49 protein-coding genes and 1 pseudogene (2 of these 50 only partly in view) are annotated in these 56775 nt (G+C 60.2%); 32 read left to right on the top strand and 18 right to left on the bottom strand.

Translation table 11 applies throughout. The features are described from left to right. Positions 1 to 338, top strand: partial view of a winged helix-turn-helix transcriptional regulator gene (locus SynA1524_RS12040; protein WP_186498271.1) — the 3' portion only. It extends 22 nt beyond the left edge of the window; 338 of the gene's 360 nt are visible here — the last part of the coding sequence; the start codon falls outside the window, past its left edge; it ends in the stop codon at positions 336 to 338. A gap of 120 nt (positions 339 to 458) precedes the next feature. Then, a complete protein-coding gene (locus SynA1524_RS12035) occupies positions 459 to 1238 on the top strand; it encodes a ZIP family metal transporter (protein WP_186498270.1) in 780 nt (259 codons plus the stop codon). Positions 1239 to 1269: 31 nt separating this feature from the next. On the opposite strand, the gene SynA1524_RS12030 is transcribed toward SynA1524_RS12035, so the two are convergent. The 3 genes from SynA1524_RS12030 to SynA1524_RS12020 all read right to left on the bottom strand — a co-directional run bounded on the left by SynA1524_RS12030 (position 1270) and on the right by SynA1524_RS12020 (position 5613). Continuing rightward, entirely contained in the window at positions 1270 to 1983 is a 714-nt protein-coding gene (locus tag SynA1524_RS12030) for a rubrerythrin family protein (RefSeq protein ID WP_186498269.1), read from the bottom strand. 79 nt (positions 1984 to 2062) lie between these two features. Continuing rightward, positions 2063 to 3865, bottom strand: coding sequence for a diflavin flavoprotein (locus SynA1524_RS12025; RefSeq protein WP_186498268.1), 1803 nt, complete (start codon positions 3863 to 3865; stop codon positions 2063 to 2065). Beyond that, positions 3865 to 5613, bottom strand: coding sequence for a diflavin flavoprotein (locus SynA1524_RS12020; protein ID WP_186498267.1), 1749 nt, complete (start codon positions 5611 to 5613; stop codon positions 3865 to 3867). Before SynA1524_RS12020 ends, SynA1524_RS12025 begins: the two co-directional genes overlap by 1 nt. An 83-nt stretch (positions 5614 to 5696) precedes the next feature. Here SynA1524_RS12020 and SynA1524_RS12015 point away from each other — a divergent pair, with 83 nt between their 5' ends. Beyond that, a complete protein-coding gene (locus SynA1524_RS12015) occupies positions 5697 to 6995 on the top strand; it encodes an NRAMP family divalent metal transporter (RefSeq protein WP_186498266.1) in 1299 nt (432 codons plus the stop codon). A gap of 87 nt (positions 6996 to 7082) precedes the next feature. Here the strand turns inward: SynA1524_RS12015 and SynA1524_RS12010 are convergent, their stop codons facing one another. The 5 genes from SynA1524_RS12010 to SynA1524_RS11990 form a co-directional block, all read right to left on the bottom strand. Next, a complete protein-coding gene (locus tag SynA1524_RS12010; protein WP_186498265.1) occupies positions 7083 to 7469 on the bottom strand; it encodes an Hsp20/alpha crystallin family protein in 387 nt (128 codons plus the stop codon). Between the two features lie 166 nt (positions 7470 to 7635). Then, entirely contained in the window at positions 7636 to 8112 is a 477-nt protein-coding gene (locus SynA1524_RS12005; protein WP_186498264.1) for an MEKHLA domain-containing protein, read from the bottom strand. A gap of 7 nt (positions 8113 to 8119) precedes the next feature. Beyond that, positions 8120 to 9001, bottom strand: coding sequence for an SWIM zinc finger family protein (locus SynA1524_RS12000; protein ID WP_186498263.1), 882 nt, complete (start codon positions 8999 to 9001; stop codon positions 8120 to 8122). Between the two features lie 2 nt (positions 9002 to 9003). Beyond that, positions 9004 to 12195 carry a DEAD/DEAH box helicase gene (locus SynA1524_RS11995; protein ID WP_186498262.1) on the bottom strand — a complete coding sequence of 1064 codons (3192 nt, stop codon included), beginning with the start codon at positions 12193 to 12195 and terminating at the stop codon, positions 9004 to 9006. Next, the gene (locus SynA1524_RS11990; protein ID WP_186498261.1) at positions 12192 to 12608 is read right to left on the bottom strand and encodes a hypothetical protein; all 417 of its coding nucleotides are present in this window, start codon (positions 12606 to 12608) and stop codon (positions 12192 to 12194) included. Before SynA1524_RS11990 ends, SynA1524_RS11995 begins: the two co-directional genes overlap by 4 nt. Before the next feature lie 25 nt (positions 12609 to 12633). Between SynA1524_RS11990 and alaS the strand changes: the two genes are divergently transcribed. The 3 genes from alaS to SynA1524_RS11975 all read left to right on the top strand — a co-directional run bounded on the left by alaS (position 12634) and on the right by SynA1524_RS11975 (position 17239). Continuing rightward, positions 12634 to 15303, top strand: coding sequence for an alanine--tRNA ligase (gene alaS, locus SynA1524_RS11985; RefSeq protein WP_186499642.1), 2670 nt, complete (start codon positions 12634 to 12636; stop codon positions 15301 to 15303). A 51-nt stretch (positions 15304 to 15354) separates the two neighbouring features. After that, on the top strand, positions 15355 to 15714 hold the full coding sequence (locus SynA1524_RS11980; RefSeq protein WP_353616560.1) for a DUF3307 domain-containing protein: 360 nt from the start codon (positions 15355 to 15357) through the stop codon (positions 15712 to 15714). 109 nt (positions 15715 to 15823) lie between these two features. Further along, positions 15824 to 17239 carry a mechanosensitive ion channel family protein gene (locus SynA1524_RS11975; protein WP_222930489.1) on the top strand — a complete coding sequence of 472 codons (1416 nt, stop codon included), beginning with the start codon at positions 15824 to 15826 and terminating at the stop codon, positions 17237 to 17239. Between the two features lie 676 nt (positions 17240 to 17915). Here the strand turns inward: SynA1524_RS11975 and SynA1524_RS11970 are convergent. Continuing rightward, positions 17916 to 19808, bottom strand: coding sequence for a CHASE2 domain-containing protein (locus tag SynA1524_RS11970; RefSeq protein WP_186498259.1), 1893 nt, complete (start codon positions 19806 to 19808; stop codon positions 17916 to 17918). Next, a complete protein-coding gene (gene speA, locus SynA1524_RS11965) occupies positions 19805 to 21742 on the bottom strand; it encodes a biosynthetic arginine decarboxylase (protein ID WP_186498258.1) in 1938 nt (645 codons plus the stop codon). The genes SynA1524_RS11970 and speA overlap by 4 nt, the downstream gene beginning before the upstream one ends. A gap of 107 nt (positions 21743 to 21849) precedes the next feature. Between speA and ndk the strand changes: the two genes are divergently transcribed. Next, entirely contained in the window at positions 21850 to 22308 is a 459-nt protein-coding gene (gene ndk / locus SynA1524_RS11960; protein ID WP_186498252.1) for a nucleoside-diphosphate kinase, read from the top strand. Between the two features lies 1 nt (position 22309). Here the strand turns inward: ndk and SynA1524_RS11955 are convergent, their stop codons facing one another. Next, positions 22310 to 23986, bottom strand: a complete 1677-nt coding sequence (locus tag SynA1524_RS11955) for a ShlB/FhaC/HecB family hemolysin secretion/activation protein (RefSeq protein WP_222930488.1) — start codon at positions 23984 to 23986, stop codon at positions 22310 to 22312. 285 nt (positions 23987 to 24271) lie between these two features. Between SynA1524_RS11955 and SynA1524_RS11950 the strand changes: the two genes are divergently transcribed. Continuing rightward, positions 24272 to 29539 carry an autotransporter-associated beta strand repeat-containing protein gene (locus SynA1524_RS11950; RefSeq protein ID WP_186498248.1) on the top strand — a complete coding sequence of 1756 codons (5268 nt, stop codon included), beginning with the start codon at positions 24272 to 24274 and terminating at the stop codon, positions 29537 to 29539. Positions 29540 to 29730: 191 nt separating this feature from the next. Further along, positions 29731 to 30876: a CHAT domain-containing protein gene (locus SynA1524_RS11945; RefSeq protein ID WP_222930487.1), complete on the top strand. Its 1146-nt coding sequence runs from the start codon at positions 29731 to 29733 to the stop codon at positions 30874 to 30876. On the opposite strand, the gene SynA1524_RS11940 is transcribed toward SynA1524_RS11945, so the two are convergent. After that, a complete protein-coding gene (locus tag SynA1524_RS11940) occupies positions 30857 to 31921 on the bottom strand; it encodes an NAD(P)/FAD-dependent oxidoreductase (RefSeq protein ID WP_502707926.1) in 1065 nt (354 codons plus the stop codon). The two genes, SynA1524_RS11945 and SynA1524_RS11940, sit on opposite strands and share 20 nt — an antisense overlap. A gap of 137 nt (positions 31922 to 32058) precedes the next feature. Here SynA1524_RS11940 and gatB point away from each other — a divergent pair, with 137 nt between their 5' ends. Both gatB and SynA1524_RS11930 read left to right on the top strand, forming a co-directional pair. Then, the gene (gene gatB, locus SynA1524_RS11935) at positions 32059 to 33537 is read left to right on the top strand and encodes an Asp-tRNA(Asn)/Glu-tRNA(Gln) amidotransferase subunit GatB (protein ID WP_186498239.1); all 1479 of its coding nucleotides are present in this window, start codon (positions 32059 to 32061) and stop codon (positions 33535 to 33537) included. Continuing rightward, positions 33534 to 34379, top strand: coding sequence for a prolyl hydroxylase family protein (locus SynA1524_RS11930; RefSeq protein ID WP_186498238.1), 846 nt, complete (start codon positions 33534 to 33536; stop codon positions 34377 to 34379). Before gatB ends, SynA1524_RS11930 begins: the two co-directional genes overlap by 4 nt. Here SynA1524_RS11930 and coaE read toward each other — a convergent pair. Next, positions 34351 to 34935 carry a dephospho-CoA kinase gene (coaE, locus tag SynA1524_RS11925; RefSeq protein WP_186498237.1) on the bottom strand — a complete coding sequence of 195 codons (585 nt, stop codon included), beginning with the start codon at positions 34933 to 34935 and terminating at the stop codon, positions 34351 to 34353. The genes SynA1524_RS11930 and coaE overlap by 29 nt on opposite strands. A gap of 41 nt (positions 34936 to 34976) precedes the next feature. Here coaE and argJ point away from each other — a divergent pair, with 41 nt between their 5' ends. From argJ to SynA1524_RS11905, 4 genes are read left to right on the top strand one after another with little or no spacing between them, the layout of a single operon-like run. Then, positions 34977 to 36179 carry a bifunctional glutamate N-acetyltransferase/amino-acid acetyltransferase ArgJ gene (gene argJ, locus SynA1524_RS11920; protein ID WP_186498236.1) on the top strand — a complete coding sequence of 401 codons (1203 nt, stop codon included), beginning with the start codon at positions 34977 to 34979 and terminating at the stop codon, positions 36177 to 36179. A 38-nt stretch (positions 36180 to 36217) separates the two neighbouring features. Continuing rightward, positions 36218 to 36775, top strand: a complete 558-nt coding sequence (locus tag SynA1524_RS11915) for a hypothetical protein (protein ID WP_186498234.1) — start codon at positions 36218 to 36220, stop codon at positions 36773 to 36775. A gap of 50 nt (positions 36776 to 36825) precedes the next feature. Beyond that, positions 36826 to 37164: a hypothetical protein gene (locus tag SynA1524_RS11910; protein ID WP_186498232.1), complete on the top strand. Its 339-nt coding sequence runs from the start codon at positions 36826 to 36828 to the stop codon at positions 37162 to 37164. Then, positions 37164 to 38816 carry an ABC1 kinase family protein gene (locus tag SynA1524_RS11905; RefSeq protein WP_186498229.1) on the top strand — a complete coding sequence of 551 codons (1653 nt, stop codon included), beginning with the start codon at positions 37164 to 37166 and terminating at the stop codon, positions 38814 to 38816. The genes SynA1524_RS11910 and SynA1524_RS11905 overlap by 1 nt, the downstream gene beginning before the upstream one ends. 15 nt (positions 38817 to 38831) lie before the next feature. On the opposite strand, the gene eno is transcribed toward SynA1524_RS11905, so the two are convergent. Then, entirely contained in the window at positions 38832 to 40124 is a 1293-nt protein-coding gene (gene eno, locus SynA1524_RS11900) for a phosphopyruvate hydratase (RefSeq protein WP_186498227.1), read from the bottom strand. Positions 40125 to 40235: 111 nt separating this feature from the next. Here eno and gloA point away from each other — a divergent pair, with 111 nt between their 5' ends. The 8 genes from gloA (at position 40236) to rplL (ending at position 46857) form a co-directional block, all read left to right on the top strand. Then, positions 40236 to 40634: a lactoylglutathione lyase gene (gene gloA, locus SynA1524_RS11895; RefSeq protein ID WP_186498225.1), complete on the top strand. Its 399-nt coding sequence runs from the start codon at positions 40236 to 40238 to the stop codon at positions 40632 to 40634. Beyond that, positions 40631 to 43321 carry an ATP-dependent Clp protease ATP-binding subunit gene (locus SynA1524_RS11890; RefSeq protein WP_186498224.1) on the top strand — a complete coding sequence of 897 codons (2691 nt, stop codon included), beginning with the start codon at positions 40631 to 40633 and terminating at the stop codon, positions 43319 to 43321. The genes gloA and SynA1524_RS11890 overlap by 4 nt, the downstream gene beginning before the upstream one ends. A 74-nt stretch (positions 43322 to 43395) precedes the next feature. Continuing rightward, positions 43396 to 43638: a preprotein translocase subunit SecE gene (gene secE, locus SynA1524_RS11885; RefSeq protein WP_186498215.1), complete on the top strand. Its 243-nt coding sequence runs from the start codon at positions 43396 to 43398 to the stop codon at positions 43636 to 43638. Between the two features lie 19 nt (positions 43639 to 43657). Continuing rightward, complete coding sequence (gene nusG, locus SynA1524_RS11880; protein WP_186498213.1) at positions 43658 to 44326, top strand: transcription termination/antitermination protein NusG; 669 nt, start codon at positions 43658 to 43660, stop codon at positions 44324 to 44326. Between the two features lie 107 nt (positions 44327 to 44433). Beyond that, on the top strand, positions 44434 to 44859 hold the full coding sequence (gene rplK, locus SynA1524_RS11875; RefSeq protein WP_186498211.1) for a 50S ribosomal protein L11: 426 nt from the start codon (positions 44434 to 44436) through the stop codon (positions 44857 to 44859). Between the two features lie 71 nt (positions 44860 to 44930). Further along, the gene (gene rplA, locus SynA1524_RS11870; protein WP_186498209.1) at positions 44931 to 45638 is read left to right on the top strand and encodes a 50S ribosomal protein L1; all 708 of its coding nucleotides are present in this window, start codon (positions 44931 to 44933) and stop codon (positions 45636 to 45638) included. 239 nt (positions 45639 to 45877) lie between these two features. Next, complete coding sequence (gene rplJ, locus SynA1524_RS11865) at positions 45878 to 46405, top strand: 50S ribosomal protein L10 (protein ID WP_186498207.1); 528 nt, start codon at positions 45878 to 45880, stop codon at positions 46403 to 46405. Positions 46406 to 46461: 56 nt separating this feature from the next. After that, on the top strand, positions 46462 to 46857 hold the full coding sequence (gene rplL, locus SynA1524_RS11860; RefSeq protein WP_186498205.1) for a 50S ribosomal protein L7/L12: 396 nt from the start codon (positions 46462 to 46464) through the stop codon (positions 46855 to 46857). 273 nt (positions 46858 to 47130) lie between these two features. On the opposite strand, the gene SynA1524_RS11855 is transcribed toward rplL, so the two are convergent. Next, positions 47131 to 47826, bottom strand: coding sequence for a DUF3747 domain-containing protein (locus tag SynA1524_RS11855; protein ID WP_186498202.1), 696 nt, complete (start codon positions 47824 to 47826; stop codon positions 47131 to 47133). Positions 47827 to 47876: 50 nt separating this feature from the next. Here SynA1524_RS11855 and SynA1524_RS11850 point away from each other — a divergent pair, with 50 nt between their 5' ends. The 6 genes and pseudogenes from SynA1524_RS11850 (at position 47877) to SynA1524_RS11835 (ending at position 52152) form a co-directional block, all read left to right on the top strand. Next, positions 47877 to 48623, top strand: coding sequence for a ribonuclease H family protein (locus SynA1524_RS11850; protein WP_186498200.1), 747 nt, complete (start codon positions 47877 to 47879; stop codon positions 48621 to 48623). Between the two features lie 9 nt (positions 48624 to 48632). Continuing rightward, positions 48633 to 49823, top strand: a complete 1191-nt coding sequence (locus SynA1524_RS11845) for a quinone-dependent dihydroorotate dehydrogenase (protein WP_186498198.1) — start codon at positions 48633 to 48635, stop codon at positions 49821 to 49823. A 304-nt stretch (positions 49824 to 50127) separates the two neighbouring features. Further along, positions 50128 to 50415, top strand: a complete 288-nt coding sequence (locus SynA1524_RS12910; RefSeq protein ID WP_222930486.1) for a hypothetical protein — start codon at positions 50128 to 50130, stop codon at positions 50413 to 50415. Then, positions 50388 to 50681 carry a hypothetical protein gene (locus SynA1524_RS13120; RefSeq protein ID WP_286188748.1) on the top strand — a complete coding sequence of 98 codons (294 nt, stop codon included), beginning with the start codon at positions 50388 to 50390 and terminating at the stop codon, positions 50679 to 50681. The genes SynA1524_RS12910 and SynA1524_RS13120 overlap by 28 nt, the downstream gene beginning before the upstream one ends. Continuing rightward, positions 50608 to 50787 (top strand): annotated as a pseudogene (locus SynA1524_RS13115) (secretin GspD/PilQ domain-containing protein); the annotation flags it as partial. The gene SynA1524_RS13120 and the pseudogene SynA1524_RS13115, both read left to right, overlap by 74 nt. A gap of 288 nt (positions 50788 to 51075) precedes the next feature. Then, positions 51076 to 52152, top strand: a complete 1077-nt coding sequence (locus tag SynA1524_RS11835; protein ID WP_186499640.1) for a threonine-phosphate decarboxylase — start codon at positions 51076 to 51078, stop codon at positions 52150 to 52152. Positions 52153 to 52154: 2 nt separating this feature from the next. On the opposite strand, the gene murG is transcribed toward SynA1524_RS11835, so the two are convergent. Then, a complete protein-coding gene (gene murG / locus SynA1524_RS11830) occupies positions 52155 to 53231 on the bottom strand; it encodes an undecaprenyldiphospho-muramoylpentapeptide beta-N-acetylglucosaminyltransferase (protein WP_186498196.1) in 1077 nt (358 codons plus the stop codon). A gap of 108 nt (positions 53232 to 53339) precedes the next feature. On the opposite strand from murG, the gene SynA1524_RS11825 reads away from it, so the two are divergent. Continuing rightward, positions 53340 to 54044: a DUF8623 domain-containing protein gene (locus tag SynA1524_RS11825; RefSeq protein WP_286188589.1), complete on the top strand. Its 705-nt coding sequence runs from the start codon at positions 53340 to 53342 to the stop codon at positions 54042 to 54044. Positions 54045 to 54065: 21 nt separating this feature from the next. On the opposite strand, the gene SynA1524_RS11820 is transcribed toward SynA1524_RS11825, so the two are convergent. Next, positions 54066 to 54947 carry an NAD(P)-dependent oxidoreductase gene (locus SynA1524_RS11820; protein ID WP_186498192.1) on the bottom strand — a complete coding sequence of 294 codons (882 nt, stop codon included), beginning with the start codon at positions 54945 to 54947 and terminating at the stop codon, positions 54066 to 54068. Positions 54948 to 55020: 73 nt separating this feature from the next. On the opposite strand from SynA1524_RS11820, the gene SynA1524_RS11815 reads away from it, so the two are divergent. Continuing rightward, a complete protein-coding gene (locus tag SynA1524_RS11815; protein ID WP_186498191.1) occupies positions 55021 to 55377 on the top strand; it encodes a hypothetical protein in 357 nt (118 codons plus the stop codon). 7 nt (positions 55378 to 55384) lie between these two features. Here SynA1524_RS11815 and SynA1524_RS11810 read toward each other — a convergent pair whose 3' ends face one another. Further along, positions 55385 to 56593 (bottom strand): phosphoglycerate kinase, encoded by a 1209-nt coding sequence (locus SynA1524_RS11810; protein ID WP_186498189.1) that lies wholly within the window; start codon positions 56591 to 56593, stop codon positions 55385 to 55387. Between the two features lie 66 nt (positions 56594 to 56659). Between SynA1524_RS11810 and SynA1524_RS11805 the strand changes: the two genes are divergently transcribed. Next, positions 56660 to 56775: the 5' portion of a universal stress protein gene (locus tag SynA1524_RS11805; RefSeq protein WP_186498187.1), read on the top strand. 244 nt of this gene lie beyond the right edge of the window; the window shows 116 of its 360 coding nt (coding positions 1-116); its start codon is at positions 56660 to 56662; its stop codon lies beyond the right edge, outside the window.

Raw genomic sequence — 56775 nt, 5'->3', positions numbered from 1 at the left:
AGGACGGACAGAGTGATGGTGATTGCAAGGCTGAGTTGGCCCTGCGGGTGATCAAGGGCCGCTGGAAGTTGTTGGTGCTGCGGGAGCTGGCGGAGGGCACGCGGCGTTTCTCTGATTTGCAGCGTGCGCTCGATGGCATCAGCCAGAAGGTGCTCACCGATCAATTGCGCGATTTGGAAGTGGATGGCGTTCTGGCCCGCACCATTCATCCGGAGGTGCCGCCCCGTGTGGACTACACCTTGACCACGCTCGGGCGAGACCTGTTGCCTGTGCTGGATGGCCTCCATGAATGGGGTGAACAGGCATCCCGATTAGGTGACGATTCCTCGAGCGCCTGATTCCGAACATCACCGCAGGATTCCGAGCCTTTGCGGATTGTTCTGGCTATTTCATCCCAGTGGGAAAGGAAAACTAACTTGTTGTTCGTAGAACCCTTGTTGCTAGCTGCCGATCCTTCCTTGACTCAGGGCGGTACTGCCGTTGATGCCCTGATCTGGTCATTTGTCGCCATGGTTTCGGCTGTGGTTGCGGCCTACCTCGGGGCTCGGCTGTTGCCGCCCAAGCGAGTCACCGCCTTGTTTTTGGCCTTCAGCAGTGGCCTGCTGATTTCCTTGCTTTGTTTTGACCTAATGCGGGTCGCCCTAGATCTCGGAGGGATTGGTCCGGCGCTGACGGGTTTCTTTCTGGGCTTGATCAGCTACGTGGTTCTGAATCGAATGATTTGTGAGCTGGGCATCAAACGTCGATGTTCGGCGAACTGTGGTGGCGTCGGCAATCTCACTGAAGAGCAGCAAGGGGAACATGCCACAGCTATGGCGTTGCTGTTTGGAGCGGCTTTGGATGGAATTCCTGAGTCGATCAGCATCGGGGTCTCTTTGCTCGACAATCCCTTGGTCAGCGTGTCTGTGATAACCGCTATCGCCGTCGCGAACATCCCTGAGGGCTTGGCAAGTGGCGCGGGATTAAGGCGCTCAGGATTCAGCCTTTCACGGATTTTCCAAATCTGGTCTGTCGTTGTCCTGCTGTGCGTGATTGCCGCCGTGATGGCTCATGTCCTGATGGCCTCCGCACCAGTTGCTTTCAAGGCGATCACAACGGCTTTCGCTGGGGGTGGTGTGCTGGCCATGACCCTGCAGACGGTGATTCCTGAGGCCTACGAGGAAACCCAGGATTACGTCAGCATCCTGGGAGGTCTGGGGTTCGCCGTGGCGTTCTGCATCGTGGTGATCTTCCACTGATCGCACGTTCCGAACCCCATTCAGCCCCCTGTCAGGCCGCCTTGAGTTCTGCTTCCCGGTAAGGCACAAAGCTGGCCTTGCGAGCACCACAGATCGGGCAATGCCAGTCGTCGGGAATCTGTTCAAAGGCAGTGCCAGGAGCAATGCCGGAATCGGGATCGCCAGCCGTTGGGTCATAGATCATTGAGCAGACCTTGCAGATCCATTTGCCCGGAATGGGTTGATCCATCTGGCCGGCCGTTCCCTTGCCTTGGAGTGCCTCGAGAGCGACGCCATAGGTTGCGGCGTGATGCTGTTCGATCGGGGTCAGAAGACCGAAATTCTTGGCAGCGGTTCGAAAGGTGCCGGCATGCTCCATGGATTCGCTGCTTTGCTCAGCGAACTCCGCTTCGGCTCCACTGTCTCGGTCCTGACGGGCCTGGGCAGCGAATTCCGGGTACATCGTTGTGTACTCGTAGGTTTCCCCTTCAATCGCGAGTTCGAGGCAGCGACTCAACATCGCCTGCTTCTGTTCAACGTTGAGGTCATCGGCGTTCTCAATCGCCAGCTCGGGGTGGAGCAGACGGAAATGGGCGAAGGCGTGCTCGGTTTCCTGGGCTGCGGTCTCGCGAAACAGCTTGGCGAGGTCGTTGTGGCCGAGTTTCTTGGCTACATCGGCAAAGAACAAATATTTGCGATTGGCCATGCTTTCCCCGCCGAAGGCGGCCTCGAGATTGGCCTGGGTGGAGGGCTTGGACAAATCCATTGCTGTTGATCAATTCAGCGGTCCACAACTTAGCGCTTACTCATACTCATTATGAGTTGGAGCTCCGGTGTGCTTGGGCTCAGTAATTCGCCCCGCTGCGGCGTTGGTGCACGGCGGTTGATCCGGCTGGATCGAACAGGCCTCCATGCAGCACTTCCGCGTACACCAGCCAGTGGTCGCCGCATTCCATGCGCTGTTTCACGCTGCCCTCCAGCCACGCCAGTGCCTCCGGCAACAGCGGTTGATCGCCGGGGCTCTCCTGGAGCTCAAGTCCGGCAAAGCGGTCAGCACCCGGTGCGAAGGGTTGCAGGAATTGCTTCATCTGAGCCGTTTCACGGCCTTCCGCCAACACGTTCAGCGCAAAGCGGTCGCCCTTGTGAAGGAGTGCTTCCACGGCCCTGTCCTTGGCCACCGCCACGGTGATCCCCGGAGGAGTGAAGCTGGCCTGGCTGACCCAGCTCGCCACCATGGCGCCGCTGAGCTCTCCTTTGCGGGTGGTGAGCACACAAAGGGAGCCGATGACCCGGCCGAGGGCCAGAACCGCCGGATCGCTTCGGCTTTCACTGAGGCCGCCAGCACTGCGCCGCTGCGCTTTTTTCTGAGCCTGCAGCAGCTGCCGACCAAAGCGGGTGCCGATTTCCTCGAGCTCCTTCACTTTCGTGGCTTCGGGGCTGAATTTCACCCGGATCGGCTCGAATCCGAAGCTGAAGCCGCCATCGCGGAGCTTGGTTTCCAGCAGGTCCACGGCTTCACCGCTCCAGCCGAAGCTGCCGAACACGCCAACGGGTTTGCCGCGATCGCCTTCAGCCAGAAGGGTGCCCAGGGCCGAGACGATCGGGGTGGGTGCATGGCCCCCCAGGGTGGGTGATCCGATCAAAACGGCATCGGACTGCTGAATGGTGCCGATCAGTTCATCCGCTGGAGTGAACTCACAGTTGAGACTATTCACACGGATGCCGGTGCGGCTCACACCCTGGGCCAGGGCATCGGCGATAGCGGCGGTGTTGCCGTAAGCGCTGGCAAACAGCAGAGCCACATTCAGGCTTGCGTTCTGCTGGCCTTCTCCCCAGCGACGGTAATCACTCAACAGGCTGCGCCAGCTGGCTTCGATCGCAGGTCCGTGGCCCGGGGCAATGGTGCGGATGTCCAGCTCTTCCAGACGTTCCACCACCCCTTCCACCTGACGGGCCATCGGTGCCATCAGGCAGTCGTAGAAGTGGCGCCGTTCTTCCTCCGTGCTGGTGCGGTTGGTCTCGGCCCACTCCTCCGTGCACACATGGGCGCTGAAAAACTTGTCGCTGATCAGCAGTCCCAGGGTTTGCTCAAACGCGAGCAGGCCGCCAGGCCAGCGGGGTGTCGGTGTGGCGATCAGCTGCAAGCTGCGGCCCTGGGCCATGACCAGGGTTTGCTCGTGGCGAATCACCCGCAGCGGTGGCAGATCCGGCAACGGCGGTTGCTGCTGCTCTTCTCCAGGAGGGGACGGCTTCCGCTGCGTCCAGAGTTCCTCCAGCAATTTGGCGCCAGCGTTGGAGGTGATCAGCTCCAGCCCTGGGTAGGTCTCAGCGAGGCTGCGCAGCAGCGCCACCCGGTTGGGGTTGACGTGTCCCACGACCACCAGCAGAGGTTGGGAGGCGTCTGGCAGCAGCTTCGCCAGCGCCGGCAGGAAGACAGCGCTGTATGCCGCTCCGGGGGGATGCACCAGAACCGCGGGTTGGTCGTCCCCGGCGGCAAACAGCACGCTGTTGGCGGTGCTACCGCGTTCAAGGGCATATTCCAGTTCGAAGCGATGGCGTTGGGGGCTCAGCCCACGTAAAGCAACCACGCCGGTGTCGATCGGGATTTGAAGCGTGCGTCGCTCGGTGCTGGTGCTGGTCACGCTCATCAGTAGTGGTTGCCCACTTTGCGGTGGTGCACGGCGGTACTGGCTTCGGCATCGGCCACATTGCCCTGCTCCACCACGGCGTAGATGATCCAGTGGTCGGGTCCTTCCATCCGTTGCTCCACCCGGCAACCGAGGTAGGCCAGGGCATCGGTCAACACAGGGCCGCCATCCGCAACCCCCTCCAGAACGCTCACGCCGGCAAAGCGATCAGCACCAGGGGGAAAACGCTTGAGGAAATGGCGCAGCAGCGGCTGGTGGTTGTCCTCCCGCAGCACATTGAGCACAAAGCGGTCCCCTACCTGCATCAGGGCTTCGATGGCCCTGTCCTTGGCGACCGCCACCGTGAGGCCCGGTGGGGAAAAGCTGGCCTGGCTCACCCAACTGGCCACCATGGCGCTGCGGCGCTGGGATTCCCCCTCGCCCTGGCTCGCTGTCACCACGTACAACCCGCCGCTGATCCGCCCAAGGGCCTTGTCCAGATCTCCATCCAGGCTCTTCATTGCCGCGATGGCTTTCTCCTTGGTCAGCAGCTGGCCGAGGTCGGTACCGGATTCTTCGCAGCGCTGGTAATCGTTCCCCTGCGGTAGCTGACGGATGCGCAGCGGCGCGAAGGCCTGCTTCTGGCCCTGGCTGCGCAGCTGATCGGCCACGGCGTCAATCGGCTCATCGTTGCCGCCGAAGGCATCAAAAACGCCTACCAATTGTTTTGGATGGAGTGCTGCAAGCAGGGTGCCGATGGATGCCTGCAGCTCCCAGTCCGGTTCCGCTGGCCAGGTGGGCACCACCACCGCTTTGGCATCTCCAATCAGCGCCGTCAATTCCTGTGGGTCAGTAGCGCGCAGGTCCACCAGCTGCACCTGGGCTTCGGCCTTGCCGATTCCGTGGGCGATGGCCTGGCTGATCCTGTCTGAGAAGCCGTATTGGCTCAGATAGCAGACGGCTGCATAACTCTCACCCTTGCTGCGTTGACCACTCCACTCGCGATAGTCATTCACCCAGTGGCTGAGGTGGTGGCGCAGTAGGGGGCCATGGCCGACGGCGATCGTGTTGATCTCCGGCAGTCCGCCCATGCGTTTGAGGGCTTGCAACACGCTGCGGGCGTTGGGCCCCATCAAGCAGTCGTAATAGAAGCGGAAGTCCGGGGCGATGGCGCCCGGGTCACTGTCGAAGACGTCGTCGGAGCAGTAGTGGAGGCCGAAGGCATCGCAGGTGTAGAGGATGCCGGTGCCGTGATCAAAGGAAAAGATCGTGTCCGGCCAGTGCAGGTTCGGAGCACTGAGGAATTCGAAGCGATGCTGGATGCCGCTCTCCGGGTTGGTTCCAAGATCCAGCTCCTCGCCGGACTTCACCGCGCGGGACTTGAAGGGCCGGTGCACCTGATCCTGCAGGAACTGCAGCGCCACCTTCGAGCCGACGATCTCAACGTCGGGGTTGAGGTCGATCAGGTCGCCGATCAATCCTGAGTGATCCGGTTCGGTGTGGCTCACAATCAGCACATCGATGGCTGTGGGCTCGATCTGCTCCTTCAGCAGAGGAATCCAGGTGTCGCGGAACTTGGCGTGGCTGGTGTCAATCAGGGCGGTGCGTTCACCCCGCACCAGAAAGGCGTTGTAGGTGGTGCCGTTGCGCAGCCCGAACTCGATGTCGAAGCGGCTGCGATCCCAGTCGAGCGAACGGATCGTGCTCGTATCACCGGCGATGGTTTCGCACTGCAGCGACAGCTTTGGTGCAGCGGCAGCGACGACCATGGGGCGTTCATGAAGTGAGCATGACTCTAAGAAGGTTGTTCAGACCGGTGACGCTGGAGGATGACGCCAGTTGCAAGCCACTGATGGCCTCCAGCTCCCTGCGTCGGAGTATCGGTCCGGGAATCCTTCTGGCCGGTGCCTGCATCGGGGGATCCCACCTGATGTCGTCCACCACGGCCGGGGCACGCTTCGGCTTTGCCCTGGTGGGTTTGATCCTGCTCACCAACCTGGTGAAGTACCCCTTTCTGCGGGTTGGAACCCGCTTTACGGCCGCCACAGGCCTGTCGCTGTTGGAGGGCTTTCAGCGGCGCAATACCGCCTATCTGCCCCTGTATCTGCTGGTGAGTCTGATGACGGGCACGGCGACGATTGCGGCGGTCAGCTTCGTGGCAGGGCTACTGCTCACCAATGTCCCGGGCCTGACGGGGCAGGACCCCTATGGCCTGTCGATCGCGGTGCTGGTGGTCTGCGGTCTGGTGCTGCTGCTCGGTCATTACCGGGCACTTGATCGTCTGTCAAAGCTCTTGGTGGTGTTGCTCACCCTGCTCACGGGGGTGGCGGCGGCCTCCCTGTTGATCCGCGGTCCGGTCGGAGATGTGGCCGCCAGTTGGGTGTCCACCGATCCCACCCCCTGGACCCTGGCCAACCTTGCGTTCCTGATCCCTTTGATGGGCTGGATGCCGGGGCCGGTGGAGATGTGCGTCTGGCCGTCGCTGTGGATGTTCTCTCGAGCCCGGGACACCGAACACACGGCGACGCCAAAGGAGGCTGAATTCGACTTCAACCTCGGCTACTGCATCACGGTGCTGACGGCGCTGTTCTTTGTGATCCTTGGCTCCTACACGATGTATGGCAGCGGCGACGGAATGCTTGCCGGCAGCGGAGTGTCCTTCGCCCAGAAGCTGATCAAGCTCTATACCGCTGCGATGGGAGGCTGGGCGGCCTGGGTGATCATCCCTGCGGCGTTTTCAGCCATGTTCAGCACCACGCTCACCTGTCTGGATGCCTATCCCCGCAGCATTGCGGCGATCCAGGGTCTGCTACGCCAGAGCGACAGTGGTGATGCTGCACCAGGGCCGTTGCAGCGCCGCTTCGATCTCTGGGTGGTGGTGCATCTGCTGGCGGCAGTGGTGGCGCTTGTGGTGGCCAAAGGCGGCGGCATCGGTGTGAAGGATTTCGTCTTCGGCGCGATGACCGGCAGTTTTCTTACGGCCCCCCTGTTCGCCTGGATGGCGATGGACACCATCAACAGCAGCCTGGTGCCGGAGGAGCATCGCTTCGGCCCGCTGACCCGGGCCTTCTGCTGGTTCGGGCTGGTGTTTTTCAGTGGCTTCAGCCTGTTGTTCATCGGCCGTTTTTTCCTGGGGCTTGGTGCGGCCTGAAGCCAACCCCAGGGCAACGAAAAACCCCCGCCGTGGCGGGGGTCGATGTCAGTTCGTCGTGGTCCGTCTGTCGCGTTTTTGATGCCTTCAGTCCTCTAGTTGAACGGAGACGCTGGTGTGGTTCACCGCTTTTCCTGCCGTGATCTCAAGGATGCCGTCGCGGAAATTGGCGGTGATCTCCTCGCGGTTGAGGCTGTGGGGGAAGCGGAAGCTGCGGCTCCAGGTGCCGCTCCGGAACTCGCTCAATAGAACGGTTGCCTCATCGCTGCTGGCGGTGCGCTCGGCGCTGATCACCAGGTTGCGATCGGTGGCTTTGATGTCAATGGAGTCCCGCTGAACGCCGGGTAACTCCAGCCGTACGACATAACCGTTTTCGGTTTCGACGATTTCGGCATTGGGCACCCGCTCAGCGGTGGCGATTTGCTGTTCGAGACGCTCGAACAGGTCAAAGGGGGATTGGCGCAGGGTCAGCATGGTTGTTGCTCCGAAGAGTGAACATCTGCGGACTGGGTTGATCGCCCGCATCGACAATCTGCGCGGTCTGGATGAGAACCAGAAGGGTGTGAACCGGCCATTTTGATTCGGTCTGCACCCCATGATTCGGTTGCTACGACAGGAATAGTGTCCAAACCGAACCGATTCAGATCCACCACCAATCGTGGAAGCAGGCGGCCTGGCCGATCGGGCGGTTCTCTTCATCCAACAAGGTCCAGATCCGGGCGTTGCGGATCATGAAATGCCGGCCTTGCTGATCAATACGTACACCCCCATAGCCGCGCATGGCGTCCTGGGTTTGTGCTTGTTTCAGCGCTTGTCGACGTTCCGATCGGACCTCATCTGGGGCGGTGAGTCGTGAGGGCATGCCGACCATGTCGGCCCAGCGTCGACCCCAGAGTTGGAGTGCTGCGGCGTTGGCATAGATCAAAACAGGGTCGGCGCCGATGCCATGGGCCAACACCGGAAAGCCGCAGCTGAACAGCTCCTGACAGCACAGACGTATCGACTGACTGGATCGCGCCGCTCCGATCAGCGGCTGCTGGAAGGCCCGCTGATAGGAGCTCAGCAGCAGGGCTGTCAGGCCGCGCTTCTCGGCGCTCAACCAAGGTGCATCCCCCATCAGCGGCTCAGCTGCCGGCTGTCATCGCCTGGACCATGGCGCTCTGGGCACTGGCCTGACCGTGGGCTCGAAGGTTGGCGAGGAAGGTGTCCCGCGCTTCGGGAAAGCGTGGATCTTCAGCAAGCGGAAGCTCCCCGGCTGCATCCATGCCCGTGTCTCCCTCCAACGCTGCTGTGATCACCACCAGATCGCCATCCAGGCTGCGTTCGTAGCACCACCACAGGGCTGGATCCAGCACGGCCGGGTGCGGCGGCAGAGGTGCGGTGTCTTCCGTTGCGGTGTCAGCGCCATCTGCGCTGGCCTGCTCTGCAAGCTTGGTGAGCACCTCGCGGCGCTGTTCCGCCAGATCCTCCAGCAGCTTGGTGCGGTTGCGCCCCCGCAGCTGGAACAGCACGAAGGGATCCTCGCTGAAGCGATCCCCCATCAGGAAGTACACGGCGCTGATGTGTTTGCAGGGGTTGGCCTTGTCCGGGCAGCTGCACTCGCTGCGCACCTCCTGCAGCTTGAACGGGAACAGGCGCTTACCACTGGCGGCGAAGGCCCGTTCGATGTCCGACGGCATGATTCCCGCCAGCAGTTGGGCTGACCAGCGGGCCTTCTGGGTCAGGGCCTCCAGCACGTAGCCCCAGTCCTCGTCGTTGAGCACATCCAGCCAGAGCTTCACCTTGTATGGGTCTTCTCCGGTGCCCTGCACCCTGGCGTGCACCCGGCGGCCTTCAAAACGGATCGAGGTGACGTTGCCTTCCCGGGCATAACCCCAAGCGCGTTCCAGTCGCTTCTTGAAGCGATAGCCGTTGATCAGCTCCATCCACTGCTCCACCCACCAGGGCTGTTGGCCGAGCCCCTCATCGCCGATGGCTGTGATGGCGTTGTTGTTTGAGATCGTCATGGTCAGGTGTCCTCCAGGGCGACGAGATTGCGCAGCTGATCACCGGCCAAACTCCCCAGCCAGTCTTCACCGGAGCCGATCACATCCTCCGCCAGGCGCGACTTCTCGCGGATCATCCGGTCGATTTTTTCTTCGACCGATCCGCTGGTGATGAATTTGTGCACCATCACCCGGTTGGTCTGGCCGATCCGATAAGCCCGGTCGGTGGCCTGGTTCTCCACCGCAGGGTTCCACCAGCGATCAACATGGAACACATGGCTGGCTCTGGTCAGGTTCAGACCCACCCCGCCGGCTTTGAGCGACAGCAGGAACATCTGCGGGCCGCGGGGGTCCTCCTGGAAACGATCCACCATGGCCTGCCGTTCGCTTTTGCGTGTTCCTCCATGCAGGAAGGGCACATCCGCCTTCCAACGCTGTTGCATCCAGGACTGCAGAAGATGGCCCCACTCGGCGAACTGAGTGAACAGCAGCGCCCGATCCCCTGCTTCGATCACCTCATCGAGGATTTCCTCAAGGCGTTGCAACTTGGCGGAGCGCCCCAGAAAACTTTCGTCAACAGCGTTTTCGCTCAATGCCAGTGCCGGGTGGTTGCAGATCTGCTTCAGGCGGGTGAGCAGTCCCAGCACCTGACCATGGCGCTGTCCACGGGGAGCCCGGGCAATGGCATCCAGGGTGTCTTCCACGGTTTTGCTGTACAGCGATTTCTGCTCCTTGCTCAACCCCACCCATTCGCTGAGTTCCACCTTCTCGGGCAGATCGGAAATGATCGTCTTGTCGGTTTTCAGCCGGCGCAGGATGAAGGGGCCGACCCGTGCCTTCAAGTCCCGCAGGGACGCCATGTCGCCATAGCGCTCGATTGGCATCCGGTAGCGCTGACGGAAGAAGTCCTCTTCCCCCAGCACCTTGGGGTTGAGGAAATCCATCAAGGCCCAGAGCTCGCTGACTCTGTTCTCCACTGGTGTGCCGGTGAGGGCGATGCGGAAGCGGTTGCCTTTGGCTGGTCTGGCCAAATCCCGGGCGGCCTGGCTTTGCTTGGCACTGGGGTTTTTGATCGCCTGGGCTTCATCGATCACAACCCCCTGCCAATCCTGGGACTCCAGCAGTTCACTGTCCCGTTGCAGCAGGCCGTAGCTGGTGAGCACCAGGTCGACATCCTTTAACGCCTTCCTCAGCGCAGCCGGAGTGGAGGGACGCCGCGGTCCGTAGTGCTCGCGCACCGCCAGTTCGGGGGTGAAGGCCTCCGCCTCCCGCCGCCAGTTGGTGAGCACCGATGTGGGTGCCACCAGCAGCACCGGGCACTTCAGTTCCTGCTCTGCCTTCAGATGCTGCAAGAAGGCCAGCAGCTGGATGGTCTTGCCCAGACCCATGTCGTCCGCCAGGCAGGCTCCTTGGTCGAAGCGGTTGAGGAAGGCCAGCCAGCCCAGACCACGTTCCTGGTAAGGCCGCAGCTGGCCGCAGAACCCCTCCGGCGCCGGCAATGGATCCGGGGCCTTCTGCTGGTGGTACTGCTCCAGCACCGCCTGCAGCCTGGGGCCAGCGTCGAAGCGATGCACCGGCAGACGCATCAGCAGATCGCCTTCGGTGGCGGTGATCCGCAGTGCATCGTCCAGGCTGAGCTCCTGGTTGGCACCGCAGAAGCGTTCAGCGTTTCTCAGATCGTTCGGTCGCAATTCGATCCAGGCCCCCTTGTGGCGCACGAGGGGGCTGCGTTTGCCGCTTAACCGCTCAAGTTCCCGCAGAGTGAGCGTCACCCCGCCGATCATCAGATCCCAGTTCCAGTCGAGGGATTCGCCAAGGCTGAAGCCGCTGGAGCGTTCCGGCAGCTCCGCCTTGATCGCCAGACCCAGCCGGCTGGCCAGGCCCCCCGACAGGCTGGGGGGCAGGTCGACGCCGACGCCAGCATCCCGCAGCTGTCGCGCCGCGGTCCGCACCAGCACGAAGGCTTCGGCGGGGGTCAGCTGCATCGTGTCCGGCGTGGCGGTCTCCAGGCCGCGTTCGATCGGAGGGAACACGGTGAGGGCGCGTCCCAGACCTTCCAGCAGCACTTCACCGGGCTGCTCCACCGTCACTTCTCCCAGCTGGAGTTTGTCGGCCCCGGAGGCCCAGGCCGCAGCGGCGGGCAGCTTGAGACTGGGATCCGACTCCGCCTGTAGCCCAAAGCGAAGCTCCCAGAGCTCTTCCCCTTCCGCCGGGGTCTGCAGTTCGAGGCAGGTGCGTGCAGCGGCGAAATCTCCAGCGATGCCCTCACGCCAATGAAAGCTGGCGCTGGCCAGCCGTTCGGCCTGTTCATCACCGATCTCGATCACCCCTGTTTCGGAGCCCAGGGCGTCCTGCCACAGGGTTAACAGGGGATCGAGGCCGTCGGTGGACGGTTCAAAGTCCTTGCGCAGCTGTGCGTCGACCAGATCCTCCAGCAGCGTGGCCACCCGCAGGCGGCCACTGCGGGGCCGGCAGCAGGCCACCGGGTTGGCGGCACGCATGGCCTCAGGACGCAGCCGTGTCATGCGGTTGCTGCGCCGACCCATCGGTTCCCGCCAGGGCAGGGCGCAGGTGGCCACCAGCGGCAGGCTGGCGGCCAGATCCTCCAGGCGTCGCCGGTCCTCTTCGCGGTTAAGCAGCGGCACCCAACGAGCCCGGTGGGGATATCCCTCGCCTTTGCTCAGTTCCATCTGGGGAATCCAGCGCCCCCGGGCCACAAGGCTGAGGGCCCAGCGCTGCAGATGGCTCCACCAGCGCAACTCATCGGCCAGGTCTGGATTCCGTCCTGACAGGGGAAGGCGTGAGAGCCACTCCGTGGCGGCTGAGGGCTCCACAGCAAGACCCTGGACTTGCCACGGCCACCACTCGGTTTGTTTGGGAATCGGCTCCCCGGCCTGCATGGGCAGACCGGTCCAGGCGGGCTCTTCGGGCGCTGGTTCGGCCGTTTTGCTGCGGCTTTTGCGGGGTTTCACCGTGCGACTGGGCAGGGTGAGGCAGGCGGTGGCATCGATGCTGCCGCCCGGCAACAGGTCGCGTTCCTGCAGCCAGGCCTTGAGGTCGTCGGGCTCCAGGGTGAACGGGTGCAGCGCCGGAGTTAGCCCGGGGCCCTCTGGCGTCGCCACCCGCCAGGTGTCAGCCCAAATGAGCAGTGCCGGTTGGCCGGAACTGCCAGAGGTACGGATGGCGGGAAGCCAGGTGGCGTGCAGCAGGCTCATAGCCGCGACGCGGGCAGGAAGCGGTGGGTGCCGTGGAGCAGGACAGCACTGCCGATCAACGGCAGCCAAGCCTGGAGAAGCTCCAGTACCAATGATGCCAGAGCGTCTGCCTGCAAGTTGTTAAGGGCCAGGGGTAGGCCAAGGCTCCGCACACCGCAGATCGCCCCCACCAGGCCTGCCTGCAGGTGACTGTCATCGGGATCGACGCGTTGCAGGTGGAAGGCCAGCAGTCCATAGAACAGACCACAACCCCCGGAACGGACGGCGTCCTCCAGGCCCCAGATCAGACCAAGCAGGGCAGCGCCGAGACCGGCGAGCAGGGCCCATCCAATCGACTGCAGCCGCAGTCGGGCGCGTACGTCGGCGTCATCTGGCTGGGCAGGCAAGGGTGCCGGCGGCTCTCGGGCGATCATGACCGCTGGATCCCCATTTCCTCCCATGGCCGCCGCCGCATCGTCGTCTTCTGCAGCGTCTGAGCCCCGCAGCGGAGAGGAGATCCGTGAGGCTTTCCTGAACTTCTATGCCGAGCGCGGCCACAAACGCGTGCCCAGTGAGTCGTTGATTCCAGAGGACCCGACGGTGTTGCTCACCATCGCCGGCATGCTGCCCTTCAAGCCGGTGTTTCTCGGGCAGCAGCAGCGGCCGGCTCCCAGGGCCACCAGTTCGCAGAAGTGCATCCGCACCAACGACATCGAGAACGTGGGCCGCACAGCGCGGCATCACACGTTTTTTGAGATGCTCGGCAACTTCTCTTTTGGGGACTACTTCAAACAGCAGGCGATCGAATGGGCCTGGGAACTCAGCACCCAGGTGTACGGCATTGATCCCAAGAATCTGGTGGTGAGCGTCTTCCAGGAGGACGACGAAGCCGAACAGATCTGGCGGGATGTGGTGGGGGTGAACCCCAAGCGGATCATCCGCATGGATGAAGCCGACAACTTCTGGGCCTCTGGCCCCACTGGCCCCTGTGGCCCTTGCTCGGAGATCTACTACGACTTCAAGCCGGAGCTCGGCGATGACGGCATCGATCTCGAGGACGACAACCGTTTCATCGAGTACTACAACCTGGTGTTCATGCAGTACGACCGCGACGCCGAGGGCAACCTCACGCCGCTGGCCAACCGCAACATCGACACCGGCATGGGCCTCGAGCGGATGGCACAGATCCTGCAGAAGGTTCCCAACAACTACGAAACCGATTTGATCTTTCCGCTGATTCAGGCGGCGGCGGATCTGGCGGGTGTCGACTACGCGCAGCTCGACGACAAGGGCAAAACGTCGTTGAAAGTGATCGGTGACCACAGCCGTGCGGTCACCCAATTGATCTGCGATGGCGTCACCGCCAGCAACCTGGGCCGCGGCTACATCCTGCGGCGGCTGCTGCGCCGGGTGGTGCGCCATGGCCGCCTCCTGGGCATCGACAAGCCCTTCCTGGTGACTATGGGGGAAGCGGCGATTGCCCTGCTGAAGGGGGCTCACCCGAGCGTGATCGAACGCCAGAAGGTGATCCTGGCCGAACTTCAACGGGAGGAGGCGCGTTTCCTCGAGACGCTCGAGCGGGGCGAGAAGCTGCTGGCGGAAGTGCTGGCCAGCAAGCCAAAGCAGATCTCCGGCGCTCAGGTCTTCGAGCTCTACGACACCTACGGCTTCCCCCTGGAGCTCACCCAGGAAATCGCAGAAGAGCAGGGCCTCACGGTGGACCTTGAGGGCTTTGAGGAGGCGATGGAGGAACAGCGTCAGCGGGCCAAGGCCGCGGCTGTGAGCATTGACCTCACCCTGCAGGATGCGATCGAGCAGGTGGCTGCTGAGCAGCCCGCTACGGCGTTCAAGGGTTACGACGCCCTGGATCAGCCCAGCACGGTGCAGGCGTTGGTAGTGAATGGGGCGCCGGCCTCAACGGCGTCGGCCGGAGATGTCGTGCAAGTGGTGCTCGACAGCACACCCTTCTATGGCGAAGGCGGTGGTCAGGTCGGCGATCGCGGATCGCTCAGTGGTGTCGACGCGATCGTTGCCATCGACTCCGTGAGTCGCAGTCGCGATGTGTTCGTGCACTCCGGACGGATGGAACGCGGTCATCTGTCTGTGGGGGACACCGTCAAGGCCCAGGTGGATCGGAGCTGCCGGCGTCGGGCCCAGGCCAATCACACCGCCACCCACCTATTGCAGGCTGCGCTCAAGCAGGTGGTGGATCCGGGGATCGGCCAGGCGGGCTCCCTTGTGGACTTCGACCGGCTGCGCTTCGACTTCCATTGCCCGACGGCGGTCACCGCTGAGCAATTGGCGCAGATCGAAACGTTGATCAACGGCTGGATCGCTGAGGCCCACAGCCTCGAGGTGCAGGAGATGGCGATAGATCAGGCCAAGGCGGCTGGTGCCGTGGCGATGTTCGGCGAGAAATACGCCGATGTCGTGCGTGTGGTCGACGTGCCCGGTGTCACGATGGAGCTCTGCGGCGGCACCCATGTGGGGAACACCGCCGAGATCGGCCTGTTCAAAATCGTGGCGGAAAGTGGCGTAGCTGCCGGCATCCGCCGGATTGAAGCTGTCGCTGGCCCGGCCGTTCTCGCTTATCTGAACGAGCGCGATGCGGTGGTGACACAGCTGGGGGATCGCTTCAAGGCCCAGCCGGCCGAGATCGTTGACCGGGTGACGTCCCTGCAGGAGGAGCTCAAGGCCACCGGCAAGGCGCTGGCAGCGGCGCAGGCGGAGCTGGCGGTGGCCAAGGCCGGAGCTCTGGCTGCCAAGGCCGAGGCCGTGGGTGAGTTCCAGCTGCTGGTGGGACGCCTCGACGGCGTGGATGGTGCCGGTTTGCAGGGGGCAGCCCAGAGCCTTGCGGATCAGCTGGGGGATGGTGCGGCCGTGGTGATCGGCGGTCTGCCGGATCCCGGCGACCTGGGCAAGGTGATCCTGGTGGCGGCCTTCGGCAAGCAGGTGATCGCCGCCAAGCTCCAGGCCGGAAAGTTCATCGGCGGCATTGCCAAGCTCTGTGGCGGCGGCGGCGGCGGCCGCCCGAACCTGGCCCAGGCCGGTGGTCGCGATGGTGCTGGTCTTCAGACGGCCTTGGACGCTGCGGGTGATCAGCTCAGGTCAGTCTTGGTCAAGGCTTGACTCACTGGTTGAATTCACCGAGCAACCAGTCACGATGGTGAGTAATGACGGATGGCAGCCATGACTCTTTTTCTAAATACAGCAGTTCAACCGTTGGACCTCCTCATCCTTTTACTGCTTGGTCACTTTGTCGCTGATTACCCTCTGCAGGGTGACAAAATGGCGGTTGAGAAATGTCCTGGCAAGGACGTGACTCTGAGTTGGCGGTGGTGGCTCTCAGCTCATGCGGGAACCCATGGCTTTTTTGTCGCAATCTTGACTGGCATTCCAGTCCTAGGGTTGGCAGAGATGGCCTGTCATTTTCTGATCGACTTCGGAAAATGTCGACTTGGTTACAGGCTCATCGTTGACCAGGCTCTTCACTTGGGTTGCAAGTTGTTGTGGGTGCTTTGCGTGATGATCATCAAATGATTGCGTTCTGACCTGTCACCGATAAAGAGCGATGGGAAGTTTGCTGCTAATTATCCCTTTTCTGCTGACATTCCTGCTTGGGAGAATTCGTCAGTTGGGGTCAAGTCGATTGAGTCGCCTCATCCCAAGCATGGTGTTTTTCCGCGTATCACTCGCGGCGGCTCTTCTGAGTAATGGGCTGCAGGGTGCTGGGCTCGAGGGAGACATTGTCGACTGGATCGCTGTCGTTGCCAAAACCGGCCTCTATGTCGCCTTCGTGGAGCTGGCCCTCGATGTGATTTGGGCTTTGGTCATCCGTTTGAGTTCTCGAGGGGTGGCCCCGCCGCGGATCCTCAAGGATTTGGCACTTGTGGCAGCAGCTTTCGTTGTTGTGGCGGCTGAGCTTAACAGCCAGGGTCTGCTGACAACGGTGGGTTCTGCGGCTGTTCTGGGTGGTCTTGCCTTCATTGTCGGTCCAGGCTCTGCCACGCAGATCAGCAACATTTCAGCAGCTCTCGCTGTTCAGGTAGAGCGTCAATATGTGGTTGGTGATTGGGTTGAAATTGCTGGCCAGATGGGCCGTGTCGATAATATTTCTTGGAATAGCACTTACCTTTATGACGACACTGATGATCGCTATATTGTTGTTCCTAACTCGCTCATTGATCATAGTAAAACGATTAATTATTCACGCCCCTCGCGTGCCGAGTATCGGTTGGAGGTCGAAGTGGGCGTTCCTCTGAATATGCCACCTGGTCAGGCGATGCGAGTTTTGAAGAGTGTGTTGGACTCGAATGTTGAAATCGTTAACAAGGATCGAAGCTCAGTTGTGATCAGATCAATTGGTAACGACTCAATTAATTATGCGCTGAAATTTTTTGTGCCAGACTTTGCTGTTCGTAATAGGATCCGAACCCAGGTTTTTTCAAGTGTTTGGTATGCTATTGAGCGTCATGGATATTCGCTGCCCCATTCGATTGTCGATCTACGTACCGAGCAAACTCGTCGTCAATTGCGTGAGCGGCGGAGTAGCGAAGCGCAGGAAAAATGTTTTAATTTACTAAGAAAGATCGAGCTCTTTTCGTCCTTAACGGATGATGAGATTCAAGGCATTGTCTGTAATGACAACATATTGGCTTTTGGCCCTGGTGAGATGGTGGTGAACAAGGGAGAGATTGGTGGCTCGATGTTTGTGATCATGGAAGGGATCTGCTCTGTACTCATCCCGGATCCGTCTGATGAGACTTCAATGATGGAAGTTGCACAGCTTAAGTCTGGATCCATTTTTGGAGAAATCTCTGCGCTCACTGATGCTCCTCGTACGGCTTGGATCCAAGCGACTGGTCATGTGCTGCTCCAGGAAATCAGTCAGAGTCAGATTGAAGCCGTCTTTCTCAACAATCAGACTGCGATGGCAGAATTTGCCAAGGTCATGGCAACACGGGAAGCTGGTTTGAAGACTTTTACGCTCGAGGAGAAGAAAACCTTCGAGCTGGGTCTGGTCGAACGCATGACTCAGACGTTCAGCAGGTTGATGAACTCCTGAATGGCCTCTCAAGGCCTCCCCATACCTGGTTTGTTTGGACAGGAGTCTTATTCGTTGTCAGGCTGGGTTGGAGTTCCCTTGATGGACATGCATTCCACCGCCATGAAGGCTTTCCTCCTAATGGGCGCAGGTTTAAGCGCCTTGCATGGCTTCATGCCGATGACAGCGCTGGCTCAGGCCAATCTGCGGAGTAGTTTCCCTGGCCGGAGGGTCGGTGGTGGTACCAGAGGGGAATGCAGTGCCCGGATCCTGGCTCATTTGGTTCCCGACAGCAGTGTGTTTGCTCCTGGAGCGACATCGGGGCTGGGGTTGGTTCAGGGGCCTACCGCCAACCCTGTGAGTCTCAACATCAGCTTTAAACCAGAATCTGGTGGAGCGTCGATCACCCAGACACTCCCGGCCGCGCCAGCTGCACTGATTTTGATCAGTGGTTCCAGCATCAGCGCCCCCACCGTTTGGGAATCAGAGTTTGATTGCGCCTCGGCGGACGGTTCGGCGAGTGATGACCCTCTGGCTTTTGTTGAAACAGCATCACCCCCTGCCGTCAGCCTCCTGGTTCCAGAGCCAGATGCCAGTGATGCTCCTGTTCAGGCCGCTCTGACGAAGCTCAGAAACAGCTGTGGTGCCACCGTCCCGGCAAAGGCAACCCTGGGTCAGTTCGGACTCGCAGATATCGTCACTGCTGAGTGGCCTCAGAATCTTCCAGTGCGTTGTCCATCTTGAGTTCATAAACATCAAGCGGTTCGTCTCGACCCTTGACGTGCATCGGCCCCCAGCCATGCAGGTCTAATTGCTTGCGAAAGTCCGGATCTAGGAGTTCTAGGGTGTTGTTGGACATCAACACCCGCAGAACTCCTGTGTGGCGCGTCTTTTCCAGACTTTCCAACCGTGAGGCGCAATTCACGGTGTCGCCGATGACAGCATATTCAATGCGTTCGGCGCTCCCCATTGAGCCCACGAGCGCATCACCGGAGTGAATGCCCATTCTGATCCGCATGGCTGGCTCGCCATCGATTTGAAGTTGTTGATTCAACTGCTCTAGTCCGACCTTGATTTCTTGCGCTGCCTCGATAGCGGCCTTGGCTTCAGCCCTGACGTCCTGTTCGATTGGAACACCAAACACGGCAAGCATTCCGTCACCGGTGAACTTATTCACCATGCCCCCGCGTCGGGTTACGGCGGGAACGCATACTTCCATGCCTCGATTAAGCCAGTCCATCAGTTCGCGGGGACTGAGCCCCTCAGAGACGCTGGTGAAGTTGGCCGTATCTGTGAACAGCACGGTGATTGGAAGCTGCCGCCCATCAAAGCGTCCGTTGCTGAGCAATTCATCACGCTGATCCCACAGCTGCTCCGCCACGGCAGGGGACGTTGTTTGTCCAAGCAGTTGCTTGATTTGTTGTGAATGTTGCTGGCTCATGGCCCCTCGACGCAGCCAGCCGGCCCCGCCCATGCTGAGTAGGCCCGTGAGTGGCATCGCCATTCCCACCCAGACATGCTGTTGCAAGAGAAGCCAGCCAAGACCGCCGGTGAGACCGACCCCAAGTGTCAGCACCAGGAGGACGCTGCGACGAAGTTTGGGCACCGCTTCCCCGAGGAGTACGCCCAGGCCGATGCAAAGGACCAGCAGCATCTGGTTGCCCCAGCCAGGCATGATCCAGCCGATCTGGATGCTCCCGACGTGGTGTTCGAGCAGTGTTGCAACACGGTTGGCATGGATCTCGACACCTGACACTTGAAACACCTCATCGCTTCTGCGGAAGCGGGTGTGAGGCACGTTGAAAAGGTCTCTCAGAGAGGGAGCAGTACTGCCGATTAAAACGATCTTGTCGCGAATCGCCTCCTCTGGTATCTCGCCGTCCAGAACCTGAGCAAGGGAATAAAGCGGATAGCTCCAGGGATCCCGAAAGCGAAGCAGCCGTTGCAGCCCCAGGCCTGCATCCACTTCGTTGTAATACCCCCCTCCATTGGCGCTCAGCCATGCATCCTTGTGAGTGCCATCGTCCATTGCCTGTCGCAGACTGCGGTCAGTGGTCGCGATCTCCATCACCCGTAGAGCGAAGGACACCGTGGCTTCATCTTGTCCAGTGACATGGACGAGATCACGCCGAAGAATTCCGTCGGCATCCAGGCTTAGATCGTTGTACGACTGCCGTTCCGCCGGCGTCCCAGGGACTGGTCCAATGCCAGAAGCAACGTTGAAGATCGACACCAGCGTTGGTTCGTTTTGAAAGCGATCGCGCAGGCACTGTTGATCTGGTCCGACGCCTTTGTCCCGGTAGATGTCAAAACCGATGACGTCGACACCGCTTGCATTAAGCCTGTCAAAGGCTTCGCAGAACAGTCCGTCGTCAATCGGCCAGCCAAAGCGCTGGATGTCACTTTCTTCAATACCGATCAGTGTGATGGGTGTGTCGCTGCCCGAGGGTGCAGGTCGCTGCGTCGTGATCAGGTCATAGACCAGCAGATCGATGGTTTGGGATAGTCCTGTGCTGCGCAGCAGTACAAGCACCAACACAGCTGCGGTGTATGGCCCGATGCGTTGCAGCAACTCCCGGAAGCGTTTCATCCCTGCAGGTAGGTGGTCTGATCCAGGCTGGCTTTAAGATGACTCATTAACAGCCTGGCGTCCTCAATCTTCAACGTTCCCCGTTGAATGGCAGCCTCTGAAGCCTGGCGCAGCCGCTCCAGCATCAGGTCTGGGTTGTGTTGCATTTCCTCGAGAACGTCAGCGTTGGTGTCTCCCTTCACCACATGATCCAGCAGGTAGCCACTGCCTTTGGGGTTGAGCCTCACATGCACGGCGCTGGTGCTGCCGAACAGGTTGTGCAGGTTGCCCATCACTTCCTGATAGGCACCGCCGAGGAACATGCCGATCCAATAGGGCTCACCATCTACAAGCGGGTGGAGTTCCAGCAGGGATTTGCTTTGTCCTGAGTGGATGAATCGCGCAAGCTTTCCATCGGAGTCACAGGTGAGATCTGCAAAGTCGCCCAGTTCGGTTGGTTGTTGATCCAGGCGATGAATCGGCATCAGTGGGAACAGCTGGTCGATGGCCCATGTGTCAGGCGCTGAGCGGAACACGGAGAGGTTCACGTAATACGTGCAGGCCAGGGCACGCCGTAGTCCCTTCAGGTCGTCATGGATGGGGGTGTTGGTTGGCAAACGTTCGTTGATGGCGCGGGCGCAGCTCCAGGTGAGCTGCTCAGCCATGGCCCGTTCCTCCAGGCGGATGTACCCGAGCCGGAAGGCAGCCAGCGCGTCATCCCTGAATTTGATCGCATCGTTCCACGCTTCCTGGAGCAGCCGCAACTCGGGGTCTGTTTCCTTCTCCACGCTGCGGATGTGGGTCAGCGTGACGCGCAGATTGCGCACGGGCAAGGGTTCGTTGTCTTGGCTGGGCGGTTCGTCGTCGGGGGTTCGACCACAACCCATCACGTCGAACACGAGAACGGAGAAGTGGCTGGCGATGGCCCGACCGCTTTCGCTCACTAGGACAGGAACAGGAACGTTGTGGGGTTCACAGCATTCCCGAACTGTGGCCACCACGTCATTGGCGTAGTTCTGCAGCGTGTAGTTGGTCGAGGCTGCCGTTGCCGTGTGGCTGCCGTCGTAATCAATGCCAAGCCCGCCGCCCACGTCGAGATGTCCCATCGGTGCCCCCAGCCGGGTTAGCTCCACATAGATCTGGCCGGCTTCCTGGAGAGCGTCTTTGAGCACGGCAATGTCGTTGATTTGGCTGCCGATGTGGAAGTGGAGCAGCCGCAGATCCTTGAGCAATCCGGCGCGTTCCAGGGCGTGCACGGTCTGCAGCATTTCGGTGAGATCCAGGCCGAATTTGGCCCGCTCGCCGACGGAGCTACCCCAGCGCCCTGTGCTGCGGCTGGATAACTTGGCGCGGATTCCGAGGAATGGGGATGCACCCAGGGCGTCGCTGGCCTGGATGATGCGCTCCACTTCATCGGCCTGTTCGATCACCACCATGGGTTGGTGTCCAAGCCGCCTGGCCAGGATCGCCGTTTCGATGTAGCGGCGGTCCTTGTAACCGTTGCAGATCAGCAGGGCATCAGGATTCTTGGTGAGGGAAAGCGCGATCAACAGCTCCGCCTTGCTCCCCGCCTCCAGCCCGAAATTCCAGCGGTTGCCACGGTCCACCAAATGTTCCACCACATGCCGCTGTTGGTTGCATTTGATCGGAAACACTCCCTGGTAGCTGGCGTCGTAGGCGTAGTGGGCGATGGCACGGTCGAAGGCCGCATGCAACCGTTCCAGCCGGTCTTCGAGGATGTCGTCGAAACGGATCAGGATTGGGGTGCTGAGGTCGCGCGCCTTCAGTCCTTGGAGCAACTCCACCAGATCAAGCGATCCACCCCGATCGCCGCGGGGCTGCACCACCACATGGCCTTTGGCGTTGATGGAAAAATAGGGATCTCCCCAGCGTTCGAGCCCGTAAAGGTCAGCGCTTTGCGCAACGGACCAGGCCTGCTCGGTTCCGCTCAGCACAACGCTGCTCAGGAGTGAATCACTGCAAGATAAGAGCAGTCACTGCATCTGTGCTTGCCAAGCGGAGGGGCGGCCACGGACGATGGCGCGGCACACAGATGTTTTTTATGGCCGCCGAACGTACCTTCATCGCCATCAAGCCCGACGGCGTCCAGCGTGGATTGGTGGGTGAAATTCTCGGTCGCTTCGAGCACAAGGGCTTCAAGCTCGTGGGTCTGAAGCAGCTAACCCCCACCCGCGAGCTGGCTGAGCAGCACTACGGAGTTCACAAAGAGCGACCGTTCTTTGCCGGCTTGGTGGACTTCATCACCTCTGGCCCTGTGGTGGCGATGGTTTGGGAAGGCGATGGGGTGATCGCTAGTGCCCGCAAGCTGATCGGTGCGACCAAACCCCTCGAGGCTGAGCCAGGCACCATCCGTGGAGATCTTGCCGTCAACATCGGGCGAAATGTGATCCATGGATCGGATGCGCCGGAAACCGCTGAATTTGAAATTGGTCTCTGGTTTGGTGCGACCGAACTCAATGACTGGGTCCCATCTGATCAGAGCTGGCGCGTCGAGGGTTGATTCAGAAGCTGTAGCGGACCTTGGTGTACATCCCGTGGCCCAGGATCCAGTCGTTCCAGAGCCCGGGATTGTCGTTTGAGTTGAACGTGTCGACCCAGCCGAGTTCCGCTTCCCATCGGCCGTTTTGATAGCGGCCGACCAGCCCACCCACACCGATGCTGTCTTCCAAGGTCCTGTCTGGAAATTTGGTGTGAACACCACCGATACCCAGGTAGGGAATCAGTGAAATCCGTTGTTGATCCTTCTGCCACGGAGTCCAAACAACTTCCCCTGTGGCCAGATAACCACTATCCCCAGCGATCAGACTTCCTGGAAGTCCCCGCAGGCCAATACCACTACCGAGGCCGAAACTCATGCTTCCTGGAAGGCGATTGAAGGCAAGCTGACCAGCGAATCTGAGATTCATGGTGGTCGATGGAGACAGGCTCAAACCGATGTCAGTCAGCGCTCCGACAGCACGGGCCTCGCCTGGTTCTATTCCTGCAACATCCAAGTTGTGCAGGTGTTCATCGAGGGTCACTCCGGCAATACCCTGGCTGAAATAAGCATTGGTATTCCAGAACAGGGGTCCGGTAAATCCACCAACGTTGGTGCTGAGTTTCAGAAAACCACTGTGAGACCAGCCATCGTTCCCACCGCCGCTGACGAGGGGAAAACTGCGTCCTGATTTGAAGCTGTCACTGCGATTGGTGCTGAATGCTGTCGCAGCGGTCCATGTGAGGTTTTCGGACTCCTGCAGAGTTGTTTCCAATTGCAGCAGCCCTTGCAGGGTACGGAAACTGAAGTTGTAAGCCGGCTTTTGGAATTCCACAAAGCGGCTGTAGCTGACGCCAAACGACCCTGTGATCGACCAATTGTCCCGGAGGGGGTAGGTGTAGGTAAGAGAGGCCACCTTGCTGCCCAACTCCAGATCACCATCGCTGTTCAACTCCAGAAACAGCAGAGCTGTGTCCCCTCGTTCAATCAGACCTTTCTGAAGAAGCGTGGCAACACCACGCCATTCACCACTTCCAACATTTCCATTGTTGCCGAGTGAGAAGTCACCTCGCAACGGTTCTGGTTCGGCAGGTGAAACAGCCAGGTTCACCACGGCCTTGGTGGGGTCGCTTCCCAGGCGGCCCATCCCACCCTTGATGTCTCCGACGCCGCGCCGCCGCACCTGAACCAGCTCCTCTTCCAGTGTGGGGATATGGAGCACGCTGCCGATCAGGGGGGTGAGCTGTTGCTGCACCTGTTTCTGCAGGGCTTCGTCCTCGCTGGTGATGCGCAATTCCGCAATGGTCCCGAGCACCACTTCCAGGGCGCCGGGTTCTGGGGTCTTCAGGCTGTAGACACGACTGTTGACGTAACCGTCCTTGATCAACTGAGCCGTGAGTGCTGCAGCACAGGCGTTGAGTGTGGCGTTAGTGCTGGCTTTGCCACAGTCCTTGAGGATCGCCTGGAGTTGAGCGTCGTCATAGGGTGTCTTGCCAATGATGGTGGGACGCCAGTCGAGCGCCTGCTCACCGGACTGCTCTCGATCCGATGTTGCGGGAGCGGTTGACGGCTGCGGCGCGGCTTCAGCGGGCTCATCAAAAAGGGATCCATCATCTTCGGGCCGCTGTTGTGGTGCGGTATTGGGCAGGCGCACGGGACCCGGCTGGATGGGCGGGGCGACCAGCTGGGCCAGTAGCAACACGGCGATGAAGGCGATAAGTCAATCGACTATTTTTTCCGAAAAAAGTAAAACGCGCTGAATCCATCAGGGATCCAGCGCGAAAAACCCGACGGCCATTGCGTTGATCAGCAGACCGTTAACCACACTCCTCTCTAGTCTATCTAAGGAGAAAAATGTACAGACGCCCCAAAATGCGCCTGTGGGGGGTTGCGCATTTGCGTGACCTTCCTTTCAGCGCCCCATAGGGCTGCTCATGCCCACCCCCGTTGCAGTGCAGTAGCTATGGCACATACAGGTCCTGAGAAGGTGATTCGCTTCACCCTCGGTGTCTTGCTGGGGATGAGTGGCGTCGTGCATCAAACATCGGCGCTGGCTGAGATTCGCGCTGGTCGTGGCAAGGGTCTGTCGACCAAGGTGAACGGAAAGAAGGGCGGCAGCTGCAGCGAAGGGATCTGCAAAATCAGCGGTGGCAATAAGGCGGGACGCAACAAATTTCTGCGATTCAAGGATTTCGACACGCGCGGCAAGATCAAGGGGGTTGAGATTGATACCGGTGGCAAGCGCAATCTGGTGGTGGGTGTGACCTCACCGCTGGGTTCCTTTATCAACAAATCGATTGAGCTTTCCTCAAAGGCAAATCTGTTCTGGCTGTCACCAGGCGGTATTCATCTCGGCGCAGGTGCAGGATTCGTCAATGTTCCCAAGCTGAATCTGAGCACCTCGCGATCGTTGCGTTTCGGTGAGGGAACGTTTGATGTGTTCAAGACCCGGGCTTCTGAACTAACGGCGCTCAAGGGAGATCCGCTGCCTGGCTCGCTTGGGTTCGGTGGGATCGAAATACTGGATGCCCTGGCAGCTGATGGCTCGGTTCCTGTGATTCAGATGGATGGGATTGACATCCGCATGGACCGTGAACTGTTCGCCGATGCACCTGGAGGTGTGGTGGAGGTTCGTGAAAGCACGATCCATGTTGGTGATGGGGACGCCAGTACATCACGGCTGACGTTGACCGGAGACGAGGTTGTTGTTGGCGAAGGCACGCACTTGAAGGCGGAGCAAGCCAGTGGCGGTGGAACGATTGAAGTGGGAGGCAGTTGGCAGAACAGTGATGAAACAGTGCGGCAGGCCAAACGCGCTGTTATTGAAGCTGGCGCAGTGCTGGATGCATCTGCTGGCGATGTTGGCGATGGCGGTGAAATTGTGGTGTGGAGTAATATCATTGACTCCGAATCGCAAACCCTGATCTCAGGTGAGCTTAGGGCAAGAGGCGGAAGGGATCAAGGTGATGGCGGTCGCATAGAGACATCGGGCTTTATGCTCGACGTCTATGGTATTCAGATTGACGCTATAGCTGAGAAAGGGATTAATGGTTTGTGGCTCTTAGATCCAAGGGATATTATAATTGATATATATGAGTTTTCGTCGGGCCTTACTGGAACAAAATACGATGGATATTTTGCCGATGATTTATCATTCTTCGACACGGCTGCCACTGAATCTGATTCACGATTTGCTTCACCGTTTACAAGTATTAATACCATTACGCCTGGGGCCAACTTTGATAATACCTATAGCGTTCGGTTTGTCGGTTACTTTAAGGCTCCAGCCAGTGGTCAATTCACGTTCAAAACAAGAAGTGATGACGCTTCATACCTTTGGATAGGATCCGATAGTACAGAATCTGTTGATTCATTCGAATCAACCATCACAACATCTAACGCACTTGTCAGCAATGGTGGGACTCATGGTGCGCGAGACAGATCGGCGACGACAACATTTAGCCTTTCACAAGACTCGTATTACCCTTTAGTAGTTTATTTCGGGGAAAACGGTGGCCGCGATCAGATCACAGTGAGTTATACACCTCCAGGCGGAACCGAAACGGATGATGGGACCGGAGTGTATTTCTCTCGAACAAACACCAGCGGATTGGATGTATCTACAGTAAACGCTACTGGTTCAAGTACAGATGCAGTTATTACACCCTCAACTATTGAATCGGCTTTAAGCAGCGCGAATGTCTCGTTGACTGCGTCTAGGGATATTAAAGTTCAACAGTCTATCACTTTGAGTCCAAGCTCTAATACCTTAACTCTTAATTCGGGAGATTCGATTGTTGTCGACCAAGCAATTACAGGCGGCAATGCTCTGAATCTTCATTCAGATGGTGGAGTAGCAGTCAACGCAGAATTAAGCGCGAATACTATTGATATTAGAGCAAACTCAAGTGGAGGCTTAAGTGGTTCAGGAAATATATCAACGACTAGCAGCCTAGAGGCTCTCCAGGCCAGTAACACGACATATTCTGGACAAATTTCAGGCACTGGCATACTCAGGAAGAATGGTACTGGCAAGCTTTCCCTGACTGGAGTTAAAAGTTTTACAGGCGATACCACTGTTAATGCAGGCACGTTGGAGTCTGTAGGCACAGCCATGTCTTCAGCTGTAGCTGTTGCTGCTGGTGCAACTTATGAAATTGATTTGGTATCTGCCTCTGACACTGCCATTTACTCGAAGATCATCAGTGGAGAAGGATCTTTTGTGAAGTCTGGGGCAGGGGATCTGACTTTTGATCAAGTGCACACCTACACCGGATCTACAAGTATCAGTGGCGGGACGTTGAAGACAAGTGGCAGTGGAAGCCTTGGCAGCTCTACGGCACTATCTGTTGCCAGTGGTGCGACTTATGAGGTTGGTGCTGATGAAGAAGTGGGATCGATTGCAGGGAGTGGATCGATCAGTTTGGGAGCACATCAGCTGACGGCTGGCGGATCGGGAACGGATACAACATTTGGCGGTGTGATTTCGGGAACAGGTGGATTAACGAAGACCGGCAGCGGGACGCTGACGCTTAGTGGTGCGAACACGTACACGGGTGCGAGCAATGTGAGTGGCGGATTGCTGTCTGTGAGCGGAAGTTTGAGTGATGGAACCGCGGTGTCTGTGAGTGAAGGGGCGACTTATGAGGTTGGTGCTGATGAAGAAGTGGGATCGATTGCAGGGAGTGGATCGATCAGTTTGGGAGCAAATCAGCTGACGGCTGGCGGATCGGGAACGGATACAACATTTGGCGGTGTGATTTCGGGAACAGGTGGATTAACGAAGACCGGCAGCGGGACGCTGAAGCTTAGTGGTGCGAACACGTACACGGGTGCGAGCAATGTGAGTGGCGGATTGCTGTCTGTGAGCGGAAGTTTGAGTGATGGAACCGCGGTGTCTGTGAGTGAAGGGGCGACTTATGAGGTTGGTGCTGATGAAGAAGTGGGATCGATTGCAGGGAGTGGATCGATCAGTTTGGGAGCACATCAGCTGACGGCTGGCGGATCGGGAACGGATACAACATTTGGCGGTGTGATTTCGGGAACAGGTGGATTAACGAAGACCGGCAGCGGGACGCTGAAGCTTAGTGGTGCAAATATATACACAGGTGCCACAAATATTAGCGGTGGAAGGTTGACTACAACCAGCAGTGGTAGCTTAAGTAGCGCGACGGCCATATCTGTTGCCAGTGGTGCAACTTATGAGGTTGGTGCTGATGAAGAAGTGGGATCGATTACAGGGAGTGGATCGATCAGTTTGGGAGCAAATCAGCTGACGGCTGGCGGATCGGGAACGGATACAACATTTGGCGGTGTGATTTCGGGAACAGGTGGATTAACGAAGACCGGCAGCGGGACGCTGACGCTTAGTGGTGCGAACACGTACACGGGTGCGAGCAATGTGAGTGGCGGATTGCTGTCTGTGAGCGGAAGTTTGAGTGATGAGACGGACGTTTTGATTGGCGAAGGCTCTGTTTATGAGCTGGGATCAAGTGATCGTGTAGGTTCCATCGCCGGTGGTGGATCGATTGTTCTAAATACTTTTCAGCTAACCGCTGGCAATGAGCTCGACACAACATTTTCAGGGGTGATGTCTGGCGAAGGTGGTTTCACAAAGGTTGGCTCCGGTGTACTCACGTTTACGGGTGACAACACTTACACCGGTTCAACCGTCGTTAACGAAGGGGAACTGGCCGTCCAGGGCTCCGGACCGACGTCAGCCAATTGTGCTGATGGCGCCACGTCGAATGTTTGTGAGGTCACTCCAGAGCCGGAGCCGGAGCCTGAGCCAGAGCCGGAGCCTGAGCCTGAGCCTGAGCCTGAACCGGAACCGGAACCGGAACCGGAACCTGAGCCGGAGCCTGAGCCTGAGCCTGAGCCGACGCCTGAGCCGACGCCTGAGCCGCCGCGTGAACTAACGCCTGAGCCGCCGCGTGAACTAACGCCTGAGCCGTTGGGTGAACTAACGCCTGAGCTGTTGGGTGAACTAACGCCTGAGCCGATGGGTGAACTAACGCCTGAGCTGTTGGGTGAACTAACGCCTGAGCCGATGGGTGAACTAACGCCTGAGCTGTTGGGTGAACTAACGCCTGAGCTGTTGGGTGAACTAACGCCTGAGCTGTTGGGTGAACTAACGCCTGAGCCGCCGCGTGAACTAACGCCTGAGCTGTTGGGTGGACTAACGCCTGAGCCGCCGCGTGAAGTAACGCCTGATGCGGTCATTTCTGATTTGGTAGCCGAAAGCAGTGTCGAAACCATTACGGCTGCGATTGCTGTGGTTGAAACAGCAGCGACTGTGTCCACGGCTTCCACTTCCCCCGTGGATGTTGCTGCAGCTCCTGAAACGTCAACGTCAGCTGCAACTCCGTCGCCTAATGCTTCTGTTTCCACCGCCGCAACGTCGGAGGTGGTTTCAGTGGTGGCCGCAACGACCGAAACAAGTTCTTCGACTGATTCGTCGAATGTGAGTGACACAGTTGAATCAGTCGCAGCATCCCTTGTTCCGCCCAGTCTTTCTGCAGAGGGAACGTCAGTGGATCTTTCTCTGGGTGACTCGTTTCAGGTCGCTGCAGTGAGCTCTGAGGGTTCTGGCACAACATCGAGTGCGACTTCCGCCGTTGGTGTGGCTAGTGCAACGTCAGAGTCAACAGTTGCTAGTTCTACACCTGATGTTTCCAATTCAGAGGCCTCCTCTGGCGCCGATACAGCAGCCGGATCCGAAACCTCAGCTGCAGGTGAAAGTGGAGAAGCTTCGGGCGAGACAACAGACTCAGCTGATCCATCGGATGACTCAGCTGCCACTGATTCCTCGGAGGACACATCAACTGAGGAAAGTGGAACCGACGACAGCGCCGATGAAGCAGACGCCGAGGCTGATACAGAAGCAGATGCTGAAGGGGAGGGAGAGGGTGGAGCCGAAGGAGAAGGAGAAGGAGAAGCCGAAGGAGAAGCAGAAGGAGAAGGAGAAGGAGAAGGAGAAGCAGAGGCAGAATCTGACGCAGATGGAGAAGGCACCTCTGACGGTGACCAGGGAGGATCTGGAGACCAGGAATCGGCACCATCCGCAGCTGTAGACGTCAAACGAGTGGATTCCTCACAGGCTTTGGCAGCCGTTTCTGAAGGAGACAGTGCGGCGACTGATCGAGCTGTAGGTGCGTTGAACTTGCCTGAACTTTCAGGTCGCCGTACGCCATCGGCTGGGCAGATCAGTAATTTTCTGCAACAGTTGCAACAACAAATCGCAGGAGGTCAATAGTGATTGATCAATTCCGACTCCTGCAAAAGTTGTCTGGCTGTTTGGTATACCCGCGGAGATTCACGACTTTGAGATCTGATTTGATCCGGATTGGGTGCCTTGGCTTTGCATGCTGCGCTCTCGGAGCAGAGCTGTTCACATCTGTTTACGGCCTTGCTAATCCAAATCCTGATCCAGAGTCGACGCAGTCAGTGTCAGTGCTGCCTGGGTTTGATCCTCAAAAATACAATCCTGCGGTGATCCACTTGCGTTTCACTCAGGCGGAAGGCAGGACGTCTTCTGCTAATTCTGATGCATTTCTCGACATAACATTGATTCCTTCTAGTGGGGATGTTGAGGGATTTCGCGTCGAGCTTTCATCCAGTGTTTTTCGAGATCAGTTGCGTCAGTTGTACATGCAGCTTTCGAGGCTTGAGTCTTTGAATGAGGACAAACCCGAGTCGCCCTCTCGACAGATTCACTCCCTCATTTTTGGTGAATTGAAGCCAGTCCTTGAAGCCAAGAAGGTCACGACATTGCTCATTGCTGCTGATCGTGGACTTCAGGCAGTACCATTCGCGGCGCTCCATGACGGGGAGCAATTCCTCGGAGATCGTTATGCATTTGCGATTACTCCATCGCTAGCGTTGACTGATTTTGAGGCTAAGTCTCAATCCCAGGGTAAGATTTTGGCCTTGGGTGCCTCTCAGTTCGAAGGTCTTGCATCACTCCCGCTGGTTCCGCAGGAGATCAGTCGTATTGCCGTTGACGACAAAAAAGATCAGTTTCTAAACAAGGATTTTACTCCAGACACTCTTCTGACCAAGGCGTCTGAATCTCAATATGGGCTGTTGCATATTGCGACCCATGCTGAATTCAAGCCGGGTGGGCCCGAAGCATCCCAGTTGCATTCAGGCTCAGGGCCTCTGTCAATGAAGCAGCTTTCAACATTGAGAAAGACGAGGAAGGGAGCTCCATTCGATCTGGTTGTGTTCTCTGCTTGCCGAACCGCCTTGGGTGACGCAGACGCTGAATTGGGTTTTAGCGGCTTGGCCCTTCAGGCTGGAGCGCGCAGCGCCATTGGCACGCTCTGGTATGTCGATGATGTGGTGACATCAGCTTATTTTGTGCAAATGTATCGGTTTCTGGAACAAGGAGTTCCTAAGGCGGAGGCAATGCAGATGACCCGCCAAGCGTTTATACGAAATTTGATCAAGCTTTCCGGTGATGAGCTCCTCGATGTTGGAGGCCTGCCTCTGTTGACGCAACTCACGTCGTCTCAACAAAGACGCGTCAGTAATGGGGTGTCCAACCCTTTCTTCTGGGCCGGCATTGAGCTCATGGGCGCCCCTTGGTAAAGCGATCCCAGTGGAAATCGTGCAGAAGTTTTGAGCTTTTCTGGCCACTAAAAAGGACTTCGGCAATTTTCTGGGCTGTGATTGCGGCAAGCAACACTCCATTGCGGTGATGGCCGCAGGTCAACCAAAGTCCTGGAATGGAGCTTTCGCCCAGCAGGGGGGCTTCATCAGGCGTGCAGGGCCGGAATCCCCACCACCGTTCCATTGGCGGCCAGCTGGCTGCTGCTGGCAACAGCGACTCAAGGCCAGCTTGTAACTGCTTCTGGCCATTGGGGGTCAGCCCCTCTTGAAAACCTGCATCTCGTTCGCTCGTGGCTCCAACAACCACTAGTCCATCCTCCCTCGGTACCAAATAGGTGCCTGGGCCAAAGATCACCCGCTTGAGCGCTTCCCGTGGACCTTGAAGCGACAGCATCTGCCCTTTGATCGGGAACACGGGTAATTCAGGCATCAACTTCTGACTCCAGGCGCCGCAGGCCAGCACTGCTTGATGGCAAGAGAGCTGGCATCTCTCACCTTCGGCGCTTTCCATCACGACGCCCTTCAGAAATCCAGACGTATCCCTTTGGATCTCTTTGACATCGCTTCCCTCCAGAAATTGAACATCTAGAGAGACGCAGGCACGTTCAAGGGCGCGCATGAGCTGACGGCGGTTGTCGATCTGTCCGTCTTGCTCGAACAACAGACCGCAGGTCCAGCTAGAGCCGATGCCGGGTAGTTCGTGCTCCAGCTCGTCGCGGTCAAGGGCCACTCCATAACCGGACGTGGGGTATTGGTCCCGTTGATCAACGCTTCGGAACGGGACCACGATGCCGCAGGCCCTGAGACCACAGCTCAGGCCGCTGTCCACTTCGATCTGGGCCACCCAACGTGGGATCAGCTCCAGACTGGCCTGGCCAAGTTGCAGCAGTGCTCCAGATAGCCCTTCCGCATGGGGAGCGAGCATCCCAGCCGCTACAAAACCGGCCGCCTCACTGCGCTTGCGGCTGATCACTCGAACAGATGTTCCGCGCCTGGCCAGCTGGTGGGCTACTGCCAATCCCATCAGGCCGCCACCAATGATGAGAGTTGGCTTCTGGTCGGTCTGACTCACGGCATTCACGGCTGAGCTGATGGCCTCGACAAAGGCGTTTCAGAACCCCCACCCTTCCATAGGATCACCAAGATCGACGTATTGCCGTGATGGCCGCAGCAGAACCCGCTTGGGAAGCCGTGATTGGCCTGGAAACCCACGTGCAGCTGGGGACAGACAGCAAGATTTTCGCGGCTGCTTCCACGGCTTTCGGTGATGACCCCAACACCCACATCGATCCGGTGGTGTGTGGTCTGCCCGGGACGCTGCCAGTGCTCAATCAGAAGGTGCTCGAATACGCCGTGAAAGCGGCGATGGCTCTGAATCTCAACATTGCTGAGCACAGCAAGTTCGACCGCAAGCAGTACTTCTATCCTGACTTGCCGAAGAACTATCAGATCTCCCAGTACGACGAGCCGATCGCAGAGGAGGGCTGGATCGAGGTGGAAGTCGCGGAAAAAGGCAAGGACACCTATCTCAAGACCATCGGCATCGAGCGGCTTCACATGGAGGAAGACGCCGGCAAGTTGGTCCATGCCGGCAGCGATCGATTGGCTGGCTCCACTCATTCCCTGGTGGACTACAACCGCGCTGGTGTGGCTCTAGCGGAGATAGTCAGCAAGCCAGATCTCCGCACCGGTCGAGAGGCCGCTGAATACGCCTCGGAAATCCGTCGGATCATGCGTTATCTGGGTGTGAGTGACGGCAACATGCAGGAGGGATCCCTGCGCTGCGACGTCAACATCTCGGTGCGGCGAGGGCCGGATGCCCCCTTCGGCACGAAGGTGGAAATCAAGAACATGAACTCGTTCTCGGCCATTCAGAAGGCCTGCGATTACGAGATCAAACGTCAGGTGAAGGCGATTGAGGCGGGCGAGACGATTTTTCAGGAGACCCGCCTCTGGGATGAGGGCAAGCAGCTCACCAAGAGCATGCGCAGTAAGGAGGGTGCCAGCGATTACCGCTACTTCCCCGATCCCGACCTCGGCCCGATTGAGGTGAGCGCCGATCAGCGCGAGGCCTGGCGCTCGGAGCTGCCGGAACTGCCGGCGGCCAAGCGCCATCGCTACGCCGACGACCTGGGCCTGTCGCAGTACGACGCTCGGGTTCTCACCGATGAACGGCCGATGGCGGACTACTACGAGGCAGTGGTGGCTGCCGGAGGTGACGCCAAACTCTCCGCCAATTGGGTCACCGGTGATATCGCCGCCTACGTGAACAGCAACCGACTCAGTTACGCCGAGCTGCCGTTCAGGCCTGATCAATTGGCCGAAATGGTCAAGTTGATCGATGGCGGCAAGATCAGCGGCAAGATTGCCAAGGAGATCCTTCCCGAATTGCTGGAGAAGGGCGGCTCGCCCAAAGCGATCGTTGATGATCGCGGCTTAGGGATGATCAGTGACTCTGCAGCGATTGAAGCCATCGTCGATGAATTGCTCGCGGCCCACCCCGAGGAAGTGGAGGCCTTCCGCGGCGGCAAAAACAAATTGCAGGGCTTCTTTGTGGGTCAGCTGATGAAGAAGACCGGTGGCAAGGCCGATCCGAAGCTGGCCAATCAGATTCTGAGCCAGAAACTCAAGGGCGGATGACGTCACCGCGAGCCATTCCGGACACCTGGACGGAGTGGCTCCAGCACAACCTGGACCGGGGCTGTACTCGGGAGGGATTGATCGAGCGGGCCATGGCCCAGGGCTTTGATCGCGATGCAATCGAAGCTGTTCTCGATGCGGGATCAGGCCCCGACGCAACGCCTGCACTACCGATTGAGTCGCAACCAGGGGTCAAACCGTTGAACTGGTTGCGCTGGTCTGAACCACCTCTGACGCGCTCGGATCACCAGTCCAGAGCCTGGCGTCTGGACACACCCCTGGCCCAGGTCTACAAGCTGCCCGGTCTCCTGGGCAGGGACGAGTGCCAAGAGGTGATTGAAGCGATCAACAGTGCTCTTAAACCGTCCACTGTCACACGCGGCAGCAGCGATTACCGCACCAGCCGCACCTGCCATCTGCGGCAGAACCATCCGGAGCTGGCTGCCCGGTTGGACCAGCGCTTTGCGGAGTTGCTGGGCGTTGATCCGCGGCTGTCGGAACCAATCCAGGGGCAGCGTTATGACCCTGGCGAGTATTTCAAGGAGCACACCGATTGGTTCTCCCCGGGCACCAAAGAATTCACCACACACACCACCAATGGCGGGCAACGCACCTGGACGGTGATGATCTACCTGAATGCTGTTGAGCGCGGCGGCGAAACCTGCTTCAAGCGCCTCGGCCGCTGTTTCACGCCGGTGCCAGGCCTCGGACTGGCCTGGAACAACCTTCAGGCCGACGGCACGCCCAACCCGTTCACCCTGCATGAAGCGATGCCGGTGGAAGCCGGCAACAAATGGGTGATCACCAAGTGGTTCAGAGAGAAGGCGGGTCGCAACGGTTAACGGCAACCTCCAGTGCATCCGCACTGCCGCGGTTGTCGATCACCCGATCGGCCAAAGGCCGCTTGCGCGCAAGGGGCCACTGGGCGGCAAGGCGGGCTTGGGCGTCCGCCTCGTTCAGGCCACTGCGCCGCATCAAGCGGTCCAGCTGTTGATGCGGCTCGCAGTCCACCAGCCATACCTCGCTGCAAAGCGCTTCCAGACCGGTCTCAAACAGCAGCGGAATCATCAGCACCACCACCGGCGCCTGGCTGTGCCGCACCAGCTCCTGCTGGAAGCGATTCCGCACGACGGGATGGACCAACATTTCCAGCCAGCGGCGCTCCTCGGCATCGCTGAACACGATCCGGCCAAGGGCTTTGCGGTCCAAATCGGCAGCATTACCGACCGTTGCGCCAAAGCGCTCCGCCACCGCCTTCGCTGCCGCAGTGTTTGGCGCTAAAGCCTCGCGTGCGTATTGATCGGCATCGAGCACGGGCCAGCCCCGCGCCTCGAGCAAACGGCCAACGCTGCTTTTACCACTGGCGATGCCGCCGGTCAGGCCGATGCGGCGCTGCATGCTGCCGAAGGAGGATGGTCCCAGTCTCCCTTGGCTGTGCCATGCAATCCCCTTGGCGGTTGGTGTCCGGAGGTGTCACAACCCCCCAGGGGTTTGCCGCATCCGGCATCGCTGCGGGCCTGAAACCGTCCGGCAAGCCGGATCTGGCGCTGTTGCTGGCGCCTGAGGCTGCGGTCTGCGCCGGTGCGTTCACCACCTCTGTGGTGCGGGCAGCCTGTGTGGACCTCTGCCAAGAGCGGTTGGAATCCACGGGTGGCCGGGCCCGAACGGTGCTGATCAATTCCGGGCAGGCCAATGCCTGCACCGGCGATCGCGGCCTGATCGACAGCCAGCGCGCCACCCAGGCCCTGGCCGATCAATTGGGGGTGGAAGCGGACGCCGTGTTGATCTGCTCCACCGGTGTGATAGGCGTGCCGATCCCCATGCCGACGCTGTTGTCGGGGTTGGATCCCCTTGTCTCCTCGTTGTCGGCTACTGGCGGAGATGCTGCAGCGACGGCGATTCTCACCACCGATCTCGTCGACAAGCAGGTGGCGCTTGAGGCCGAGCTGGGGGGGCGCCGCATCCGCATTGGGGGTATGGCCAAAGGGTCAGGAATGATTCATCCGGATCTGGCCACGATGCTGGCCTTCTTCAGCTGCGACGCAGGCGTTGAGCTGTCGACTTGGAAGACGATGGTGGGCCGGGCGGTGCAGCGCTCCTTCAATGCGATCACCGTGGATGGCGACACCAGCACCAACGACACCGTGCTGGCCTTTGCCGCAGGAGACGTCTTGGATTCTGCCCACCATGAGGCCTTGGAGCAAGGATTGACCGAGGCGATGCAGCACTTGGCCCAGTCCATCGCCCGCGATGGTGAGGGGGCTACGTGTCTGATCGAGGTGCAGGTGGTGGGTGCAGATGATGAATCGTCGGCGCTCAAAGTTGCGCGCACCATCTGCGGGTCATCGCTGGTGAAAACAGCAGTCCACGGTCGTGATCCCAACTGGGGTCGGATCGTCGCTGCCGCTGGGCGTTCCGGTGTTCCGTTCGATCCGGAGCAGGTTGCACTTTGGATCGGGTCGCATCAATTGGTGCAAGGCGGTCAGCCCTTGCCGTTTGATCGGGACGGTGCAAGTGCCGTGTTGCGTGAGCCCACCGTGCAGATCCGGCTGCGGCTGGGGGCTGGCCCCAGTCAAGGCCGTGCCTGGGGCTGCGACCTGTCGGATCAATACGTGCGCATCAACGCCGACTACACAACCTGAACCTTGGCCTGACAGCAGAAGACTGCAAAAATTGATCCATGATTCACACATCCGAGCAAAGCGAAGCCAAGGTCGCAGCGCCTCAGACCCGCCGACCTCGCTTTTGGGTTGGGCCTCTGTTGGCGGGTTGTTGTTTTTCCCTGGGCTACGGCATCACCCATCGGCTAGTCACCCTGCAGACCAACCCCGCACCTCCAAGCCAGCCGGAACCCTTCGCTAGCCGCGAGTTCCCTGGAGAATCACTGGCGTCGATGCGCAGCTCGAAGGGCACAACAGGACCCTTGGTGGTGGACGTTGCCGCAATCGAAGCCAAGGTAGAGGCAGAGCGTCAGGCCAAAGCCAAGGTTGAAGAGCAGGTACGTCTACAGGCGGAGCTTGCTCGTAAGGAGGAACTGGCCTTGCAGGCACCACTGCCTGAATCCAGTTGGACTGCACCGAAATGGACGGAACCTGAGCAACCATGGCCGCAGGAGTTTCAGTCTGAGCCAGCCGCGTTAATCGATCCAATCGTGGATCCATCGGTTGACCCGTTCAATCCCATTGATCAGAACGATTTCTTCGTTCCACTTGACCCGTTGCCGTCACCTGCTCTGTAGCTCGGTTCACCCAACGGATCTGCCAGAGTTTCGTCGTACTCGAGGCGCTCATGGGGTCTTCGGAAGCGTTCATCCGTGCCACCGTCAACCGGATCAGCGCCCGCCTGGGTCATGGCTTGGCGGATGCGGCAGCAGAGATTGCTGTCCTGGCGCAGGATGCGCCAGAACGGTTCCGTCAGGAATGGGAGTTATTCCAGGAAGAGGTTCAGGCGGAGGCCGAGCGGTTGGAACATGGCGATGCCCCTGCTCCTGCCCCACGATCACCAGGCGCCGGCATCGAGACCGCTGATATCACCACCGATTCCCAGCCGAGCTCTCCTCAGCACCTGGTTGATCGCCTGCGCGCCTCGGTGGCCGAGATCAACAGCGTCCTTGAGGCCCGCTCCTGATGGGCCGCATGCTGCGGGGGCTGCGCATCTGGCGGGCTGTCCTCACACTGCTGCTGTTCCTTTGGTGGGATAGCCAGGCCTGGACCTATCGAGGTGGACCCACCCCGGAAGGCCGTTCTGCCCGGCAGCAACGGCGGGCCCGCTGGTTAACAGCCGAGTTGCTTCAACTGGGCTCAGCTTTCATCAAGTTGGGCCAGTTGCTCTCAGCGCGGCCCGACATTCTTCCCGCCGGTTGGGTGACGGAGCTTGCATCCCTGCAGGACAGCGTGCCCGCTTTCCCGTTTGAGCAGGTCCAGACCGTGCTGGAGGAGGAGCTCGGCCCCCGTTGCGCTGAGGTGATCGACCTCGATCCCGTGCCTCTGGGAGCCGCGTCCCTGGCCCAGGTGCACCGCGCCAGCCTGCGCAGTGGCCGTCAGGTGGTGCTGAAAATCCAGCGCCCCGGGCTCGACACCCTCTTCCGCCTGGACCTTGAGGTGATGCAGGAGGTGGCTGCGGTGTTTCAGCGCCACCCCAGCTGGGGGCGAGGACGGGACTGGCCTGCGATGGCTCGTGAATGCCGCCGGGTGCTGTTGCGGGAACTGGATTTCAGGGTCGAAGCGCAATACGCCGCTCGGTTCCGTCAGCAGTTTCTTGATGACGAGCGCATTCGCATCCCTGCCGTGATCTGGGAACAGAGCACCCGCCGAGTGCTTTGTCTGGATTATTTACCGGGGATCAAGGTCAACGACCGGGAGGCGCTGCTGGAGGCCGGCGTCGACCCTTCCGCCGTGGCGGAAATCGGGGCTGCCAGTTACCTCAAGCAGCTTGTGCGCTTTGGTTTCTTTCACGCTGATCCCCATCCCGGCAACCTGGCGGTGGCCAGCGATGGCGCTCTCATCTACTACGACTTCGGGATGATGGGGTTGTTATCGGATGGTCTGAGCCGTCGTCTCGGGTCGATGGTGAGGGCGGCTGCGGCACGCGATTCAGCCGCGCTGGTGGATGAGATGCAGGCGGCAGGTGTGATCTCCAAAGGAATTGATGTGGGCCCGGTGCGCCGGTTGGTACGTCTGATGCTTAAGGAAGCCCTCACACCACCGTTCAGCAGCAATGTGATCGACAAGCTCTCCGGTGACCTCTACGACCTGGTGTACGGCCAGCCGTTTCGCCTGCCGGTGGAGCTGATCTTCGTGATGCGGGCACTGTCCACCTTCGAGGGGGTCGGCCGCAGCCTCGATCCGGCTTTTAGCTTGGTAGCGATCGCCAAGCCTTACCTCCTTCCTCTGATGACGTCGAGCGGATCCGGCTCCAACGACCTGTTCAATGAACTTGGACGCCAGGTGGGAGCGTTGAGCAGTCGTGCTGCTGCCCTTCCACGTCGTCTGGACGAGAGCCTTGAGAGGTTGGAGCAGGGTGATCTGCAGCTGCAGGTGCGCCTGGGTGAATCCGATCGCCAGTTCCGTCGGATGACCCTGGCGCAGCAATCGATCGGTCAGTCGGTACTGCTGGGTTGCTTGGCACTCTCCGCCGCCATTGTTGGTGCAAGTATGCGACCCCTCTGGGCTCTGCTTCCTGCAGCCGCTGCAGTCCCGGTGGGGATGGGTTGGTTTCAGATGCAAGTGCGCATGCGCCGTGATCAGCGACTGGAGCAACTGCCCGGCTCCAATCGCTGACGACAGGCCTGGTGATCAGGCGTTACCTCGGGGACCCTGGCCCACAGCACCGGCGTAAACCGCCTGGCTGCCCAGTTCGTCCTCGATCCGCAGCAGTTGGTTGTATTTGGCGACGCGCTCGCTGCGGCTGAGGGAACCGGTCTTGATCTGACCGGCGCGGGTGGCGACGGAGAGATCAGCGATGGTGGTGTCCTCGGTTTCGCCGCTGCGGTGGCTGATCACGCTGGTGTAGCCGGAACGCCCAGCCAGATCGATCGCCTGCAGGGTTTCGGTGAGAGATCCGATCTGGTTCACCTTGATCAGGATCGAGTTGGCCGTGCTGTTGTCGATGCCCTGCTGCAGGCGCTTGGTGTTGGTCACGAACAGGTCATCACCCACCAGCTGAACCTTGCTGCCGAGCCGCTCGGTGAGCAGCTTCCAACCCTGCCAGTCGTCTTCGGCCAGGCCGTCTTCGATCGACACGATCGGGAATTTCTCCACCAGCTGCTCCAGCTGACCGACCATTTCTGCGCTGTCGTAGCTGCCGCCATCAAAGGCATAGCGGCCGTTCTCGAAGAATTCGGTGCTGGCGACGTCCAGCGCCAGGGAAATCTGCTCGCCGGGTTTGTAGCCGGCCTTCTTGATCGCCTCCACCAGGATCTCCCCGGCTTCCACGTTGCCGAGGTCGGGGGCGAAACCACCCTCATCCCCCACGGATGTGCTCATGCCCTTGGCTTTGAGCAGACCCTTGAGGGTGTGGAAGACCTCGGTGCCCATGCGTAGAGCCTCGCGGAAGCTGGGGGCGCCGTGGGGCACCAGCATGAATTCCTGGAAGTCCAGGCTGTTGGCCGCATGGGCGCCACCGTTGATCACGTTCATCAACGGCACCGGCAGCAGGTTGGCCATCGGTCCGCCGAGGTAGCGGTACAGGGGCAGTCCCAGTCCGTTGGCAGCAGCGCGAGCGGTGGCCATGCTCACCGCTAGAATCGCATTGGCGCCCAGGATGGATTTGTTTTCGCTGCCGTCCAACTCGAGCATCGCCGCATCCACGGCGGCCTGATCCAGGGCGGAGAGTCCGCACAGGGTTGGCGCGATGCGCTCTTCGATGTGGGTGACGGCCTGGCTGACGCCTTTGCCCATGTAACGGTCGCCGCCGTCCCGCAGTTCGTGGGCCTCGTGGGCTCCGGTGCTGGCGCCGCTGGGCACGATGGCCCGGCCCATGGCACCACCTTCGAGCAGCACTTCGGCTTCAACAGTTGGGTTGCCGCGAGAATCGAGCACCTCGCGGGCAACGATGGTGTCGATGACGAGGTCGAGCGAATCGATCACGTTGGGCGGGGCATAAACCTGGCGATCTTATGGGTCGCCCCCTGCTCTCGCATTGTGACCGTTGGCACCCGGCCAGAATGCTTGAACGTTCACGTCAGGAAACCGCGCCCCATGCGGATGCTCCACACCATGCTCCGGGTCGGGGATCTGGACCGGTCCATTGCCTTCTACACCGATGTGCTCGGCATGCAGCTGTTGCGGCGCAAGGAGTACCCCAGTGGCCGCTTCACCCTGGCCTTCCTGGGTTACGGGCCGGAATCGGAGCAGACGGTGCTGGAGCTCACCCACAACTGGGACACCAGCTCCTACGAGCTGGGGGATGCCTACGGCCACATCGCCCTCGGGGTGGAAGACATTCGCAGCACCTGTGCCGCCATCAGCGGCAAGGGCGGCCGGGTGGTGCGTGAGCCGGGCCCGATGAAGCATGGTTCCACGGTGATTGCTTTCGTGGAGGACCCTGACGGCTACAAGGTGGAGTTGATCGAGATGTCCTCCCGCGCCGCTGCATGACCGGCACCCCCGCCTCCCGCGGCAGCCTCACCCACGAGCCTGACCGTTTTTCCGATCCCGCCTGGGAGCTGCTGCTAGCTGGTCAGGACATGGCCCGTCGCTGGCGCCACGATCAGCTGGATGTGGAGCATCTGATCCAGGTGCTGTTCAGCGATTCATCCTTCCGTCGCTGGGTGGATCCGCTGCCGTTGCGCTCCGATGATCTCCTCGATCGCTTGGAGGATGTGCTGGCGGAACAGCCTCCGGCGCGGGGTGATCAGTTGTTCATTGGTGAAGACCTCGAGCAGCTGTTGGAGACCGCTGATCAAGCGCGAGGTCGCTGGGGCGATCGCTTGATTGATGTGCCCCAGCTGATCGTTGCCGTCGGCGCTGATCCCCGTATCGGTGCCGAGTTGTTTGCAGCCCAGGGTCTGGCTGTTGATCGGCTGGAGAGTCTGTTGCGTCAGCCGTCGGTTACTCCGGCCCCAGCACCGTTCCCAGCCCCGACCCCAGCCCCAACGCCTCGATCAGCTCCGGCCCCCCGCGTGATCGCACCGGAGCCTGAGACCACAGTTGAACTGGAGCGGGAGCCGTCAGCGCTTGAGGCCTATGGCCGGGATCTGACTGAGGAGGCTGAAGCGGGGTCGCTCGATCCTGTGATCGGTCGCGACAGCGAGATCCGCAACCTGATCAAGGTGCTCTCCCGCCGCAGCAAAAACAACCCGGTGCTGATCGGAGAACCCGGCGTCGGCAAGACGGCCATCGCCGAGCTCCTGGCCCAGCGGATCGTGGCTGGAGAGGTACCGGATTCGCTGCAGGGGCTGCGACTGATTGCCCTTGATCTCGGTGCCTTGATCGCCGGGGCCAAATTCCGCGGTCAGTTCGAGGAACGCCTGCGCTCCGTGTTGGAGGAGGTGAGTCGCTCGGATTCCGGGGTGGTGCTGTTCATCGACGAGCTCCACACCGTGGTGGGCAGTGACCGCAGCAGCACCGATGCGGGCAGCCTGCTCAAACCTGCCCTGGCGCGGGGGGATCTGCGTTGCATCGGGGCGACGACGCCGGAGGAATACCGGCGGACGGTGGAAAAGGATCCCGCCCTCAACCGGCGCTTTCAGCAGGTGCTGATTCGCGAGCCGGACCTCGAGCTCAGCCTGGAGATCCTGCGCGGCCTGCGGGAGCGCTACGAGCTGCACCACGGCGTCACGATCACCGATGCGGCGATTCAGACCGCCAATCGGCTTGCGGATCGCTATATCAGCGACCGTTGCCTTCCGGACAAGGCGATCGATCTGATTGATGAGGCGGCAGCCCAGCTGAAGATCGAAGTCACCTCCAAACCTCAGGTGGTGGAGGAGGCTGAAGCGGATCTGCGGCGGGTGGAACTGGCGCTGCTGGCGGCGGAACAGGCACCGGAAGAGGAGCGGATTCAGCTGCAGCGTCAACGTCTGGAGGTGTCCTCCCGCCTGGATGACCTGCGCCGCCGTTGGCAGGAAGAGCGCACACAGTTGGAGGAGCTTGGCGAGTTGCTGCAGCAGGACGAAGACCTGCGTCACGCCATCGCTGAAGCGGAACGGGAGGGCGATCTTGAGGAGGCGGCTCGGTTGCAGTACGACCAGCTGCACACCGTTCAACAGCGGCGGGAGTCGTTGGAAGCCAGTCAGGCTGAGGCGCAGTCCGCGGGTACAGCGCTGCTGCGGGAAAAGGTGGAGGCGGGAGATATTGCTGATCTGGTGGCCCGTTGGACCGGTATTCCGGTGCAGCGTCTGCTGGCGGGTGAACGCCGCAAGCTGCTGGCCCTGGAATGTCATCTGTCCGAGAGGGTGATCGGCCAGGTGGAAGCGGTGGCCGCCGTTGCGGCAGCGATCCGGCGGGCGCGTGCCGGGATGAAGGATCCCCGCCGTCCCGTGGGTTCGTTCCTGTTCCTTGGCCCGACGGGGGTCGGCAAAACCGAGCTGGCCAAAGCGCTGGCCTCCTCCCTTTTCGATGAGGAGGAGGCGCTGGTGCGCCTCGATATGAGCGAGTTCATGGAGCGCAATGCCTCCGCGCGCCTGATCGGTGCACCACCGGGCTATGTCGGATACGAGGAGGGGGGACAGCTCACCGAGGCGGTGCGTAGGCGTCCCTATGCCGTGCTGCTGCTGGATGAGGTGGAAAAGGCTCACCCGGATGTTTTCAATCTGCTGTTGCAGGTTCTCGACGATGGACGCCTCACCGATTCCCAGGGACGGACCGTTGATTTCCGCCACACCGTGGTGGTGATGACTAGCAACCTGGCCAGTCCGGTGATCCTTGAACACGCCCGTTCCGGCTGCAGTGATGACGCCCAGCTGCAGCAGCAGGTGGATGCGGCCTTGTCCAGTCAGTTCCGCCCGGAATTCCTCAATCGCATTGATGAAGTGATCCGTTTCCGACCCTTGGAGGTGAAGGATCTGGTGCGGATCGTGCGCCTGCAGTTGGCTGATCTCTCCTCACTTATGGCTGAACAAGGTCTGTCGCTGGAGGTGGACGATGCGGTGGCGGACTCCCTGGCCCGACAGGGCCATGAGCCGGAGTACGGCGCCCGACCGTTGCGGCGGGTGCTGCGGCGTCAGCTGGAAAACCCACTGGCGACGCAACTGCTGGAGGAGCGTTTCCGTTCGGCGCGGGGCATCCGTGTTATTTGCGGAGCAGACGACGGCCCGTCGCTGGTGTTTGAGCCCCTGGAGTAAGCAGGGGCATCCAGTAAGGTGTTTGTTTGGCAGTGTGCCTGCCGGCATCCCTGTCAACACCCGGTCCCCCTTCCGTGACCAGCCCGATTTCCGAGGACACCTCAACCAAGAGTCCTGATGCCACACCCGCAGAACCCGCCGCCCCTCGCGGTTTTCTGCCGGCCACGGTCGACGAACTCAAGCTTGTGGTCTGGCCCAGCCGTCAGCAGCTGTTCAGCGAATCGATCGCTGTAATTCTGATGGTGAGCTTGTCGGCCGCCGGCATTGCCGCGGTCAGTCGCTTCTTCGGATGGGCGTCATCCCAGGTGTTCCGCTGATCCGCACCCCTTTTCAGCCGTGCCCGACGATCTGACCACAACGGACCCCGCCGAGGTGCTCGACCTGCCGGCCCCGAATGAGGGTGAGGAGGGCACACTCTCGGATGCGCCGTCCGCCAACACGGCAATTGCCCGTTGGTACGCCGTGCAGGTGGCCTCCAGCTGCGAGAAAAAGGTGAAGGCGACCCTGGAGCAGCGGGCGATCACCTTGGGGGTGAGCAAGCGCATCCTCGAGATTGAGATTCCGCAGACCCCTGCGGTCAAGGTGAAGAAGGACGGTTCCCGTCAGTCCACCGAGGAGAAGGTGTTCCCCGGCTATGTGCTTGTGCGGATGGTGCTCGATGAGGACACGATGATGGCCGTCCGCAGCACACCGAACGTGATCAACTTCGTTGGGGCGGAAGACCGGCGCGCCGCCGGTAAGGCTCGGGGCCATATCAAGCCACGCCCCCTCAGCCGCGCCGAGGTGGACCGGATCTTCAAACGTGCTGCCGAGAAGAAAACCGTCGTCAAGGTTGATCTCACCGAAGGCGATCAGATCCTGGTGACCGCTGGTCCGTTCAAGGACTTCCAGGGTGAGGTGATCGAGGTCTCCGGCGAACGCAACAAGCTCAAGGCCCTGTTGTCCATCTTTGGTCGGGAGACCCCGGTGGAACTGGAGTTCTCTCAGATCTCCAAGCAGAACTGACTACGGGCGGCCGCTTCCCTGTGGAGGGCGGCCTGAGGGGTGATTTTCACCCTGCCCCACCCTGCCCACGGGCCTGGTGATCCGCAGAAGTCAAAAGCCGTTCGTCAATGGCCAAGAAAGTCACCGCTGTTATCAAGCTGGCCCTCCAGGCCGGCAAAGCCAACCCCGCGCCGCCGGTGGGCCCTGCCCTCGGTCAGCACGGTGTGAACATCATGATGTTCTGCAAGGAGTACAACGCTCGGACGCAGGACAAAGCCGGTTTTGTGATTCCGGTGGAGATCTCGGTCTATGAAGACCGCAGCTTCACCTTCATCACCAAGACACCCCCGGCGTCGGTGCTGATCACCAAGGCCGCCAAGATCGAGAAAGGTTCCGGCGAGTCCGCTAAGGGCAGCGTTGGATCGATCAACCGGGCTCAGCTCGAGGAGATCGCCAAAACCAAGCTTCCCGATCTCAACTGCACCAGTGTTGAGTCCGCGATGCGGATCATCGAAGGCACCGCCCGCAACATGGGCGTGTCCATCAGCAACTGATCGTCGCCGCTTCATTCTTCAACCCTTACCGGGGGAGACATCGCTGATGTCGTCCGTACCCCACTCCTGTTATGCCCAAACTCTCTAAGCGACTGGCAGGTCTTGCCAGCAAGATCGAGGATCGCATCTACGAACCCCTCGAGGCGATTGCCCTGGTGAAGGACAACGCCACCGCCAAGTTCGACGAAACGATGGAGGCCCACGTGCGCCTCGGCATCGATCCCAAGTACACCGACCAGCAGCTGCGTACCACCGTGGCGTTGCCCAATGGCACTGGCCAGACCGTTCGCATCGCGGTGGTGACCCGTGGTGAGAAGGTTGCCGAAGCCAAGGCCGCCGGGGCCGAACTGGCAGGTGATGAAGATCTGGTGGAGACCATCGCCAAAGGCGAGATGGAGTTCGACCTGTTGATCGCCACTCCGGACATGATGCCGAAGGTGGCCAAACTGGGTCGTGTCCTCGGTCCCCGGGGCCTGATGCCGAACCCCAAGGCCGGAACGGTCACCACCGATCTGGCTGGAGCCATCCAAGAATTCAAGGCCGGCAAACTGGAATTCCGAGCTGACCGCACGGGTATCGTCCACGTCCGATTCGGCAAGGCGAGCTTCACTGCCGAGGCTCTGTTGCAGAACCTCAAGACCCTGCAGGAGACCATCGACCGCAACAAGCCCAGCGGTGCCAAGGGCCGCTACTGGAAGTCTCTCTATGTGACGTCCACCATGGGCCCATCCGTGGAAGTGGATTTCTCCGCACTGCAGGACATTGAGCAGGGGAGCTGAGCAGGCTCTCCTCTACAATTCAAAATTGGCGAAAGCCAAACCGGGCACGCGCCCGGCCTGAGACAGCAGGGTTTCTATTGGCCCGTTTCTTACGGGCCAGCTGATGTAATCCCTGCCGAGGCAGACGCAACATGATTTTTGTCCCATTCGGGATTGGATCGACACGCGGCCTCGTCTTCTTCTGAAGACTCGATCGGCCGTGTGTCCAGCTTGTTCCCCCTCGATCCGATCCAATCCCTATGGGCCGCACGCTGGAGAGCAAGCAGCAGATCGTCGGAGAGCTCAAGGAGCTCCTCGCCGAGTCCGAACTGGCGCTGGTTCTTGATTACAAGGGCCTCTCCATCAAGGAAATTTCCGACCTGCGGGATCGTCTGCGGGCTGGCAATGCGGTGTGCAAGGTGACCAAAAACACCTTGATGCGCCGTGCAATTGATGGTGATAGCGCCTGGTCGAATCTCGACTCTCTTCTGACAGGCACCAATGCCTTCGTCCTGATCAAGGGCGATGTCGGTGCCGGTGTGAAGGCCGTTCAGGCCTTCCAGAAGGAGACCAAGAAGTCCGAAACCAAAGGCGGCCTTTTCGAAGGCAAGCTGCTGTCCCAGGACGAGATCAAGGCTATTGCCGATCTCCCTTCCAAAGAGCAGCTCATGGCTCAGATCGCCGGTGCGATCAACGCTGTGGCCACCAAGGTTGCTGTGGGCATCAACGAGGTTCCCTCCGGTCTCGCGCGGGCGCTCAAGCAGCACGCCGAAGGCGGCGACAGCTGAGCACTCTCTGCCGACATCACTGGTTTCACTGATCTGTTGCTTCTTCATTCACAACCATGTCTGCAAAAACCGACGAAATTCTCGAATCACTGAAGTCCCTTTCTCTGCTGGAAGCTTCCGAGCTGGTCAAGCAGATCGAGGAAGCTTTCGGTGTGTCCGCCGCTGCGTCCGCCGGCGTCGTGATGGCTGCCCCTGGCGCTGCTGCCGGCGGTGGTGGTGGTGAAGCCGCCGAGGAAAAGACCGAATTCGACGTCATCCTCGAAAGTTTCGACGCCGCAGCCAAAATCAAGGTGCTCAAGGCTGTGCGCAACGCCACCGGCCTGGGCCTTGGCGATGCCAAGGCTCTGGTGGAAGCTGCTCCCAAGCCCATCAAGGAAGGCATCTCCAAGGACGAAGCCGAAGCTCTCAAGAAAGAGATCGAAGAAGTGGGCGGCAAGGTCACCCTCAAGTGACCTGTTCGGGCTGATTTCACCGGCCCGATTCACTTCTTCCGCAAAACCAAGCCGGTCCCCAGGGGCCGGTTTTTTGTTGGACACCTGCTCAATAAAAAACCCCCGCCGAAGGCAGGGGCTTTTTTTAAGTGGAACACGTTCAGGAGTCTGTCCTTGTTTCGACCCTGAAGAGGCATTCAGCACTCCTCACACTTTCAAAAGCTAAGGGCGAGCGACCGAATACCCAGGTTCAACAGGTCGGCCTGCCAACTGGCACTGTGACAGTCGCTGGCCTCAGGGCCGGTAAGGAATGACGTCCAGCCGAATGGGCTCGCCGCTTGCGATGCGCTGATTGATGCGTGGGGCCATGGGTGCCGTTGGGGCCCCCAGCCGGCTGAATCCATCGTCGCTGCCTCGTTCTGCCCGGGCCAGGAGCCGGTTCACCGGGTCGGGGTGAGAGAAATAAACGTGGCTCAGGGTGCGCCCTTTGTAGACACGCCGTTCCAGTCGCCAGGCTGGATCCAGCTGAATCTGGACGAAGCCGTCGCGATCCCGCCTGGGAATCGTTGCCCGACCGACCACGATTGGGGCCCCCTGACGTGGGTTCAAAGCTTGCAACTGCAAACTGTTGCCGCTTTGCCGCAGGCTCAGCCGAAAGCGGCTGCCGAGGTCTGCATCGCCGCTGCGGAGGGAATAGCCATTGCTGTCGAGGTAGCGGCTGCAGATTCCAGCAAAGTTGAACGTGTTGAGGGTCGGATCCACCAGACCATCCGCCCGCGGTGTCCAGCAGCGGGGCCGTTGCTTGATCTGCTCCAGCACCAGCAGCTTCCAGTTGCGCTGTCCCACCGGCTGGGCCAGCACCGCGAAGCGGTTCTGCTGGAGAGCTTTGCTGTCGAACAGGCCGCGGGCGGACTGAGCCGCCGGCAATAATCCCGCTGCGCTAACGAGAACTGCGGCCAGGATCAGGCTGCGGAGGTAGGTTCGCCCCATCAAGGGCCTGCGAGAAACCACGTTGTACCGAAACCAGTGCAGGGGGAGCAATGGCTGAAGGACGGGGTCGAGTGGTGGCAGCTGCCACCGACGGAGCCTGCAGCGGCAACCCGGGTCCAGGCGGTTGGGGCGCTTTGCTGCGCTTTGAAGATGGCAGTGTCGAGGAATTCGGCGGCCATGATCCGGCAACGACCAACAACCGCATGGAACTGCAGGCGGCGCTGGAGTTGCTGCAGCGGCTGAAACAACTGCCACGCCATCCCGATCTGACGATTCGCACCGACAGCAAGTACCTGATCGATGGGCTCGGATCCTGGATGAAGGGATGGAAGCGCAAGGGCTGGAAGACAGCAGCCGGCAAGCCCGTTCTCAACCAGGACCTCTGGAAAGCCCTGGATGCAGCTCGGCTGGATGATGTGCCGCTGGCCTACGTGAAAGGCCACAGCGGTGATCCGGACAACGACCGGGTCGATCGGATCGCAGTTGCTTTTTCCCAGGGGTGTTCGTTGGATCTCGGCCAGCCAGCCGTTGAGAGCGACGTTGCGGCAGTCGATGTCGATGCTGATCCGGCACCACAACAGCTGGTGCAGTCGTTGAGCCGCTTGGAGCTGGCGGACCGGTTGGCGGATGGAGGGTTCAGTCTCAGCCTGGTGGAGCTGGCGCAGCTGGTGGAAGTCCCGCTCAAGCAGCTGGAGCAGCGTCAGGAGTCCTGGATCTGGCGGGACTGGCAGGTGCACCCCGCGGACGAGGGTCGCTGGACTCTGCATCGTCGCGAGGCAGGATCAGAACAGTCCTGAGCGTTCGCCATGCCGCCATCCCCTCTCAGCAGCGGCGCGTTCTATCAGCGTTGGCTGGGGCCTGTGCTCGCCAATGACGAGGGGCTCGATGCTGAACAGCTGTCCCGCACAGCACTGACTGCCTTAGGACAAGCGTCGCTGCGGCGCCAGTGGCCGCTGGTCTCCACGGTGCTGGAGGGCCTGGCCGGTGATCTGCAGCGCCGTGATTTGCGGCTCGAGCAGGTGTTGTTCGGTTGCCGCTTCCCCAACCCAGTGGGTCTTGCGGCTGGTTTCGACAAGAACGGGGTGGCGGCAGGGCTGTGGGATCGCTTTGGCTTTGGTTTCGCGGAGGTGGGCACGGTCACCTGGCATGGCCAGCCCGGCAATCCCCGACCCCGGTTGTTTCGCCTGGCTCAGGAACAGGCAGCTCTCAATCGGATGGGGTTCAACAACGATGGAGCCCAGGCGTTGCGTAGAACCCTGGAACGTCAACGGCTGGATCCCCCCGGTCGTCGCCCGGCAGTCCTGGGAATCAACGTCGGTAAATCCAAGGTCACCGCGTTGGAACAGGCCCCTGAGGATTACGCCTCTTCGCTGGAGCTATTGGCCCCTTTAGCGGATTACGCCGTGATCAATGTGAGTTCTCCCAATACCCCTGGGCTGAGGGATCTGCAGGATTCCAGCCAGTTGCGGCGGCTGGTGGAGCGGCTGCGTCGCTTGCCTGCCTGTCCACCGTTGCTGGTGAAGATCGCACCGGATCTTGAGGATGAGGCGATTGATGGCATTGCCCGGGTGGCCTTCGAGGAGGGTCTGGCCGGGGTGATTGCTGTGAACACCAGCCTGGATCGCCTGGGATTGGAGCAGCGTCGGTTGTTGCAGACCGGCCGAACCCTGGCGGAGGAGGCGGGTGGGCTCAGTGGTGCGCCCCTGCGGCTAAGGGCACTGGAGGTGATCCGCAGGTTGCGGGCCAGTGCCGGTCCGGCGTTAACGCTTGTCGGAGTTGGAGGCATTGATTCGGCAGAGATCGCCTGGGAGAGGATCACCGCCGGAGCCACGTTGATTCAGCTCTACACCGGCTGGATTTTCCAGGGTCCGGATCTGGTGCCTCGCATCCTTGAAGGGCTTCAGCTGCAGTTGGACCGCTATGGCTTGCGAAACATCTCAGAAGCGGTGGGCAGTGGCTTGCCCTGGCTGCCCGGTTCAGAGGATGCTGAAAGCTGATTCGGGGGTTAAAGATTCAATTGGCTTACTTCAAGATTGGCGGAGTGACTCCATCAGGAATTGATGATCGTTTTTTGATTTCACTATGCTTCGTTAACTCAGAATCAAAGAGTGGAGTGATTTGATTGTTGATCGCGATTAAAGATTTTTTTGATGAAAACCAGGTGAATGAGTTGCCTGCATTGCCTATAAAATTTGTCTTGTCTTCTTGCTACGATCTGGATATCCTGGGTCAAAACAATGTGTCTGATTGAGTCCGCTGTCCCTGGTTGAAATTCCTCAGGTTCAGGCTTTTCAGACTGGCTTGAAGCGTCTTCTTGGCGTGCGTCGAGTTCTGGCTTTGGCCACAGAGCGTCGATTGATCTGTTGCTGGCTGCACAAGTCGATCTGGTACTGGCGATCCGTTGATTGGCCCCCTGATGCCTGCCGTGATGGCATGCCAATGCAGCGCAAGGCGATGAGCGAGGCGCTGGAGGAACTTCTCTTTGATAGTGATGTGGTCGGTGTTCAGCTTGAGCTGCTGCTCCCTGTAAGTGGTGTCTATTGGCCCAGCCCACATTGTTGGTGCAGGAAGGGGAAGCCGCCATGGTAGAAACTGGCCAGAGTGTGATTAAAGGGGTGAGTGCTACGGAAACAGCCAATGGTTCAACACAGTTTCAGAACACTCGCGAGAATGCTGGCCTCACAGTTGATCTTTCGGTGAGCAAAATTGATGACAATGGATTTATCAGTCTTGAGCTGAAGCCTGAAATATCTGTGCAGATTCCTGCCGGAACGCAGGAAGGTGTCGGAAGAAGGTGTCGGAATCTTCAACATTCAGGCTCGAAAATTGGAGTCTGGAAGCATCCGCCTCCGTGATGGACAGTCGTTGATTCTTACGGGTGTGATTACCGATTCGGACCGTCAGCAGGTGCGTAAATGGCCGATTCTTGGCGACATGCCGCTGATTGGGCAGCTGTTCTGTCAGTCCTCGTCGTCTCGGGAAAAGAACGAATTGGTAATCATCGTCACGCCGACCATTCTGGATGATGAGCAGGGCGGTCGCTTCGGTTACGGCTATCGCCCTGGCACGCCGGCAGGGCGTCAGCTGGTTCAGCGCCCGCTTTTCAGTATTCGGACCAGATCCTTGGCATCAGCGCTCCATGCCTTCGGGGTGGTGACCAGCACCAGCGACAACAGCAGGACAGCTCGAATCGCCATGGGCGCGGTGGGCGACGCTGGGGGGTGTCTCTGGGTTGTATCGGGAGTCGCGATGGACGTCGAGCACCGTCACGGCGGCAACCGAGCTTCGATCGCCGAGCGCCTCGGCTGCCGACCCTCTGATCTGCTGGATGCCAGTGCGTCGCTCGTGCCCTGGACCCCGCGTCTGCCTCGCCTCAGCCGATCGATTATCCGTGACTATCCAGATCGCAGTCATAACCAGCTGCGATGCGACCTGGCGCGGCTGCATGGTGTTCCCTCCGAGCTGTTGCTGGTGGGGAACGGGGCGGCGGAACTGTTCACCTGGGCGGCGCGAGATGCGGCCAGTTCAGGCCTGAGCTTGGTGCCATCGCCAGGGTTCGCCGATTACAGCCGAGCCCTGGGTTGTTGGGATGGGTCCTGGATCCGTCACCAGCTGCCGCTCTCCTGGAGTGGTGATCGTCCTCAACCCTTTCCATCGCCTGCTGAGGCTGAGGTGTTGTGGATCTGCAACCCCCACAACCCCACAGGTCAGCTCTGGAGTCGGGCATTTCTGGAACCGTTGCTGAAGCGGTTTCGTCTGGTGATCTGCGATGAAGCCTTTCTGCCGCTGGTGCCCGCGGGCGAGCAGCAGTCGTTGATTCCGTTGGTGGCCAAGACCGGAAATCTGGTGGTGATCCGCAGCCTCACCAAGCTCTATGGCATTGCCGGGTTGCGGCTCGGGTATGCCGTTGCACAGCCCGAACGCCTGCAGCGCTGGGCTCAGTGGCGCGATCCCTGGCCTGTGAATGGCATTGCCATGGCCGTTGGCCAACGCTTGTTGGGATCCCCCCGTCGCCATCAGCGCTGGTGTCGGCAAACGCAGGCTTGGGTGGCGCGGGAAGGAGCCTGGATGCAGCAGCAGCTTGCGTTGCTGCCTGGCATCACCCCCATGCCATCAGCAGTGAATTACCTGCTGATTCGGGCGAACCGATCCCTGCTGCCCCTGCGCCAAGCGCTGGAGCTGCACCACAGGATCCTTCTGCGTGATTGCCGTTCGTTTGAAGGGCTGGGAGAGAACTGGCTCCGGATCGGTCTGCAGTCACGGCGGAACAATCGCTGCATCGTCAGCGCGATGCGCAAGGAGCTGAGCCGTGCGCCACTGGCTTGAGGTCAATCCAGCAGGCTCTTCAGCAGATCCACCAAGCGCTGATCGGCATCTCGGATGGCCAGCCGCTCCATTCCATCGCGCATGGTGAGCAGCAGCGAAGGGTCAGCGTTGGGATCCCCCAGCCGATGTCCAAGCAGACGTTGAATCGTTTGCTGCAGCACCGCTGCCTCCGATTCGTGCTGATGGACGATCACAGCCCCGCCCTGCTCTGCGGCACAGGCGGCGTTGGCCTCCTGGTGTTGATCCGCCGCCTGGGGGAAAGGCACAAGGATTGCGGGGGTCCCGCACACCGTCAGTTCACTCAGGCTGCCGGCGCCGGCACGGCTCACCGCCAGGTCGGCATGTTGCAGTAGGCCAGGGATCTCGTCGCTGAAGGGCTGCTCCACCAGCAACGGGTGTTGCACCTGGCCTACCTCGGTGTCGTTGCGGCCGGTGAGGTGCACCACACGGCAGCCTTGCTCGAGCAATGGCGGCAACACAGCTCGCACCATGCGGTTCAGTCCCACGGCCCCTTGGCTGCCACCGATCACCACCAGCAGAGGACCCCTACCCTCAGGCACCCATTCAGGCAAAGGTTGGCTCTGCAGAAAATCAGCCCTTACCGGCATGCCCGTCATCAAGGGGCGAATGCCAGGAATCCGGTCGGCGGCGACAGGCAGGCCCACAGCCACAGCCCGGCAGAAACGACCCAGCAACCGGGTCACCCGACCGGGGATGGCATTGGCTTCGTGCAGCACAGCTGGCACTCCGCAGAATCGGGCCGCCAGGATGGCCGGAGCAGCGATGTAGCCGCCGGTGCTGAACACCAGTTGGATGCGTTCCCTGCGGATCAGACGGGCCACGCGGACCCCTGCAGCCAGCAGTCGCAGCAGTTGAAACAGCTTGCTCAGCTTGCTGCCTTGCAAGCCCCCTGCATTCACGGTGATCAACTTGAAGCGGCCTGGCACCAGCTGCGTTTCGAGGCGGTCCGGGACTCCCAGCCAACGCACCTGCCAACGCTCGGAAAGTGCTTCCGCTACTGCCAAGGCAGGGAACAGGTGTCCACCGGTGCCGCTGGCGGCGATCAGAAGCCGGGTCATGGCGACGGACGTGCCTGCTCTTGCGGCCTAACTTAAGTCGATCCTTGAGGTTGTCCGGTGAGGCCTTCAGTGAGAGCAGCGCTGCTGACCCTGGTCTGGGCTGCTGTCATGCCCACGCCGCTCCTGGCCGCTGGAGGCATGGCTCCCTCTGCTGTGGAGGGTTACGGCAGCCGTCTGGAGATGGCCCTCAACAGCGGCGACTCCGACGATTTCAATCACTTAACAGGCCCCGATCTGACCAGCACCGTCCAGCGTCGTTATGACCGTTTCGCGACGGATTTCCCCGAAACCCGTTGGCGTGTCGAGGCTATGGATCCGCTGGACGATGGTCGTTCACGGTTGCGCGTGGCCGTCAGCGGATCCGGAACGGCTGATGGCCAGAACTATCGGCTGGAGGCGTCTCAGGTCCTGGCTGTTCGGATTGAGGCTGGCGTGATGGTGGAGGAGGAGTTGCTTGAGGAACAGTCGCTGTTGCGCAGTGGAGCGAATGAGCTTCCGATCACTCTTCAGATTCCTACTGCAGTGCTCACAGGAAGCCGATACGACATCGATGTGATTTTTGATGAGCCCTTGGGTCAGGCAGTGGCGGCGGGGGGGCTGATCGAACTCACTCCGGATCAACGGCTGGAGCAGAGGCCCCCCTTGGTTCAGCTGGCCCCCCTTGGTGGCGGTGGGTTGTTCAAGCAGGTGCAGGCGCCGCAGCAATCCGGCGTTCAGGCCTGGGCTGTGATGCTGATTCACCCCGATGGTGTCGTTACAGCGACCAAGCAAGTACGAGTCGTCGACACAGAGACCGAGTTGGCACGATACTGATTCATAATCGTATATATATATTCACGGTTTCGTGGCAAAATGTCGATGCAGCGCTGAGACGTCCTCATCGCCATGCCCTTGCTGCATCAGGTCAGCCTCCAGCTGTCGCACCATGCGGCTGATCGGCAGCTCCAGCTGCACGCTGTCCGCTGCCTCCAGGGCGATTCCTAGGTCCTTATGGTGCAGGGCCAGGCGGAAACCCAGCGGGTAGAGCCCCGCCAGCATCCCCGCCGAGCGGTGGTTGAGGGCCCAGGAGCCAGCAGCTCCGCTCTTCAACGCCTCCACCACCTGATCCATAGGAAGGTCGAGCCGCTTCCCCAGCGCCATCGCTTCCGCCACGCCGGCGTAGCTGCCAGCCACCAGCACCTGATTCACCGCTTTCACCTGTTGACCGCGACCCACAGGCCCGAAGTGGTGAATCGTGCTGCCGATCACCTCCAGCACGGGTCGCACGCAGGCCAGCGCTGTTGAATCACCTCCCACCAACAGCGTCAGCGTTCCGGCTTTGGCTCCTTCAGTGCCGCCGGTTACCGGTGCATCGAGGTAGTGGATCCCCTTCTCGGCCAGGCGCTTGGCGCAGGCCATGGCTGTTGCAGGAGCGATGGTGGAGCAGTCCACTACCACCGAGTCGGGTTGGAGGGTCGAGGCCGCGCAGTCGGATCCGAACAGCACGGTTTCCACGGCTTGGTCATCGCTGACGCAGATCAGCAGAGCGTCGACGGCTTCGGCTGCTTCGGCCGGGCTGGCGCAAGAGCGTGCTTCCGCAAGCTCAGGAGCCGTTTCAGCGCTCCGGCTACGGGTGTGCACATTGAGCTGGAAGCCGGCTTGGCTGAGGTTGGCCGCCATCGGCCGTCCGATCGCGCCCAGACCGATGAAGCCGAGGTTCAGGTCACATCTGGTCATCCCTTTGGCCCGAAGCAATCAGATCTTGGTCGAACGATCCCGTCACAGTGAGGTCAAACCCAATGCTGTGCCCATGAAGCGATCAGCCCTCTCTCTCGCCTTGCTGGCCCTGTTGGTTGTGCCAGGGGTGGAGTCATCCCGCTCGGTCCAGGCAGCAGCCAAACCTTCGCAGGACCAGGTGCAGGATCTTGTGCAAGCCCATAAAAACTGGTCTAAGCAGACCTTCAACCAGCGCCTCGAGCTGATGCAACGCAGCCAGCGCTGTGTGGATTCCTCCCAGTCCATCAGGGCCTTGAAGGACTGCCGCGATCGCTACAAACAAGCCCGGAGGTCCCTGAGGCAGGACCGCCGGGCCTATCTGAATCAAGTCAGGGAAGACGTTGGGCTACCGGCGCGCCCGAAGAAGAAGCGCCGGAAGCAGCAGGTCTGAGAAACGATCAGGCGGCGTCGTTGAGGGCTGCAACTCCAGGCAGCACCTTGCCTTCCAGCAGTTCGAGGCTGGCGCCGCCGCCGGTGGAGATGTGGGACATCTTCGCGGCCAGACCGGCCTTCTCCACAGCTGCTACGGAGTCACCACCGCCGATGATCGTGCAGCAGCCCTTGCCGCTGAGCTCCGCCAGGGTAGTGGCGATGGCGTTGGTGCCGGTGGCGAACTTCTCGAATTCGAACACACCCATGGGGCCGTTCCAGATCACGGTCTGACAATCGGCAAGGGCGTCCTGGAACACCTTCACCGCATCTGGACCGATGTCCAGACCCATCCAGCCGTCGGGGATGGCGGTGACATCAGCCACCTGGCTGTTGGCATCATGGGCGAAGTTGTCGGCCAGCACCACATCGGTGGGCAGCAGCAGCTCAACGCCCTTGGCCTTGGCCTTGGCTTCCAGCTCCTTGGCCAGTTCCAGCTTGTCCTCTTCCACCAGGCTCTTGCCCACCGAGAGGCCGCGGGCCTTGTAGAAGGTGAAGATCATGCCGCCGCCGATCAGCACCTTGTCGCACTTGTCGATCAGTGCCTCGAGCACGCCGATTTTAGAGCTCACCTTGGAGCCACCGACGATGGCGGCCAGGGGACGCTTGGGCTCATCCACGGCACCCTGCAGATACTGAAGTTCCTTCTCCATCAGGAAGCCGGCGACAGCGGGCTTGAGGAACTTGGTCACGCCCTCGGTAGAGGCGTGTGCCCGGTGGGCGGCGCCGAAGGCATCGTTCACGTAAACCTCAGCCAAGCCCGCAAGCTTCTCGGCGAACCTGGCTTCGTTCTTCTCTTCCTCAGCAAAGAAGCGCACGTTCTCCAGCAGCACCACATCGCCATCGGCCATGGCGTTCACTTTGGCTTCGGCATCGGGGCCGATGCAGCTGTCGGTCTTGGCTACGGGCTTACCCAGCAGTTCGCTCAGGCGAGCGGCCACGGGGGTGAGGCGCATGGCGTCGTTCACCTGACCCTTGGGGCGGCCGAAGTGAGCCGACAGGATCACCTTGGCGCTCTTGCCGATCAGGTCGTTGATCGTGGGCAGGGCGGCGCGGATGCGGGTGTCGTCGGTGATCGCACCGGCGTCGTTCAGGGGCACGTTGAAATCAACCCGCACGAGAACGCGTTTGCCGCTCAGGTCGCCGGCGTTAAGGCTGGCCAGGGAACGCTTCGCCATGGGGTTGTGTCGTGCGGTAGGAAAACGGGAGGAGGTTAACCCGTGTTTTCGCGTCTTTGATCGGCGATGTTTGAGACCCTCCTCTTGCCCATGGACGCCAACCCCCAGGCTCTGGACACCGCGGTCATGGCCCTAGAACTCGTCCAGGGCAACGACCGCCGCCTGGTGCTGCTCGAGCTGCT

Source organism: Synechococcus sp. A15-24 (genome assembly GCF_014280195.1).
Classification (GTDB): Bacteria; Cyanobacteriota; Cyanobacteriia; order PCC-6307; family Cyanobiaceae; genus Parasynechococcus.
The sequence above is the reverse complement of the archived record's forward strand: the minus strand, read 5'-3'. Positions and strand labels throughout refer to the sequence as shown.

What these genes read in the sequence shown, in the direction of transcription:
- SynA1524_RS12030 (WP_186498269.1), bottom strand. Translation starts at nt 1,983, where the DNA reads ATGGATTTGTCCAAGCCCTCCACCCAGGCCAATCTCGAGGCCGCCTTC.
- SynA1524_RS12025 (WP_186498268.1), bottom strand. Translation starts at nt 3,865, where the DNA reads ATGAGCGTGACCAGCACCAGCACCGAGCGACGCACGCTTCAAATCCCG.
- SynA1524_RS12020 (WP_186498267.1), bottom strand. Translation starts at nt 5,613, where the DNA reads ATGGTCGTCGCTGCCGCTGCACCAAAGCTGTCGCTGCAGTGCGAAACC.
- SynA1524_RS12015 (WP_186498266.1), top strand. Translation starts at nt 5,697, where the DNA reads ATGGCCTCCAGCTCCCTGCGTCGGAGTATCGGTCCGGGAATCCTTCTG.
- SynA1524_RS12010 (WP_186498265.1), bottom strand. Translation starts at nt 7,469, where the DNA reads ATGCTGACCCTGCGCCAATCCCCCTTTGACCTGTTCGAGCGTCTCGAA.
- SynA1524_RS12005 (WP_186498264.1), bottom strand. Translation starts at nt 8,112, where the DNA reads ATGGGGGATGCACCTTGGTTGAGCGCCGAGAAGCGCGGCCTGACAGCC.
- SynA1524_RS12000 (WP_186498263.1), bottom strand. Translation starts at nt 9,001, where the DNA reads ATGACGATCTCAAACAACAACGCCATCACAGCCATCGGCGATGAGGGG.
- SynA1524_RS11995 (WP_186498262.1), bottom strand. Translation starts at nt 12,195, where the DNA reads ATGAGCCTGCTGCACGCCACCTGGCTTCCCGCCATCCGTACCTCTGGC.
- SynA1524_RS11990 (WP_186498261.1), bottom strand. Translation starts at nt 12,608, where the DNA reads ATGATCGCCCGAGAGCCGCCGGCACCCTTGCCTGCCCAGCCAGATGAC.
- alaS (WP_186499642.1), top strand. Translation starts at nt 12,634, where the DNA reads ATGGCCGCCGCCGCATCGTCGTCTTCTGCAGCGTCTGAGCCCCGCAGC.
- SynA1524_RS11980 (WP_353616560.1), top strand. Translation starts at nt 15,355, where the DNA reads ATGGCAGCCATGACTCTTTTTCTAAATACAGCAGTTCAACCGTTGGAC.
- SynA1524_RS11970 (WP_186498259.1), bottom strand. Translation starts at nt 19,808, where the DNA reads ATGAAACGCTTCCGGGAGTTGCTGCAACGCATCGGGCCATACACCGCA.
- ndk (WP_186498252.1), top strand. Translation starts at nt 21,850, where the DNA reads ATGGCCGCCGAACGTACCTTCATCGCCATCAAGCCCGACGGCGTCCAG.
- SynA1524_RS11940 (WP_502707926.1), bottom strand. Translation starts at nt 31,921, where the DNA reads ATGGGATTGGCAGTAGCCCACCAGCTGGCCAGGCGCGGAACATCTGTT.
- gatB (WP_186498239.1), top strand. Translation starts at nt 32,059, where the DNA reads ATGGCCGCAGCAGAACCCGCTTGGGAAGCCGTGATTGGCCTGGAAACC.
- SynA1524_RS11930 (WP_186498238.1), top strand. Translation starts at nt 33,534, where the DNA reads ATGACGTCACCGCGAGCCATTCCGGACACCTGGACGGAGTGGCTCCAG.
- coaE (WP_186498237.1), bottom strand. Translation starts at nt 34,935, where the DNA reads ATGCAGCGCCGCATCGGCCTGACCGGCGGCATCGCCAGTGGTAAAAGC.
- argJ (WP_186498236.1), top strand. Translation starts at nt 34,977, where the DNA reads ATGCAATCCCCTTGGCGGTTGGTGTCCGGAGGTGTCACAACCCCCCAG.
- SynA1524_RS11915 (WP_186498234.1), top strand. Translation starts at nt 36,218, where the DNA reads ATGATTCACACATCCGAGCAAAGCGAAGCCAAGGTCGCAGCGCCTCAG.
- SynA1524_RS11910 (WP_186498232.1), top strand. Translation starts at nt 36,826, where the DNA reads ATGGGGTCTTCGGAAGCGTTCATCCGTGCCACCGTCAACCGGATCAGC.
- SynA1524_RS11905 (WP_186498229.1), top strand. Translation starts at nt 37,164, where the DNA reads ATGGGCCGCATGCTGCGGGGGCTGCGCATCTGGCGGGCTGTCCTCACA.
- gloA (WP_186498225.1), top strand. Translation starts at nt 40,236, where the DNA reads ATGCGGATGCTCCACACCATGCTCCGGGTCGGGGATCTGGACCGGTCC.
- SynA1524_RS11890 (WP_186498224.1), top strand. Translation starts at nt 40,631, where the DNA reads ATGACCGGCACCCCCGCCTCCCGCGGCAGCCTCACCCACGAGCCTGAC.
- rplK (WP_186498211.1), top strand. Translation starts at nt 44,434, where the DNA reads ATGGCCAAGAAAGTCACCGCTGTTATCAAGCTGGCCCTCCAGGCCGGC.
- rplA (WP_186498209.1), top strand. Translation starts at nt 44,931, where the DNA reads ATGCCCAAACTCTCTAAGCGACTGGCAGGTCTTGCCAGCAAGATCGAG.
- rplJ (WP_186498207.1), top strand. Translation starts at nt 45,878, where the DNA reads ATGGGCCGCACGCTGGAGAGCAAGCAGCAGATCGTCGGAGAGCTCAAG.
- rplL (WP_186498205.1), top strand. Translation starts at nt 46,462, where the DNA reads ATGTCTGCAAAAACCGACGAAATTCTCGAATCACTGAAGTCCCTTTCT.
- SynA1524_RS11855 (WP_186498202.1), bottom strand. Translation starts at nt 47,826, where the DNA reads ATGGGGCGAACCTACCTCCGCAGCCTGATCCTGGCCGCAGTTCTCGTT.
- SynA1524_RS11850 (WP_186498200.1), top strand. Translation starts at nt 47,877, where the DNA reads ATGGCTGAAGGACGGGGTCGAGTGGTGGCAGCTGCCACCGACGGAGCC.
- SynA1524_RS11845 (WP_186498198.1), top strand. Translation starts at nt 48,633, where the DNA reads ATGCCGCCATCCCCTCTCAGCAGCGGCGCGTTCTATCAGCGTTGGCTG.
- SynA1524_RS11835 (WP_186499640.1), top strand. Translation starts at nt 51,076, where the DNA reads ATGGACGTCGAGCACCGTCACGGCGGCAACCGAGCTTCGATCGCCGAG.
- murG (WP_186498196.1), bottom strand. Translation starts at nt 53,231, where the DNA reads ATGACCCGGCTTCTGATCGCCGCCAGCGGCACCGGTGGACACCTGTTC.
- SynA1524_RS11825 (WP_286188589.1), top strand. Translation starts at nt 53,340, where the DNA reads ATGCCCACGCCGCTCCTGGCCGCTGGAGGCATGGCTCCCTCTGCTGTG.
- SynA1524_RS11820 (WP_186498192.1), bottom strand. Translation starts at nt 54,947, where the DNA reads ATGACCAGATGTGACCTGAACCTCGGCTTCATCGGTCTGGGCGCGATC.
- SynA1524_RS11815 (WP_186498191.1), top strand. Translation starts at nt 55,021, where the DNA reads ATGAAGCGATCAGCCCTCTCTCTCGCCTTGCTGGCCCTGTTGGTTGTG.
- SynA1524_RS11810 (WP_186498189.1), bottom strand. Translation starts at nt 56,593, where the DNA reads ATGGCGAAGCGTTCCCTGGCCAGCCTTAACGCCGGCGACCTGAGCGGC.